The 57671-nt window shown below is 36.8% G+C and carries 55 protein-coding genes (2 of these 55 running past the window's edge); 34 read left to right on the plus strand and 21 right to left on the minus strand.

Features of this window, described 5'->3' with window-relative positions; translation table 11 throughout:
- Positions 1 to 994: the end of a bifunctional [glutamate--ammonia ligase]-adenylyl-L-tyrosine phosphorylase/[glutamate--ammonia-ligase] adenylyltransferase gene (gene glnE / locus FHR28_RS17090; RefSeq protein WP_151957047.1), read on the plus strand. Its footprint begins 1757 nt before the window's first position; the window shows 994 of its 2751 coding nt (coding positions 1758–2751); the start codon falls outside the window, past its left edge; it ends in the stop codon at positions 992 to 994.
- Positions 995 to 1020: 26 nt separating this feature from the next.
- Complete coding sequence (locus tag FHR28_RS17095) at positions 1021 to 1947, plus strand: branched-chain amino acid transaminase (protein ID WP_004723137.1); 927 nt, start codon at positions 1021 to 1023, stop codon at positions 1945 to 1947.
- Positions 1948 to 2070: 123 nt separating this feature from the next.
- Here FHR28_RS17095 and FHR28_RS17100 read toward each other — a convergent pair whose 3' ends face one another.
- On the minus strand, positions 2071 to 3093 hold the full coding sequence (locus FHR28_RS17100) for an NAD-dependent epimerase (protein WP_166783129.1): 1023 nt from the start codon (positions 3091 to 3093) through the stop codon (positions 2071 to 2073).
- Positions 3090 to 4259, minus strand: a complete 1170-nt coding sequence (locus tag FHR28_RS17105) for a nucleotide sugar dehydrogenase (RefSeq protein ID WP_004723131.1) — start codon at positions 4257 to 4259, stop codon at positions 3090 to 3092. Before FHR28_RS17105 ends, FHR28_RS17100 begins: the two co-directional genes overlap by 4 nt.
- 237 nt (positions 4260 to 4496) lie before the next feature.
- Between FHR28_RS17105 and FHR28_RS17110 the strand changes: the two genes are divergently transcribed.
- From FHR28_RS17110 to FHR28_RS17150, 9 genes are all read left to right on the plus strand, one after another.
- Positions 4497 to 5264, plus strand: coding sequence for a glycosyltransferase (locus tag FHR28_RS17110; protein ID WP_166783130.1), 768 nt, complete (start codon positions 4497 to 4499; stop codon positions 5262 to 5264).
- 38 nt (positions 5265 to 5302) lie between these two features.
- The gene (locus FHR28_RS17115; RefSeq protein ID WP_166783131.1) at positions 5303 to 6289 is read left to right on the plus strand and encodes a Stealth CR1 domain-containing protein; all 987 of its coding nucleotides are present in this window, start codon (positions 5303 to 5305) and stop codon (positions 6287 to 6289) included.
- Between the two features lie 10 nt (positions 6290 to 6299).
- Complete coding sequence (locus tag FHR28_RS17120; RefSeq protein ID WP_166783132.1) at positions 6300 to 7058, plus strand: glycosyltransferase family 25 protein; 759 nt, start codon at positions 6300 to 6302, stop codon at positions 7056 to 7058.
- A gap of 104 nt (positions 7059 to 7162) precedes the next feature.
- Complete coding sequence (locus FHR28_RS17125) at positions 7163 to 8077, plus strand: glycosyltransferase family 32 protein (protein WP_166783133.1); 915 nt, start codon at positions 7163 to 7165, stop codon at positions 8075 to 8077.
- Between the two features lie 74 nt (positions 8078 to 8151).
- The gene (locus FHR28_RS17130; protein WP_166783134.1) at positions 8152 to 8931 is read left to right on the plus strand and encodes a glycosyltransferase family 25 protein; all 780 of its coding nucleotides are present in this window, start codon (positions 8152 to 8154) and stop codon (positions 8929 to 8931) included.
- A gap of 12 nt (positions 8932 to 8943) precedes the next feature.
- Positions 8944 to 9717, plus strand: a complete 774-nt coding sequence (locus FHR28_RS17135) for a glycosyltransferase family 25 protein (RefSeq protein WP_166783135.1) — start codon at positions 8944 to 8946, stop codon at positions 9715 to 9717.
- 96 nt (positions 9718 to 9813) lie between these two features.
- Positions 9814 to 10608: a glycosyltransferase family 25 protein gene (locus tag FHR28_RS17140; protein WP_166783136.1), complete on the plus strand. Its 795-nt coding sequence runs from the start codon at positions 9814 to 9816 to the stop codon at positions 10606 to 10608.
- 502 nt (positions 10609 to 11110) lie between these two features.
- Complete coding sequence (locus tag FHR28_RS17145; RefSeq protein WP_166783137.1) at positions 11111 to 11878, plus strand: glycosyltransferase family 25 protein; 768 nt, start codon at positions 11111 to 11113, stop codon at positions 11876 to 11878.
- A 167-nt stretch (positions 11879 to 12045) separates the two neighbouring features.
- The gene (locus FHR28_RS17150; RefSeq protein WP_166783138.1) at positions 12046 to 13053 is read left to right on the plus strand and encodes a capsular polysaccharide synthesis protein; all 1008 of its coding nucleotides are present in this window, start codon (positions 12046 to 12048) and stop codon (positions 13051 to 13053) included.
- A gap of 5 nt (positions 13054 to 13058) precedes the next feature.
- Here FHR28_RS17150 and FHR28_RS17155 read toward each other — a convergent pair whose 3' ends face one another.
- The 4 genes from FHR28_RS17155 to FHR28_RS17170 form a co-directional block, all read right to left on the minus strand.
- Positions 13059 to 13925, minus strand: a complete 867-nt coding sequence (locus tag FHR28_RS17155; RefSeq protein ID WP_166783139.1) for a lysophospholipid acyltransferase family protein — start codon at positions 13923 to 13925, stop codon at positions 13059 to 13061.
- 10 nt (positions 13926 to 13935) lie between these two features.
- Positions 13936 to 14154 (minus strand): hypothetical protein, encoded by a 219-nt coding sequence (locus tag FHR28_RS17160; protein ID WP_004723114.1) that lies wholly within the window; start codon positions 14152 to 14154, stop codon positions 13936 to 13938.
- Positions 14155 to 14291: 137 nt separating this feature from the next.
- Positions 14292 to 16076 carry an aspartate--tRNA ligase gene (gene aspS, locus FHR28_RS17165; protein ID WP_004723113.1) on the minus strand — a complete coding sequence of 595 codons (1785 nt, stop codon included), beginning with the start codon at positions 16074 to 16076 and terminating at the stop codon, positions 14292 to 14294.
- A 190-nt stretch (positions 16077 to 16266) separates the two neighbouring features.
- Entirely contained in the window at positions 16267 to 17031 is a 765-nt protein-coding gene (locus tag FHR28_RS17170; protein WP_004723112.1) for a DUF4184 family protein, read from the minus strand.
- Positions 17032 to 17590: 559 nt separating this feature from the next.
- On the opposite strand from FHR28_RS17170, the gene FHR28_RS17175 reads away from it, so the two are divergent.
- From FHR28_RS17175 to FHR28_RS17190, 4 genes are all read left to right on the plus strand, one after another.
- The gene (locus FHR28_RS17175) at positions 17591 to 18412 is read left to right on the plus strand and encodes an O-antigen ligase family protein (protein ID WP_228722097.1); all 822 of its coding nucleotides are present in this window, start codon (positions 17591 to 17593) and stop codon (positions 18410 to 18412) included.
- A gap of 113 nt (positions 18413 to 18525) precedes the next feature.
- Positions 18526 to 20625 carry a zinc piracy TonB-dependent receptor ZnuD gene (znuD, locus tag FHR28_RS17180; protein ID WP_166783140.1) on the plus strand — a complete coding sequence of 700 codons (2100 nt, stop codon included), beginning with the start codon at positions 18526 to 18528 and terminating at the stop codon, positions 20623 to 20625.
- 396 nt (positions 20626 to 21021) lie between these two features.
- Positions 21022 to 22485 (plus strand): phospholipase D family protein, encoded by a 1464-nt coding sequence (locus FHR28_RS17185; protein WP_166783141.1) that lies wholly within the window; start codon positions 21022 to 21024, stop codon positions 22483 to 22485.
- A gap of 90 nt (positions 22486 to 22575) precedes the next feature.
- The gene (locus tag FHR28_RS17190) at positions 22576 to 23970 is read left to right on the plus strand and encodes a tetratricopeptide repeat protein (protein WP_166783142.1); all 1395 of its coding nucleotides are present in this window, start codon (positions 22576 to 22578) and stop codon (positions 23968 to 23970) included.
- Between the two features lie 131 nt (positions 23971 to 24101).
- Here FHR28_RS17190 and FHR28_RS17195 read toward each other — a convergent pair whose 3' ends face one another.
- The gene (locus FHR28_RS17195) at positions 24102 to 24554 is read right to left on the minus strand and encodes a hypothetical protein (RefSeq protein WP_004723101.1); all 453 of its coding nucleotides are present in this window, start codon (positions 24552 to 24554) and stop codon (positions 24102 to 24104) included.
- Between the two features lie 169 nt (positions 24555 to 24723).
- On the opposite strand from FHR28_RS17195, the gene FHR28_RS17200 reads away from it, so the two are divergent.
- On the plus strand, positions 24724 to 25221 hold the full coding sequence (locus tag FHR28_RS17200) for an RcnB family protein (protein ID WP_166783143.1): 498 nt from the start codon (positions 24724 to 24726) through the stop codon (positions 25219 to 25221).
- Between the two features lie 154 nt (positions 25222 to 25375).
- Here FHR28_RS17200 and FHR28_RS17205 read toward each other — a convergent pair whose 3' ends face one another.
- Positions 25376 to 25870, minus strand: coding sequence for a phosphate-starvation-inducible protein PsiE (locus tag FHR28_RS17205; RefSeq protein WP_004723097.1), 495 nt, complete (start codon positions 25868 to 25870; stop codon positions 25376 to 25378).
- Between the two features lie 176 nt (positions 25871 to 26046).
- On the opposite strand from FHR28_RS17205, the gene FHR28_RS17210 reads away from it, so the two are divergent.
- Together FHR28_RS17210 and FHR28_RS17215 are read left to right on the plus strand one after the other, a co-directional pair.
- Positions 26047 to 26460 (plus strand): hypothetical protein, encoded by a 414-nt coding sequence (locus FHR28_RS17210; RefSeq protein WP_004723094.1) that lies wholly within the window; start codon positions 26047 to 26049, stop codon positions 26458 to 26460.
- A 10-nt stretch (positions 26461 to 26470) separates the two neighbouring features.
- On the plus strand, positions 26471 to 27097 hold the full coding sequence (locus FHR28_RS17215; RefSeq protein ID WP_004723091.1) for an FMN-binding negative transcriptional regulator: 627 nt from the start codon (positions 26471 to 26473) through the stop codon (positions 27095 to 27097).
- A gap of 221 nt (positions 27098 to 27318) precedes the next feature.
- Here the strand turns inward: FHR28_RS17215 and FHR28_RS17220 are convergent, their stop codons facing one another.
- From FHR28_RS17220 to FHR28_RS17265, 10 genes are all read right to left on the minus strand, one after another.
- Positions 27319 to 29100, minus strand: coding sequence for an acyl-CoA dehydrogenase C-terminal domain-containing protein (locus tag FHR28_RS17220; protein WP_004723090.1), 1782 nt, complete (start codon positions 29098 to 29100; stop codon positions 27319 to 27321).
- A 192-nt stretch (positions 29101 to 29292) separates the two neighbouring features.
- Positions 29293 to 31095, minus strand: a complete 1803-nt coding sequence (locus FHR28_RS17225; protein ID WP_105713405.1) for an acyl-CoA dehydrogenase C-terminal domain-containing protein — start codon at positions 31093 to 31095, stop codon at positions 29293 to 29295.
- 511 nt (positions 31096 to 31606) lie between these two features.
- The gene (locus tag FHR28_RS17230) at positions 31607 to 32071 is read right to left on the minus strand and encodes a hypothetical protein (protein ID WP_166783144.1); all 465 of its coding nucleotides are present in this window, start codon (positions 32069 to 32071) and stop codon (positions 31607 to 31609) included.
- Positions 32071 to 32274: a hypothetical protein gene (locus tag FHR28_RS17235; protein ID WP_171527363.1), complete on the minus strand. Its 204-nt coding sequence runs from the start codon at positions 32272 to 32274 to the stop codon at positions 32071 to 32073. The genes FHR28_RS17230 and FHR28_RS17235 overlap by 1 nt, the downstream gene beginning before the upstream one ends.
- 155 nt (positions 32275 to 32429) lie before the next feature.
- Positions 32430 to 32972, minus strand: coding sequence for a hypothetical protein (locus FHR28_RS17240; RefSeq protein ID WP_166783145.1), 543 nt, complete (start codon positions 32970 to 32972; stop codon positions 32430 to 32432).
- Between the two features lie 83 nt (positions 32973 to 33055).
- Entirely contained in the window at positions 33056 to 33475 is a 420-nt protein-coding gene (locus FHR28_RS17245) for a hypothetical protein (protein ID WP_166783146.1), read from the minus strand.
- Complete coding sequence (locus tag FHR28_RS17250; protein WP_166783147.1) at positions 33475 to 37884, minus strand: RHS repeat-associated core domain-containing protein; 4410 nt, start codon at positions 37882 to 37884, stop codon at positions 33475 to 33477. Before FHR28_RS17250 ends, FHR28_RS17245 begins: the two co-directional genes overlap by 1 nt.
- Before the next feature lie 363 nt (positions 37885 to 38247).
- A complete protein-coding gene (locus tag FHR28_RS17255; RefSeq protein WP_166783148.1) occupies positions 38248 to 38766 on the minus strand; it encodes a hypothetical protein in 519 nt (172 codons plus the stop codon).
- 259 nt (positions 38767 to 39025) lie between these two features.
- Entirely contained in the window at positions 39026 to 40672 is a 1647-nt protein-coding gene (locus FHR28_RS17260; protein WP_166783149.1) for an acyl-CoA synthetase, read from the minus strand.
- Positions 40673 to 40908: 236 nt separating this feature from the next.
- Entirely contained in the window at positions 40909 to 41964 is a 1056-nt protein-coding gene (locus tag FHR28_RS17265; protein WP_166783150.1) for an AraC family transcriptional regulator, read from the minus strand.
- A gap of 136 nt (positions 41965 to 42100) precedes the next feature.
- On the opposite strand from FHR28_RS17265, the gene FHR28_RS17270 reads away from it, so the two are divergent.
- From FHR28_RS17270 to FHR28_RS17315, 10 genes are all read left to right on the plus strand, one after another.
- Positions 42101 to 43855 carry a neutral/alkaline non-lysosomal ceramidase N-terminal domain-containing protein gene (locus tag FHR28_RS17270; RefSeq protein WP_166783151.1) on the plus strand — a complete coding sequence of 585 codons (1755 nt, stop codon included), beginning with the start codon at positions 42101 to 42103 and terminating at the stop codon, positions 43853 to 43855.
- 12 nt (positions 43856 to 43867) lie between these two features.
- Positions 43868 to 45181 carry a D-arabinono-1,4-lactone oxidase gene (locus FHR28_RS17275; protein ID WP_166783152.1) on the plus strand — a complete coding sequence of 438 codons (1314 nt, stop codon included), beginning with the start codon at positions 43868 to 43870 and terminating at the stop codon, positions 45179 to 45181.
- A gap of 52 nt (positions 45182 to 45233) precedes the next feature.
- A complete protein-coding gene (locus FHR28_RS17280) occupies positions 45234 to 46394 on the plus strand; it encodes an alanine racemase (RefSeq protein ID WP_166783153.1) in 1161 nt (386 codons plus the stop codon).
- Between the two features lie 220 nt (positions 46395 to 46614).
- Positions 46615 to 48537: a threonine--tRNA ligase gene (gene thrS, locus FHR28_RS17285; protein WP_105713311.1), complete on the plus strand. Its 1923-nt coding sequence runs from the start codon at positions 46615 to 46617 to the stop codon at positions 48535 to 48537.
- A gap of 5 nt (positions 48538 to 48542) precedes the next feature.
- On the plus strand, positions 48543 to 49094 hold the full coding sequence (gene infC, locus FHR28_RS17290) for a translation initiation factor IF-3 (protein WP_081401514.1): 552 nt from the start codon (positions 48543 to 48545) through the stop codon (positions 49092 to 49094).
- A gap of 88 nt (positions 49095 to 49182) precedes the next feature.
- On the plus strand, positions 49183 to 49515 hold the full coding sequence (locus tag FHR28_RS17295; protein ID WP_004723073.1) for a DUF7709 family protein: 333 nt from the start codon (positions 49183 to 49185) through the stop codon (positions 49513 to 49515).
- A gap of 180 nt (positions 49516 to 49695) precedes the next feature.
- Positions 49696 to 50313, plus strand: coding sequence for a glutathione S-transferase N-terminal domain-containing protein (locus FHR28_RS17300; protein WP_166783154.1), 618 nt, complete (start codon positions 49696 to 49698; stop codon positions 50311 to 50313).
- Positions 50314 to 50402: 89 nt separating this feature from the next.
- Positions 50403 to 50690, plus strand: a complete 288-nt coding sequence (locus FHR28_RS17305; protein WP_004723070.1) for a hypothetical protein — start codon at positions 50403 to 50405, stop codon at positions 50688 to 50690.
- A gap of 35 nt (positions 50691 to 50725) precedes the next feature.
- The gene (locus FHR28_RS17310; protein ID WP_166783155.1) at positions 50726 to 51148 is read left to right on the plus strand and encodes a hypothetical protein; all 423 of its coding nucleotides are present in this window, start codon (positions 50726 to 50728) and stop codon (positions 51146 to 51148) included.
- A 4-nt stretch (positions 51149 to 51152) separates the two neighbouring features.
- Positions 51153 to 51578: a YqaA family protein gene (locus tag FHR28_RS17315; protein WP_105713309.1), complete on the plus strand. Its 426-nt coding sequence runs from the start codon at positions 51153 to 51155 to the stop codon at positions 51576 to 51578.
- Between the two features lie 57 nt (positions 51579 to 51635).
- Here FHR28_RS17315 and FHR28_RS17320 read toward each other — a convergent pair whose 3' ends face one another.
- Positions 51636 to 52391, minus strand: a complete 756-nt coding sequence (locus FHR28_RS17320; protein WP_166783156.1) for an energy transducer TonB family protein — start codon at positions 52389 to 52391, stop codon at positions 51636 to 51638.
- Between the two features lie 137 nt (positions 52392 to 52528).
- On the minus strand, positions 52529 to 53779 hold the full coding sequence (locus FHR28_RS17325; RefSeq protein WP_151957170.1) for an MFS transporter: 1251 nt from the start codon (positions 53777 to 53779) through the stop codon (positions 52529 to 52531).
- A gap of 224 nt (positions 53780 to 54003) precedes the next feature.
- Between FHR28_RS17325 and rpmI the strand changes: the two genes are divergently transcribed.
- From rpmI to FHR28_RS17355, 6 genes are all read left to right on the plus strand, one after another.
- A complete protein-coding gene (gene rpmI / locus FHR28_RS17330; protein ID WP_002054552.1) occupies positions 54004 to 54198 on the plus strand; it encodes a 50S ribosomal protein L35 in 195 nt (64 codons plus the stop codon).
- An 11-nt stretch (positions 54199 to 54209) separates the two neighbouring features.
- Positions 54210 to 54569: a 50S ribosomal protein L20 gene (gene rplT, locus FHR28_RS17335; protein ID WP_004723060.1), complete on the plus strand. Its 360-nt coding sequence runs from the start codon at positions 54210 to 54212 to the stop codon at positions 54567 to 54569.
- A 209-nt stretch (positions 54570 to 54778) separates the two neighbouring features.
- Positions 54779 to 55156, plus strand: coding sequence for a hypothetical protein (locus FHR28_RS17340; protein WP_004723059.1), 378 nt, complete (start codon positions 54779 to 54781; stop codon positions 55154 to 55156).
- A 135-nt stretch (positions 55157 to 55291) separates the two neighbouring features.
- Entirely contained in the window at positions 55292 to 55489 is a 198-nt protein-coding gene (locus FHR28_RS17345; RefSeq protein WP_166783157.1) for a hypothetical protein, read from the plus strand.
- A 97-nt stretch (positions 55490 to 55586) separates the two neighbouring features.
- Positions 55587 to 56117, plus strand: a complete 531-nt coding sequence (locus tag FHR28_RS17350) for an adenylate kinase (RefSeq protein ID WP_166783158.1) — start codon at positions 55587 to 55589, stop codon at positions 56115 to 56117.
- A 164-nt stretch (positions 56118 to 56281) separates the two neighbouring features.
- On the plus strand, positions 56282 to 56830 hold the full coding sequence (locus FHR28_RS17355; protein WP_166783159.1) for an NADAR family protein: 549 nt from the start codon (positions 56282 to 56284) through the stop codon (positions 56828 to 56830).
- Between the two features lie 44 nt (positions 56831 to 56874).
- Here FHR28_RS17355 and FHR28_RS17360 read toward each other — a convergent pair whose 3' ends face one another.
- On the minus strand, positions 56875 to 57671 hold the 3' portion of the coding sequence (locus FHR28_RS17360; protein WP_166783160.1) for a hypothetical protein. The gene runs 232 nt beyond the window's last position; the window shows 797 of its 1029 coding nt (coding positions 233–1029); the start codon falls outside the window, past its right edge; the stop codon is at positions 56875 to 56877.

A 57671-nucleotide genomic window follows, 5' to 3' on the forward strand; every position in this document is an offset into this window, starting at 1 on the left:
TGTACTAGCAGAAAGCCCGTTGATGAAAGTTTCGGATGCTTTAACGGATATTGCAGAAGTTTCTGTGATCGCGACATTAAATTTGGCTTATCAGACGGTTGCCAAGCGTCATGGTTATCCTGTCGACGCAGAAGGCTTACGCTGTTCATTAGACCACATGGCCTATGCTGTGATTGGTTATGGCAAAGTAGGCGGCATTGAACTGGGCTATGGTTCAGATCTTGATCTGGTTTTTATTCATTATATGGATGAGCAAGCAGATACCGATGGTCAAAAGGCCATAAGCGGTTTTGAATTTGCCATGCGTGTTGCGCAAAAATTTATGTCTCTGATGACCACACAAACTTTAGATGGCCGAGTCTATGAAATTGATACCCGTTTGCGCCCATCTGGTGAAGCAGGCTTATTGGTCACCAGTTTAAAAGCATTTGAACAGTACCAACTCAAAAGTGCCTGGTTGTGGGAGCATCAAGCAATTGTTCGCGCACGCTCAATCGCAGGTGAGCAAAGCCTAAGAGCAAAATTTGAAGAATTGCGTTGCAGGGTTCTCACATTACCGAGAGAAGAAGAGACGGTTCGCAAAGAAGTCTTGAACATGCGTCAGAAGATGAAAGATCATTTGGGTTCCTCAAAAGATCAGAAAAAAGATGGAATTTTTCATCTAAAACAGGATGCAGGTGGTATCGTTGACATCGAATTTATGGCACAGTATGTCGTATTAGCCTGGAGTGGGACGAATCCTGATCTCGCCCATTATTCCGACAACGTACGAATCCTTGAAGATGCCGCAAAGGCAGGTTGCTTATCCAGCGACGATGTATCCGCATTGATTCAAGCTTATCTCAGTGAACGCGCCGAGAGCCACCGTTTGGCACTTGCAAATCATAATATGCAAGTGAGTGCTGCGGATTGGCACGATACCCGAGAGGTCGTTTGCAAGTTATGGCAAAGATTAATTGATCCAACAGCGAGTTTCGCTTTGGAAAGTGAATAATTGTGTAAAAATTTGGAGTGTGCGCCATGAATTTGGCTGATCGTGATGGTTTTATTTGGCAAGATGGACAAATGGTTGATTGGCGTGAAGCTAAAATTCACGTCTTAACTCATACATTACATTATAGTATGGGTGTTTTTGAGGGTGTCCGTGCTTATGAAACACCTAACGGTACTGCGATTTTCCGTCTCCAAGACCATACAAAACGTTTGTTAAATTCTGCAAAAATTTATCAAATGAAAGTTCCATTTGATCAAGCAACTCTTGAACAAGCTCAAATTGATGTTGTCCGTGAAAATAAATTGGCGTCATGCTATTTACGCCCAATTATTTTCATTGGTTCGGAAAAATTAGGTATCGCTGCAACTGATAATACCATTCATGCGACAGTTGCTGCATGGAGCTGGGGTGCTTACCTTGGCGATGAAGCAATGGCAAAAGGTATTCGTGTTAAAACTTCATCATTTACGCACCATCACCCTAACGTGACTATGTGTAAAGCCAAGGCTTCAGGTAACTATACCTTGTCTATTCTTGCACACCAAGAAGTGGCGCATTCTGGTTATGATGAAGCAATGCTTATGGACCCTCAAGGTTATGTATGCCAAGGTTCAGGTGAAAATGTATTCTTAGTCAAAGATGGTGTACTACATACACCAGATATTGCTGGCGGTGCATTGGATGGGATTACGCGTCAAACAATTATCACCATTGCAAAAGATATGGGTATTGAAGTTGTTGAACGTCGTATTACCCGTGATGAATTCTATATTGGTGATGAAGCATTCTTTACCGGGACTGCTGCTGAAGTGACGCCGATCCGTGAATATGATGATCGTGAAATAGGTTCAGGTGCTCGTGGTCCGATTACTGAGAAGATTCAAAAAGCATTCTTTGATGCTGTTCAAGGTAAAGATCCAAAATATGCACATTGGCTGACTTATGTAAAATAAGTGGCTGAATGCTAAAAAAGGATTCCTAGTGGAATCCTTTTTTTGTGCTTAGATCTGGCTGTTGAAAGAATTGAAAAAAATTCAAATGCCAAAATTTAGCTTTAAACTAAATAAAAGCCTTAATTAAACTTGATAAAAATCTCGATACCAATCTACGAATTGCTTAACACCATCTTCAACAGAGACCGATGGTTTGTATCCCACTCTCTGTTCTAAAGCACTGCTATCCGCAAAAGTATCCGGCACATCGCCCGGTTGTAATGGAAGTAATTCTAAAATTGCTTCTTTGCCTAAAGCTTTTTCAATGGCATGAATATATTCAATCAATTTTACTGGATTGTTATTGCCGATATTGAAAATACGGAAAGGTGCATAACTGGTCGATGGATCAGGATTTTTGCTGTCCCAGTTTGGATCAGGTTGCGCAATTTGATCACTTGAACGAATCACACCTTCTACAATATCTGAAATAAAAGTGAAGTCGCGGGTATGGTTGCCGTGATTGAATACAGGAATAGGTTGGTCTTCAATAATATTCTTAGTGAACTTAAACAAAGCCATGTCTGGGCGGCCCCAAGGACCATAGACAGTAAAAAAGCGTAAGCCTGTTGTCGGTAAATTGAAAAGATGGCTATAACTGTGCGCCATGAGCTCATTGGCACGTTTGGTTGCCGCATAGAACTGTACTGGATGGTTAACGCCATGTTTTTCACTAAATGGCATGGTGGTATTAGCACCATAAACACTACTGGTACTGGCATAGGTTAAATGTGGCGTTTTGGCATAACGGCATGCTTCAATAATATTGGTAAAGCCAATTAAATTACTTTCGACATAGCTCAATGGATTTTCTAATGAGTAACGGACACCAGCTTGTGCAGCCAAATGAATCACCCGATCAAATTGATGATCTTGAAAACATTGATCAACGATTGCTTTATCAGCAAGATTGGCATGAATAAAAGTGAACGTTTGCTGGGTTTGTGCTGCCGTATCTTTGAGAACTGCTAATCGGGCTTGTTTTAATGCGGGGTCATAGTAATCATTCATATTGTCAAAGCCGACAACATCATCACCACGCTCTAAAAGTTTTTTTGCAACATTGAAGCCAATAAAACCTGCTGCACCTGTGACGAGGACTTTCATTCATCTGCTCCGAAAATATCTCGTGTATAGACTTTATCTAATACATCACTTAAGTCATTAGAAACCCGATTGGCAATAATCACGTCACTTTGCTGTTTAAATTGTTCTAAATCATTGACGACTTTGGACTTAAAGAACTCATCTTCTTGTAAAGTTGGTTCATAGACAATCACTTCAATTCCCTTGGCTTTGATGCGTTTCATCACACCTTGGATTGCGGACGCTCTAAAATTATCTGAACCACTTTTCATCACTAGGCGATAAATACCAACTTTATTGGGATTACGTGCAATCACCGAGTCTGCGATAAAGTCTTTACGCGTACTGTTTGAGTCAACAATGGCTTGAATCAAATTACTTGGAACGTGATTATAGTTGGCTAAAAGTTGTTTGGTGTCTTTGGGTAGGCAATAGCCACCATAACCAAATGACGGATTGTTATAGTGGTTACCAATACGTTGATCTAGACAAACACCATCAATAATTTGATGAGTATCTAAACCAAAAATTTGCGCATAGGTATCCAGTTCATTGAAATAGGCAACGCGCATAGCGAGATAGGTATTGGCAAATAACTTAATTGCTTCAGCTTCAGTTGCGTCAGTAAATAAAACAGGGCTGTCTTTTTTGATGGCGCCTTCGATCAATAAGTCAGCAAATAGTTTTGCGCGATCAGATTTTTCCCCAACAATAATACGGGAAGGGTACAAATTGTCATGCAATGCCTTTCCTTCACGTAAAAATTCTGGAGAAAAGATAATATTTTCAGTGTGGAATTTTTCTTTTAAGCTCTTGGTAAAGCCGACAGGGACAGTTGATTTAATCACCATCACTGCATTGGGGTTGACCTCTAAGACTTGCTGAACCACGCTTTCGACACTTTGCGTATTAAAATAATTAGTTTTGGTGTCGTAATCCGTTGGGGTCGCAATAATCACAAAATCTGCATTGCGATAAGCTGCTTGATAATCTGTCGTGGCTGTAAAATTTAATGATTTTTCTTTTAAAAATAATGAAATATCCGCATCTTGAATGGGCGATATTTTATTGTTGAGCAAGTTAACCTTAGATTCTAAAATATCTACTGCAACAACTTCATGATGTTGTGCAAATATCATTGAATTGGATAAGCCAACGTAACCTGTTCCAGCGACTGCTATTTTCATAAAAACCTAATATAGAAAATGTGCTTGCAAAAGTTGTATTCAATTTCACAGAGCGTTCATTCAAAAAAGATTGCTCAATAAAATATCGAACAATTAAAATGATCATGATCAATGTAAATTGTTAACGCATCATAGCATATTCTCATGAAACAAATTGTTCAGCATATGCAATCGAATACAGTAACTTGGCGATGGTAATGGTATGATATAGGGATTGCTCAGGTGGAAGATTGATGCATGCAGGTCAATGAATCAAATTTACAGTCGAATTTAGTTGAATCAGAACAGAATATCGTTTTGTGTATGAAGTGGGGCAGCAAATATGGTGCTGATTATGTCAATCGCCTATATAACATGGTCAAACGACATACCACAATTGATTTCCAAATGGTGTGTTTGACTGACCGTACAGAAGGTATTAATCCAGAGGTTCAATGCTTTCCAATTCCGCCGTTAGCATTGCCTGAAGGAAGTCCTGAACGTGGATGGAATAAGTTATCGACTTTTGAACCTGATTTATATGGTTTAAAAGGTAATTTATTATTTTTAGATCTTGATGTGGTCATTGTAGACAACATTGATGACTTCTTTAGCTACCCAGGTGAATTCCTCATTATTCACGACTGGAAACGTCCTTGGCGTGTGACTGGGAATAGCTCAGTTTATCGTTTTAAGTTGAGTACTTTTCCTGACATCTTGCCTTATTTCCGTGAAAACTTTAAAGAAATTAGTCATAAATTTCGAAATGAACAAGAATATTTGTCTTGGTATGTCGATCAGCAGCAAAAACTTAGCTACTGGCCAAAAGATTGGTGTAAGAGTTATAAATATCATTGTTTGCAAAAGCTACCATTGGCTTATTTTAAACCACCAGTCAAGCCACAAGATGCCAAAATCATTATTTTCCATGGAGAAATTAATCCACCTGATGCCGTGACGGGTGGTGGTGGTAAATGGTATCGCTATGTGTTGCCTTCAGACTGGATTAAAGACGCTTGGCAATAACTTTATTTAGATGATTAGAACATTTGAGAACAATATAGATGCAAAACCTTGATATCGTGATTGCTTGGGTCGATGGCAATGATGTTGAGTTAAAACGTAAACGTCAGCAATATCTCACAGGTGGTGATGCCTCAGATGCTGTGAGCGATACACGTTTTGCCAGTAATGATGAGATCTATTACAACATTGCATCTATATTGAAGTATGTGCCTTTTTGCCGTCATATTTTCATTGTTACAGATAATCAGCAGCCTGAATTTTTAAATGAATTTGTAGCGCAAGGTCTTTGTGATGCAAATAAAATTCGTGTCGTTGATCATTGTGAGATTTTTGCCGGTTATACGCAATTTCTACCCACGTTTAACACCCGGTCAATTGAAAGCATGTTATGGAATATCAACGGGCTTTCAGATTATTTTATCTACTTAAATGATGACTTCTTTTTTAATTCACCAGCTCAAATTGAAGATTTTCTTGAGAGCGATAAAATCGTCACCTATGGACACTGGAAAAGTTGCTTTAGTTACAAGACCAAGCTGAAATATCGTCAATTTTTAAATCGTAATTTTAATAAACCGATTCAACCCGGTCATGTGATTGCACAAATGCTGGGTGCTGATATTTTAGGATTTAAAGAGTTTTTTGAAATCCATCATTATCCACACTGTGTCGATCGTAAAATTTTAAGTGAATATTTATTGTGTCATCCAGACCTATTAGAAACACAGATTAAGTATAAGTTTAGAAGTGTCGAACAATTAAATCCGATTTCATTGATGAATCATTTAAAGATTCAAAAAAATGAAGCTGTTTTAAAGCCTGATTTAGCTTTGGCTTATTTGAAAAATGCTGAAAGCTTAGCTGCGTTTGTAGAAGCATTGAATCAAGACAATATTAAATATGGTTGTATCCAAAGTTTAGATCAACTGAATTCTGAGAATGCTGCGCAGGTACGTCGTAAAATGATCGATAAATTATATGACTATTTACCTAAATCAGTGATTTCAGCCAAAGTTTTATCGTAGGAAGCCAATCATGAAAGTTAAAACATATCTGATCAATTTAGATGGTAGTGATGAGCGGCTTGCTCGCGCAACAGAACAGTTACAGGCGGTAAACTGGGAATTTGAGCGTTTTTCTGCTTATGATGGACGTGGCAAAGAATTGTCATTTTTTCAGGATTATGATGATGCGTTGACGCAGCAAACTTTAGGAAGACGTTTACTCAATTCAGAACTGGGTTGTTATCTCAGTCATTATGGCTGCGCTCAGAAATTTTTAGCAAGTGATGCGGATTATCTTGTTGTCTTAGAAGATGATATGAAAATTACAGCTGATTTCAAACAATCTATAGATCAAGTTTTAGCTTATTTAGATCGCCATCAAGCGCTAGATTGGTATCTGGTGAATTTAGCAGCAAAGAAGAAAAAGTTAGCCAAAGACATTACTCAGCTGGGTGACTATTCATTGTGGCATGCTTATTATTTTCCTATTCGTGGTTTGGGTTTAATCTGGTCACGCAAAGGTGCTGAAGCATTTATTGCACAAGGTCAAACAATTGCCATGCCTGTTGATATCTTTTTCCAAACTTGGCTGAGTAAGAATGGAAAAGGATTAGGTGTTTGGCCTGCTTTTGTTCGCCCAGCAGGTTTGGATAGTGATATTTTAGGTACAGTTGCAACACAAGGAATATCTCGTAAAGAGAAAGAAAATCGTGACCATTCTTATGGTTTTAAGAAGCAAAAACGTATGTGGCGTGATCGGATGTATGCATTTAAACATCTTTACTTTTAAGTGTACAAAGATGTTCTAGTAAATGAAGTAATGAATATTTTAAATACTGTATAGTTTAAATTTTATTGGTTCTGCTTTTTTGTAAAAAATATTGGATTTTTTATATGAAAATTTTTAAAAAATTATTTTATTTAGCTAAATTTCATATGATGTACTATTACAAAATTAGACATACCAATCAAAAAATTGATAACTATGCAGGACAACTGATTTTTAATCCTATTGCTACACCCATTGAATTACCTAAAAAGATATGGATGTATTGGGAAGGTGATTTTCCTGAGTTTGTTGAAAAATGTATTCAAAATACTCAAGCAAAAAATCCATCTTATCAAGTATGTGTACTTAATCCTGAAAATGTCAGCCAGTATAGTGATATTGATTTTTCTTTATTGACGAATGCAACGCCTCAACAAAAGGCTGATTTACTTAGATTTGATCTGTTATATCGGTATGGTGGAATTTGGTTAGATGCCAGTATTATTGTCTATGGAAATCTAGACTGGATTTCTGAGTTGATGCAAAAGAATCAGACAGAATGTTTTTCATATTATCGTAAAAAAAATACCACGCAGATCGATTATCCAGTATTGGAAAATTGGTTGTTGGCAACTGTTCAAAATAATGCTTTTTTTAAATATTGGTATGATGAGTTATATTTAGCAATTCAACAAACACCCAAGCGCTATGTAGAAAATATTCGAGATACACAAGAAAACAGCAAAGACATTTTTCAAAGAATCGGTAATTTAGAATATTTAGTGGCCTATGTTGCTTGCCAAAAAATATTAAGGAGATCTTTCCCTAGTATCACTTTAATTAATTGCGATGAAAATGCTTTGTTTTATCAAGTGAAAAATCAATGGATTAAAGAAAAAATTTTAATTGATTTTGCTATTAATTATCCTCCTGTTGAAGCGCCTAGATTGTTAAAACTCGCAGGAAAAGAACGAAAAACACTCAGTCATTACTTTTCAAAGAAAATGTATTTCGAAGGTAGTTTCCTCGATATTTCTTAGGAAACTATGTAAGTGAGGATGCTAGTACGACAAAAAAATAGTAAAATAGAGCTATTGCTTATAGTCACATCCCTATGAAAAAAATCGTTATTAGCCTATCGACAGCACTTGAACGTAGACAACATATATTGAGTGAGTTTGGTAAAAAAAATGTAGATTTTGATTTTTTTGATGCTTTAACTCCAGAACCTGCTGCTATTTTCGCACAAGCGCTGCATTTAAACATTGATGAGCAAGTTCTAACAAAAGGTGAAGTTGCTTGCTTTATGAGTCATGCCTATTTATGGAAGAAAATGGTTGATGACAATATCCCGTATATGGCGATATTTGAAGACGATATTTATTTGGGTGAGGATGTAACTGAATTTCTTTCTGATAGTCAATGGATAGATCCAAGTTGGCATCTTATTAAATTAGAGGAATTTACACATAGAATTGCATTAGGCAAAAAAGTGAAGGCTTTTAATGATCATAATAATAGAGCTATTTTTCAATTAAAGAGTAAAAATCTGGGCACTGCTGGCTATATATTGTCTTTAGATGGCGCAAAGACATTGCTGGGCTACATTCAGACATTAGATAAGTTAATTGCATTAGATCACTTAATGTTTGAATCTGTGATCACGGATAATATTTTTTCTGTTTACCAAATGAAACCTGCTTTATGTATTCAGGATGTGACCCTGTATTCATGCAAAGATAGCGTTAAGTTTGCCAGTCATTTATATAAAGAGCGTTTGACAAGAAGGAAATACAATAAAAAGAAGGGAGTGGGTAAAATTATTTTAGAGCTTTATCGCATATTACATCAGCTAAAATGTATCCTATTTTTTAAGTCGGTAGGTTTTAAATAAATAGAGTAATTTATGAAAAGTTTTGTTATTAGCTTAAAATCAGCAGAAGACCGTAGAGAACATATTCGACAGCAATTTGAAGAGAAAGACATCCCTTTTTCTTTTTTTGACGCTATTGAGCCACATTCAATTCTAGCTCAAGCAGAAAAAATTAATCTAACGCTTTGTAAAAATGATTTAAGTCAAAATGAATTGGCATGTTTATTGAGTCATGTTTCACTCTGGCAAAAAGCAATCGATGAAAAAATCCCAGCAATCGCAATTTTTGAAGATGATATTCATCTCAGCCAAGATGCTGAATTGTTTTTAAAAGATTCAAATTGGTTAAGTCATGATATTGTGAAAACTGAAAAAGCTTATGACAAAGTATTTTTGGACCTAGATAGAACTAAGGTTTTTAATAATAAGAACTTTTTTTTAAGAAGGTTGAGAAAAGCCCATCTTGGTGCTGCAGGTTATATTTTATCTTACAATGGCGCGATGGAGCTTGTTGAATACTTAAAAAAACAAGAGGTTTTTGACCATGTCGATCAAATGATCTTCAGAAAATATATTTCTGAACGAAACGCAGGTGTTTACCAATTAGTACCTGCATTATGTATTCAAGATTATATACTCAATCCCAATGAGCAAAAATTTACGACAAGCCTCCAATGGCGAGACCAAGTTGTATTTAAGCCGAAAGGACTGCAAAAAATTTTAAGAGAAGTCAGTCGGGTTTTTATTCAACTTGCCGACCTTCCGTTTAAAACGAAACTCGAATTTACCAGAAGCTCTAAAGATTAATTTATTTAAAATCAATTAAATGAGTAGTCCTGTGGTTTTATGATCGCTTAATTGTTATATAATCAATTTTTTGTGTTCGTAGAGATCGTTTTTGTAGTGAATTTTGTTATTAGTTTAGATTCTGCTCTTGATAGAAGACAGCATATTTATTCAGAGTTTGAAAAGCACTTAGTATCATTTAGTTTTTTTGATGCAGTTACACCTGCAACGATTGTAGAAAATGCGAAAAGTGTAGGTATTGAACTAACACGGACAGGTCTTTTAACACAGGGTGAGGTGGCTTGCCTTTTAAGTCACGTATTACTATGGAAAAAAATTGTCGAACAAGATTTAGAATATATGGCAATTTTTGAAGATGATGTACATTTTGGAGAAAATCTACAAAATTTTATTGATGATTTTTCATGGATTCCTAAAAATATACATCTTATAAAATTAGAAGCTTTTGATAAAAAAGTGGATCTCTCATTTTTTCCAAAAGCGATAATCAATGATAGAGCACTATATCAACTTAAAGCGAAGCATCTCGGCGGAGCAGGTTATATCTTATCAAGAGAAGCAGCAGAATATTTTCTGGCATCTATTTGTAATATGCCTGAGTTAGTTCCAGTCGATCACATATTATTTGGTTGTCATGTGAAATATGCAAAGTATAAAGCTTATCAAATGGTGCCAGCAATTTGTGTTCAAGATTTTTATTTACATAAAAAATATGATAATTTTCCTAGTCATTTAGAGAATGAGCGTGCTATTCGCCACGAATCTGACAGGCTTGAACAACATCGGCAGAAAGAAGCAATGACTATACTCAGTAAAATTCAGAGAGAAGTTTTACGATTGTTTCATCAAATTTTCAAATTATCGGCATATCGATCTATAAAATTTAAATGAATCTGATTTAAGTTGTTGCATCAAAATCGTTGTCCACCTGTGTTTGTCTAGAATTATTTTGAGGCAATCTAAGAGGTTTTTATATGATTTTTGCCCTTGATTTAATGGGATTTTTTAGCTCCAGTTTTATTCGCTATATTTTCTTAGCTAGACAAAAAGTAGAATCTTAGGAAAGTATGTAGGTAAGGATGATTACAAGACAAAAATAGTAAAATGAAGCTATTGCTTATAGTCTCACATCTATGAAAAAATCGTTATTAGTACTTGAAGGTAGATAACATATATTGAATAAGTTTGCTAATAAATGTAAATTTTGTTTTTTGATTCGATTGAGTCTACTCAATTAGATTTTCAGGCGAAAAAATGGGTTAACTATTCAACAAAATAATCTGAGAAATGATTTTTATTCAAATTTTGGAATATTGATATAAAACCAAATTTAGTTTTAAACAGTAAGATCAGTGATTCTATTTTAACCTATGTCTTGTTCCGGATATCATATATGAATTTTGTTATCAGTTTAGCTACTGCTAAAGAGCGTAGACTACATATCATAAATGAGTTTGAAGCCCAAAATATTGAATTTTATTTTTTTGATGCAATTCAGCCTAATCAGATTCCTTCAATGGAGGAAAAATATGAAGTTTCACTCATAAATAGTGGTTTGACTGCTGGAGAAAAAGCTTGCTTCTTTAGTCATGTAGAAATATGGAACATGGTTGCTTCTAAAGGAATGAAACATGTCGCTATATTCGAAGATGATGTTTTTTTAGGCAATAATGCTAATAGTTTCCTTAAGAGCTTGGACTGGATACCCCAAAAAATTAATATTATTAAGTTAGAAATGTTTGAAGAATATGTGTTGATGAGTCTGAATAAAATACAATTGGAAAATAATAGGTTATTGAGAGAATTAAAAGAAAAGCATTTGGGCACTGCGGGATATATATTATCATTAGAAGGAGCTAGAAATTATTTAAAATATATAAAAGATAAGAATATTGAAGTCCCTTTAGATCGTTTAATGTTTGAAAATTATTTAAATGATGGCGATGAACTAGTTTATCAAATGGTACCTGGATTATCGGCCCAAGCGGATAGAATCGGTAAAAGTGAACTTGAAAGTCAGCTTGAAATTGATCGTAAAGAAAATCAATTGGGAAAAGAGAAACGTAAACAAAAGCTCGCTTTTATGCAAAAGCTAAAACGTGAAATTTTGAGGTTTTTGTATCAAGTAAGAATAAAATTTTGTAAGATTGGATTTTATTGATTTAAGCCTATAGTTAAGAGTAATCAATTTAAAATATTAAATGAATATGATTTCATAACTCAAATTAAATTGGAATTGATTGTATTTATGAAAATTTAATATGTTTAAATCTAAATACACTTTAGATGTTAAATAAAGCAGAATTTAAAAAAAAGTTGAGATTATGTATGAGTGATATATCAAGTATTTTTAATTCAAAAGCAGAATTTAAAAAAAATATTGATAGACTCAGTAAATTCCCATTTCGTATTTTTTATTTTACATTTATTCCGAAAAGTGTCCGAAAAAAACTAAGTATTCAAGCCAATAAATTGCAAAAAAAACATGTTGGAAAATGTTGGAATATATTTATTGATGATTATTTTTCGAATAAGCTGGAACGATTTCAATTAAAAGGAAAAATGCAATTTAGTGATCAGAAAATTATTTGGCAATACTGGGGGCAAGGTATCCACAGTGACTTACCAAATATTGTTGAGTTATGCTTTTCTTCTGTAGATCGACATAAGGCAGATTATCAAGTGATCCGTCTTGATGACAGTAATATAGTAGATTATTTGGATCTACCAGATTTTGTGTTGGATAAAAGAAAGAACCCAAAATTTAAACCTGCTTTTTTTGCTGACCTGATTCGCTTGGCTTTACTGAATGTTTATGGTGGGATTTGGTTGGATGCAACAATTTTATTGACAGCACCAATTGAAAGTGAAATATCAGAGGCAGATTACTTTATGTTCCAAAGGCATAGTGATACGTCAGAAAAGCAACTTTGGTATGATCGTAATCATGATTATTTTGATTGGTCTGATGAGCAAAATGTGAATGTTTTAAACAGCTTTATTGTTGGAAAAAAAGACAATGAGGTTTTACAGATTTGCTTAGATATTTTGTTAAATTTCTGGAAAACTCAAAATAATATTCCGCATTATTTTTTCTTTCAAATTATGTATGATGTTTTAATAAAAAGTAGATTAAAATCCAAACAATGTGAGATTATAGATGACACTCTACCTCACTTATTGCAATTTAAATTAAATGATCAATTTAACTCAGCTGAATACAATAATATTTTGCAAAGAATAAATATTCATAAAATGACCTATATAGATAAGATTATAGAAAATTCATATTATGATTATTTAAGAAAAGAATTTTTGCTCAATGAGTATTATTGAGTTGCTTATGATTTATACAAATTCCTGCCACCCTCTAACTTCCTAAATCGTTTATAACCCCATAAATACTGTTCAGGAGCAATGTTAATCATTCGCTCCATTTCTTTGTTCAAGGTATCGACAGAAAGCTGTAAATCTTTAGAATTAATATCTTGAGATAGTGCCGTAAAATGTATATCAAAACCTGAGAAATCAGGGCGACGAACACAGGTTAAACCCACAACTGAACATTGGGTTTTTGCAGCAAGCTTTGAAAGCAAAGTTGAAGAAAATGCTTTTTGCCCATAAAACTCAGAATAAATACCCCCAGACTCTTTGGGGATATGGTCGGGAAGGATGGCTGTAAACCCCCCTTGTTTTAAATGTTTAAATAACGCACGTACACCAGTATCATCAGTGGGTACCAGTGTTGCATTTAAGCGTTGGCGAGACTCTAACATAAACCGATCTAAGTCTTTATTTCGGCTTGGCTTGTACATGATAACGGGATGAGTATGTTGGTTGATCCACGCATTCATGAGCTCCCATGCTCCAAAATGGGGTACCACACCAATACAGCCATTGGGGTTCTTTAAGGCATTGAGAAAAATCTCAGCATTATAAACCTGTTTAATTTGTGCTAAGGCGAACTCTGGAGAAGATCCCCAAATTTTAATTGACTCTGCATAAGTCATACATTGACTTTTTAAACTGGCCTTAATTAGTTGATTACGTTGTTGTTCATCAAGCTCAGGATATGCCGCAGTTAAATTCAATTCAGTGATGCGTTTTGCTGAAGAATTACTGATAAACAATAAATTCCCGACACCTCTAGCAATATTTTGTATCATGCCTAGAGGTAATCGAGAGAAAGTTTTAAGTAGCTTATACATTTAATTATTATTAGTCGCGATCAGCATTGCCTTTCAACACCAAGTAAATCAGCGCTGAAATAATAAAGAAACCAGCAATAAAACTGCTCATGCTGAAATATAGAATACGTTGATAAGTATCTAAATTAAACAACTGATGGCTTAGGATATAACGCATAAATCCCCATTGAACCACTGAAAATACAATGATAATAATTGTATGACGAAGTACATTAGGTCGCATAGCCATAGGTTTTCACCTCAAAAGTTAACAGCGATAGTATGCCATTTATGAGAACTTATCTCAATTAGAACCTATCTAAAAAAATGCATATGAAAAATAGAAAACCCTGCATAGCGCAGGGTTTTCGATGAAACAGCTAAAAATTATTTAGCTTCTTCAGCTTTCGGTTTTTCGCGTAAACGAATACCCAAGTCACGCAATTGATTTGGTTCAACTGGTGCTGGTGCTTGAGTTAATGGACACTCAGCAGTTTTAGTTTTCGGGAAAGCAATCACGTCACGGATAGACGATGAACCTGTCATCAACATCACTAAACGGTCTAGACCGAATGCTAAACCACCATGAGGAGGTGCACCGAATTTTAAAGCATTTAATAAGAAACTGAATTTTTCTTCAGCTTCTTCTTCGCCAATACCTAAAGCTTCAAAAATGGCTTTTTGCATTTCTAAAGTGTAGATACGCAATGAACCACCACCGATTTCAGTACCATTCAATACCATATCGTAAGCAACAGAAAGTGCTGCACCAGGATTACTTTTCACTTCTTCAACACTTGATTTTGGAAGTGTGAATGGGTGGTGAACAGACGTCCATTTACCATCATCAGTTTCTTCGAACATTGGGAAGTCAACCACCCAAAGTGGTGCCCACTCGGTTGTTGACATGTTCATGTCATGACCGATCTTGATACGTAAAGCACCCATTGCATCATTTACAACTTTGGCTTTATCTGCACCAAAGAATACGATGTCACCGTTTTCAGCACCAACACGCTTTAACAAATCAAGCACGATTGGTTCGATGAATTTAACGATTGGGGATTGAAGACCTTCGATGCCTTTTTCAAGTTCGTTGACTTTAATATAAGCCAAGCCTTTCGCGCCATAAATTCCAACGAATTTAGTGTATTCATCAATTTGGCTACGTGGCAGTGAACCTGCTCCTGGTACACGAAGTGCAACAATACGGCCTTTAGGATCTTTTGCTGGACCTGCGAATACTTTGAACTCAACGTCCTGCATCATGTCAGCAACGTCTACAAGTTTCAAAGGAATACGTAAGTCTGGTTTGTCAGATGCATAATCTCGCATAGCATCTGCATAAGTCATGCGTTGGAATTTGTCGAATTTCACACCAAGAAGTTCATTGAACATCTTAACGGTCATGCCTTCCATCAAATCCATAATATCATCATCGTTTAAGAACGATGTTTCGATGTCGATTTGAGTAAATTCAGGTTGACGATCTGCACGTAAATCTTCGTCACGGAAACATTTTGCGATTTGGTAATAACGGTCTACACCACCAACCATCAACAATTGTTTAAACAATTGTGGTGATTGTGGAAGCGCATAAAAGCTACCATTTGAAACACGGCTAGGCACTAAATAGTCACGCGCACCTTCAGGTGTTGCACGTGTCAAAATTGGTGTTTCAACATCCAAGAAGCCGTTTTCATCTAAGTAGTTACGAATTAACGTGGTCACTTTAGAGCGGAAACGTAAACGATCAATCATTTCTGGACGACGAATATCGAGGAAACGATATTTCAGACGGATTTCTTCAGAAATATTGGCATTTTCATCATTCAATGGGAATGGTGGAGTTTCAGATGCAGCAAGAACTTCGATTTCTTTACCTAAAACTTCGATTTGACCACTCACCATATTGGCATTTTCGGTGCCTTCATAGCGACGACGTACACGTCCTACAATTTTTAATACATATTCTGAACGTGCTTTATCCGCAGTTGCAAATGCTTCTGGGGTATCAGGATCGATGACGACTTGAACGAGACCATCACGATCACGCATATCAAGGAAAATCACCCCACCGTGGTCACGGCGACGATGTACCCAGCCGCAAAGCGTTACAGTCTGGTCAATTTGAGCTTCGGTTAAAGAACCGCAATAATGAGTTCGCATCATAGCGTTAAAAATCCAACTATATGGGTTAAGGAAGCGAGTACGTAAACAGCGCATCGCCTAAAAATGTAATGTGAGATTATGCCTCTTTGAGCGGTGAGTCACAAGGACTTGGGGCAAAAACTAGCATGTTGCCGAATAAATTTAAGCTGATTTCGAGAAAGTTTCAGTGACTAAATCGGCAAATAGAGCATCATTCAAAATATTTCTTATCATTTAAATAATGAAACAAAAGACAACCTAAAGTGAAACAAAGGATTGAACCTTGGGTAAAAAATTTCATAAACAAGCCAATCAGCACATATAGATCAGTGTCTTGTGGAACGAAGCCTGTACTTTTGGCAATATACACATAATATAAGCAACCACTAAAAAATGAGCTTACAAATAAGCTTATACAGAAAAAATTTACTTTAGGATTGCGTATTTGACTGGCTCTATATTTAAAAAAGTAATGCAAGCCCATCCACATTAAAAAAGGTAAAGCCGCAGCAGAACAGCCGATTTGTAGGACTTTATGCATCGGATAAATACGATCAAATATACTGACAGGTTGCGCTAAAAATTCTTTAAAAGCGAAAGTTCGAAAATCTAAATGAGTTAAACCATCCCAAATAATATGGGTTGCTGTACCTAAGATAATCGCCAATATCATCCAAATTAGAAATTGAAAAAAAGTAGAAAAAGAAGCAATGTTTAATGGTTTTTGAATGCCTAAAAACTTAAATAGTAATGGGCGATATAAGCTATACCAAAGTAAGCAGAACAGTAATCCCACCAATAAATCTGGATAAATGATTCCTTTAAATTGATGATTTAAATAAATTTCAGTTTTGACCAACACTCTATACAAATCTGGTGTCATTGTGCCAATCGCGAGTGCTGCAATCGGCAAGCGATTTCCTGAAAGTTTGGACAAAGGTGGTGCTAAAACAGCATGTGAAAGTGTAAAAGGCATTGAAAATAGGTTATTAAAACTTATATTAGGAAATTATTCGTTAATTTGTTGTTTACATCAATGAATTAAATGTAATTTCAAAGTAGAATATTACAAAAAATTGAGTAGATCTAAAGTGTCAATGTTTGAAAGTTATTCTTTGATGATAAAAAATAATAAATTTATTTTTTTAATATCTATCCTTTTTGTTGTTGTATTTACGCATTATATTTTTAATGATAATTTTAGGCATTGGAATATTTCAATTGTTTTTATTTTGTTTTTTAGCTATTTTTTAATTAAGGGGGGAATTATAAAACCAAATTTTTATCTGGTTGCATTTTGTTGTATTGGATTTATAAGTACTACTTTATTAAATCAGTCACTTTTTCGACTTGATTCAGTTCCGCATAATCTATTGAGTACGTATAAGCATATTATTAACCAGTATATTTGGTTTATTCCATTCATTTTTTTACCAACAATTTATTATAAAAGTAATTTTAATGCCGAATTTTTTTATCGGATATTGTTTTTTATATTGTTTTTGTTGACCCCCTACTTATTGTATTGGGGGATAATGTTGCAGTTTGATCGTGGCCTGTTTAGTATTTTCTTTAATCCAGTGATTAGTTATGATATCGGCTTTATTTCGCTCACAATACTTTTGCTATGTTATTCATTTTATTTAAAAGGTAAACAATCTTATTTATATTTAGTGACCAGCTTACTCTGTATGTTTCTTTTAATCCTTCATGGCACTAGAGGAGCATGGCTAGGGCTGCTATTTGTATTGGGCTTTTTAGTTCTTTTCTATACTAAAACTCAATTAAAAAAAATCACTTTGATGCTGGGTTTGGTTGTTTGTTTTATTGGCATAAATATGGCTATTCCAAATTCTCCACTACTAAAAAGAGTTGAAAACTTTCAATCTGATTCACTCAATATTCGTAATAATAATTATCAAAATAGTTCGGGAATTAGATTATTCCTTTGGAATAATTCACTGGAAATGTTTAAAACCTCACCTTTCACAGGAATCGGGATGTATGAAATTGAAGCTGAAAATTGCCGTTTATATGAACGAGGAGATTTACCGCATTGTTTTCAGCACATGCATAGCATCTACTTCCATGAATTAGCAGCAAATGGTTTGATTGGATTCGTTGGTTTATTATTGACATTTTTGACTGCTTTGGTTTTCTTTATAAAGCATATCTTTGCTAAAAATTTGCTAATTCAAAACTTAGCAATCACTGGTACAGTGTTCGTAATCTATTATATGTGTAGCGGTCTTACTGAATATTATTTATTTTTTCAAAATACGACCTATGTGTTCTATTGGGTGACTGCTTCTCTTATGAGTTTTATTTTAATCAATAAGCTTCTGAAAACAAAATAAATTTAATTTAAAATGCAAAGGAAATCAGTTTTGATTTCCTTTTTTTATTGCAAAAATATTGAAATGTTATAATATAACATAATTCAAGAATATTGAGCTTTGAGAGCAATCGCATGTCCTTTACCAAAAGTGCCCTAACACTTTCCATTTCTGCAGTTATTTCAACTTCTATTTGGGCGGAAAATCAAACCAATACTGAAAAAAATCCACAACAATTAGAAACCATTACCGTTGTTGGACATCCCTTGGTCCGTTCAAGTCAAGATTTTGGTGTTGTAGATGAAACTGTTTCACGTGAAAAACTACAACAGGCTGGCACGACTTTAGGTGAAGCACTCAAAGATGAATTAGGGGTCTATTCCAATACCTTTGGGGCGGGTTCTAGTCGCCCTGTAATTCGTGGGCAAGAGGGTGCACGGGTTAAAGTGACTCAGAATGCAACAGAGACAATGGATGTTTCAAGCTTGTCACCAGATCATGCTGTCACTGTAGATCCGCAACTTGCGCAAAAAATTGAAGTCATTCGTGGGCCATCAACATTATTATATGGGGCTGGGTCTGTGGGTGGTTTAGTCAATGTGGTTGACAGCAAGATTCCGACAGCGATGCCTGAAAATGGTTATGAAGGCAATGTTGGTCTGCGTTATAACACAGGCAACGACGAAAAAATGGCACATGCTGGGGTGACTGTTGGATTAGGTTCAAATGTTGCATTACGTGTAGAAGGCTTAAAACGTGACGCCAATGATTATATTACCCCGAACTATATCGTAACAGAAGAGCATGGTGATCATGCTCATAGTACGATAGAGCGTCGAGTTGGCAATACATTTTCAGAGTCTGAAAATGTAAATGTTGGCTTATCTTGGATCGGCGAGCGTGGTTTTGCTGGCGTGTCTTATAGCAATCGCCAAGATCAATACGGTTTACCTGGGCATAGCCATGAATATGAGTCATGCCATTTCCATGGCTTATCACTTCATTGTGGTGGGCACGATGATGACGACCATGCGGGTCATGACCATGATCATGGTGAAGAAGACCATGATCACGCTGAAGCAGGGCCATGGATTGATATGAAAACAGAACGTTATGATTTCCGTTCTGAGCTCAATGAACCTTTTGCTGGCTTTAAAAAACTTCGTGCACAAGCAAGTTATACCGACTATCAACATGATGAAATTGAAGGAAGTACAGCAATGACAACCTTCAAGAGCAAAGGTTATGAAGGTCGTGTTGAGTTGTTACACAATCCGATTGCTGCTTGGGAAGGCGTGTGGGGTGTTCAAGCCAGCCAGCAAAAATTAGATATCACAGGTGAAGAAGCGGTTCTTGCACCAAATAAAACCCAAAAATATAGTGTATTTGGCTTAGAGCATCGCCAATTTGGTGATTTTCATGTGGAATTAGGGACTCGTTTTGATCATCAAACAGTGGAGGTCGACTCAGATCAAAAAGACTTTGATGGTAATGCATTCTCATATTCTGGTGCTGTGAATTGGGCATTTGCACCAAATTACACGCTCTCTTTAACGGGTTCTCATCAGGAACGATTGCCTTTAGCACAAGAACTTTATGCTGATGGAAAGCATTATGCGACCAACACTTATGAGTTGGGCAATCAAGATTTAAATAAAGAGAAGTCAAATAATGTGGAATTAGGCCTTCATTATGACAATGACAAGTTGAGCTATCATGTACATGTCTATCAAAATTGGTTTGATAACTACATTTATGCCAAAACTTTGGATCAATACGAAAACTTCCGTTTGATCAAATATAGTCAAGATAAAGCCAAGTTCTATGGGACAGAAGGTGAAGTCGCTTATCAGTGGAATGATGTGTATAAAACCAGTCTGTTTGGCGACTACGTACGCGGTAAAATTGAAGATGAAAATGCACCGCGTGTTCCTGCTGGTCGTTTAGGCGCTCGTGTAAATGCTGAGTTTGATGAGCGTTGGTCTGGTTCAGCAGAATATTCACATGTGTTTAATCAAGATAAATTTGCGTCTTATGAACAAGAAACCAAAGGTTATAACATGGTGAACCTAGGCGTTGCTTATCAGTATCCTTTGGCCAACAAACAAGAAGCGAAAGTATTCTTTAAAGCCAACAACCTGTTGGACGAGAAGATTTATGAACACACTTCTTTCTTATCGAATATTCCACAAATTGGACGTAACTTTGTCATAGGTATGGACTATAAGTTCTAATTATTTGCAATCATTCACCAAATCGTTATTGAAAAATAAAGGAATTCGACCTAGGCTCTAAGGGTCTGCCAATACTTCATCTGTATTTGCGACAACGAGTGTTTTTTAGAGGATACAAGGCATGATCTATGAAATTTAGTGATCTAAATGAGTAGGTCATAACGATGTAGCATCAAAAAACACTCTAGTCGTCTCTGCTGCGCCTTGCGCTGCAAACAAAGCAGTGCTTTGTTTTTTGCTCAGGGTTGTGGTTAAAATTATCTCAAACATCGTTATGAAACTTGAAAATAGTCTCGCTATTCTCTTCATTTCATGCCTCGTTTGCTCAATTTTAGCCGACAACGCAAGTTATATATGAAATGTTGACAGACCCTAAATTGGTCTAGGTCTTTTCTTATGCGTATCTTCAATAAAATTCAAAACAAACTGAATTGGTCAAAACGTCGCTATTTCGGCATTATTATCGGCATATTGGCCTTAGGATATCTCTCATCTGCGATTTATCATGTTTATAAACCGCTTCCTAAAGGGCTGAATTTTACCGGACCATTGCGTCACGCCAATGTAAAATTTATGGCCGATGAAACCTATATTGATGCGCAAGGGAAGCAGCAACTTGATCAACATATCTTTGATCATGTGTTACAGCTGATTAAGCAAGCCAAGACCACCATTGTGATCGATATGTTTCTATTTAACAGTGAAGTCGGCGATTCTAAAGTTCAGCAACGAGAATTAACCAAGCAATTAACCCAAGCCTTGATTAATGAAAAAATTGTAAACCCAAGCTTAGAAATCAAGTTTATTACCGATCCAATCAATTCTGTTTATGGTGGAATTCAGCCTGAACAATATCGTCAATTACGTTTAGGTGGTATTGACGTGATTGAAACGAATTTAACACCACTCCGCGCATCTAATCCTACTTGGTCTGGGATATGGTATTTATGCTGTCAGGATATTGGCAATAATCCAAATAAAGGCTGGCTGAATAATCCATTTGGCGAAGAAAAAATTACAGTCCGCAGTTATTTAAATTTATTTAATTTTAAAGCCAATCATCGTAAAACCATCGTGGTTGATACTGCAGAAGGTTGGAAAACCATCGTCACATCTGCCAATCCTCATGATGGTAGTTCACGTCACTCCAATATTGCATTAATGGTTGACGGTGCAACTGCGACAGATATTTTAAATACTGAACAAACCGTCGCGCATATCTCGGGAGGTGATACGCCTTTTGTTGCATTTGGCAAACTACCTGAAAATCCAAATGATCCTCAGGTTCAAGTACTCACTGAAAAAGCAATTTATGATGCAGTTTTAAACATGTTGGCGTCAGCAAAAGCCAATGATCAAATTGATTTAGCCATGTTCTATTTATCAGAGCGCCAAATTGTTAAAGGTTTAGTAGCTGCCAAGCAACGTGGAGTGAAATTACGTATTTTGCTTGATCCGAATAAAGATGCATTTGGTCGTCAAAAAAATGGTATCCCAAACCGTCAAGTGGCTTCAGAGTTAAATGACGCAGGGATTGATGTACGTTGGTGTAATACCCAAGGTGAGCAGTGCCATAGTAAGATGATCGTAAAGCATAATGCGCAATCTGCGGAAATGATTTTAGGTTCTGCCAACTTTACCGCACGTAATTTAAAAAATTATAATTTGGAGACTGATTTACGCGTGGTTGGCAATCCGCAACAGCAAGTTTTTATCGATGCTGAACAGTATTTTAATACGGCTTGGTCAAACTTAAATGGTCGTCAAATGAGTGTGGATTACAGCAAATACGCTGATGAATCAAAACTTAAATACGGGGTTTACCGTTTTATGGAATGGAGTGGTTTGTCGACGTTTTGATTTATTCAAAAAAATATGTATCGAAATGAAGAGATTTCGGTACATAATTTAAAGCTTGGTAGATTTTTTAATAACAAAGCTGAGCTTTAAATGAAAACATTACAAACATCATTTTTAAAATCATTACTTACACTGAGTCTGTTTATTTCACCACTTAGTTTTGCAGAGAATGCTTTAGTAGTTCAAGCAAAAACATTGCAAACAGGTAGTCCAACGGTCTTAATCAATATTGACAAAGCCATTCAATTATTCAGACAAGCTGCAGATCAAGGTGATGCAGAGGCTTATTTTCTACTTTCAAAATATTATTCTAATTCAGCAGATTATCGTTTTTTACCTGAAAATAGTCATTTATATAAACAGCTGCGTTTGGAAGCTGCTCAACGTGGTAATTTTGATGCATATTTATCATTAGATTTAGAAGCGGGTATCGCTGAAGGTTTTGGTATTTCTAATGATATCAGGCAAAAACTAATAAAAATTCGTCCACAAATTTTAAAACTTGCTGAACAAGGTGATGTTGAAGCCATACGTACATTCGTGCTTGCATTAGACAATGGGAATGATGATTACAGTGATGAACAGTGTAAATGGTTATATAAAGCAGTACAGCAGGGGGATTTATTGTGGGCGGGATCTAGTATCCAGAATTGTCCAGAAAACATTCTAAAAAAACTGGGTGCCAAGACGAAAGCTGCTTATGAAAAAGATCATAAAGATAGTGATTTAGCTCATTTTCAAATGCTTCAGCAACGTTCGAATCAAGGTGATATTGGAGCAAAAATAAAATTACTTGAAGATTATGCTGCTGACTCATACTTGTCAGAAAAGGATATTGAACAGCTCGAAAATGAGGTTTTAACGCATTATCAAAAACAAGCATCTCAAGGTGCGAGTGATGCGTATTTGATGCTTGCATTAAAAAAAGATGCGGATAAAGATAAGCAGAATTTGTATCTAAAAGCTGCGCAATTAAATAATCATGTGGCATTAACAGAACTTGGATCTGATTATTTATGGACAGATGATGAAAAACAAATAGATATTAACAAAGGTTTAATTTATTTAAAAAAAGCTGCGGCTCAAAACGATCCTGATGCAATAAATTATCTCGGTGTTTGGTATTATAACGAAGAAAATGAAGGCTATGATGAAGCACTTGCGCAAAAATATTTTAAACAAGCTGCTCAACTAGGGTCTGTCAATGCAATGGATAATTTGGCACGCATCGAAGATGAACCAGAAGATTATCGTTGGGCTGTTTTGGCTTATGAAAATGGATCATCTGAAGAAGATACGCAAAGTAAAGCCCTAGAAGCGTATCAAAAAGGCAAGGGCACAACTAAAGATCCGATCAAAGCGAGAAATCTAAAAACATATATTCAAATGCGAGCCCAGTTCAACAATAATTTAGGTGGCTTGATTGAAAGCATCAATAATGATGCTGAGCGTACTGAAACTGAATCTAAGAACCGAAAAAGATAAACTCAGTTCTTCAACCTTAGTGTTGATCAGTTAAGCATTTGTAAAACCTCCCCCTTCAAAGTAAGCTATGCTTGTCGCTGCGAAGGGGACGGTTAACGAATTGAAATGTGTGCTTAGCTGTCGCTTTCTATTTAGTTTTTTGGATTTGGTGGCACTAACTCATCCAAATCTTTATTTGAAATATGATCTAACTCATGTAAATCAGTTTTGATTTTCCATTTGCTTTCATCATCTACAGGTTTTGGTAAACGTGCCTCTAACCAGTCACACACCACATCGGGTGAAAAATCTGCATGGTTACATTGAATCACCCAAGCTAAAAATTGTTTCGCTTCACCATTCATATACGGAGGAGGAGAAACGGGTAAAAACTGAGTCGGAAGGCGTTCATTTTTAGAAATATAATTTAGAACGTGACCAAGTTCTTGCACAGTTTGCCATGCTAAAGGGTGGTCAATATTGATTTGAAATTTAAACCACCATGCTTGTTTGCCATCTGAACCATAGCTATCAATAAATGCCTCTTGCACACTTGGGATTTTGCAAAAAAATTGATGTAAACGGTCAAAGCTCAGTTCAGCCACAATACAGCACTCATCAGATTAAAATTATATTTTATCAGATTGATGTCAGAATTTACCCAAGTTGATGTATAAACAATAAAGAAGATTAAATTTCGACTGTAATTCATCCATTATTTATCTTGAATGATGGATTAAGCTGTTGTGTATACGTTCAAGTTTGGAGGTTGAAATGAAACAGATACACAGTTTAAGTGTCTTGATGTGGATGCTTTCAGTGACTTCAACAATGACATGGGCAGATGCTAAAGATTGGGCGAATTATCGCAGTGTTGAGCGCCCTCAAAAGAAATATCCAACAACGACTTATAAATATACAGATCAATATGGCCGCCAAATGTCACAGGAGATTCCTGTTCGACCTCAATACCAGCATCCCTATCCAACGTACCCAAGTTATCCGAACAGGCCCTATCCGCATCCAAATGGCCCACACCCAAGTTACCCACCACAAAATGGTGTGACGATTATTTATAATCACCAGTTTCCAACCCGGACGGAGTATTCAGGTAGCAGTTATGGTTATGTAAATGGGGAGGGTGGTCATATAGAAAGTTCGCAATATACATTGATTAGTGATTGGCGCCGTTATGGTTTACCTGATCCGCAGGTTGGTATGCATTGGATTTTCCAGAATGGTCGTTATTTACAAGTGCCCAATGATCGCTGAACGTGATTTAAAAGCATCATCATGATCAATAGCAATGTATTAAATTTTCAACACATTTAAAAAAGTCCCTTCTCCTCTATGTCTTGCGCTTGCATAAAGAATTTCTTTAATTTTGTTTAGAGAGAAGGGTAAGCGTATGAATCAAGACAAGAGACTAAGCTAGTTCATCATCTTCTGGTCGTGGTGTTTTGCCATGAGGTAATGATTTTTCAGTATGTTTATCACGAATGACAGAAGGATATGTCCAAGATGCATATCTCACGATCAAAATTGCAATGGCTAAAATTAAAACCGATCCCGTAATAATCACTAAATCCATATCTGCTTTATGGTCATGCTGAATATCTGAAATTAGTAATCGCGTGAGTGCGGTGATTGCGATATAAATTAAGAAACGTACAGGCATGTGGTTGGTCTTAAAATAGATCCCCACCATTGCACCTAATTCCAAATAGATGAATAACAATAAAATATCGTCAATGCTGGCGTATTGTTTCACGGTTAAAATTTCAATAATTGTATGTACCGCTGACCAAGCGATCATACAGCCAATGATAAACAGCGCAATATAATGAAATGCTTCTACTGCAATATTGCCCAATTTATCGAGGAGGTTTTCTATTTTTTCTATACGTGGATCTTTATTCATAACATCCTCCATTTGTGCGTACTATTTATGATTAAACACTATGCAAATTTCATGCACATGAAAAGCGAAGTGAAATGTTTATGGCGAATAAATAACAACTATTTCATTAAGAAATTGATCATTTCATCTGATTAGTCTATAGATAGATTATTTTCAATACAATTAAAGGAATAACAATGTATTTGTACCGACCAATTGGGCTTTTTGAATATCAATTGATTGCAAAGAGTGGCTTTAAAAATTTCCCACCAAGATTGTATTGGCAACCTATTTTCTATCCTGTTTTAAATCAGAAGTATGCTGAAAAAATTGCTTTAGATTGGAATACCAAAGATCAAGCAAGTGGTTATATTGGCTATGTCACACGGTTTGAACTGAATGATGAGTATCTGGCTCAGTTTGAAATACATACGGTTGGTGATGATTTTTGTCAGGAGTTATGGATTCCAGCTGAGCGACTAGACGAGTTTAATCAGCAAATTATAGGGAAAATTGAAGTGGTTAATATTTTTAAAGGTGAAGCTTTTACTGAAGATGCTGAATTACCTGAAATATTTAAAACTAGTCCAGATGGCTCGAAAGAGTATTAGGAAATAAAACATGTATCTTCCTACTCATTTTAAACAAGAGAATCTCCCTGAACTTTTCGATTTAATTGAAAAAAATCCATTGGGAAGTTTGATGGTTAATTATGACGGTGAAATTGAAGCGAACCATATTCCTTTTGAACTGGATCGGTCAGCTGGCAAGACTGGATTGTTACGTGGACATATCGCCAAAGCCAACCCTTTATTTACCTTGTTAGAACAGGTTCGATCGGCTTATGTGATTTTCCATGCTGAGCAAAGTTATATTTCACCGAATTGGTATCCAGGGAAATTTGAGCATCATCGGGAAGTACCGACATGGAATTATCGTGTTGTGCATGTGAAGGGAACAATTCGAAAAATAGATGATGAAAAATATTTGCGGGGTATTTTGGCGCGATTGACTCGTCAGCATGAAGCACCGCAGGCGGTACCTTGGAAAATGGGGGATGCGCCCAATGATTATATCGCTGCTTTATTACAGGAAATTGTGGCGATTGAAATCGAAATAGATTCAATCGTAGGGAAATTTAAAGTCAGTCAAAATCGCAGTACTGTGGATGCCACAAGTGCGGCAAATGCTTTACAAAACCAATCTCCAGAGATGGCTGAATCAATTCGGAAGTTTTATCCAAAGTAAGATTTTCTGATGTAACTTGATTTATATTGCGATCAACTTTTATAGCCACACGATATAATTGCACCATCCTTGATTTTAAGATGCATAGAAAAGCAAACCTAACGGCTTTATGACATTCAAGAGATATAGATCAGTAGGTGTTCTAAAAAAAGCATCAGTTGCAAATAAAAAACGCCCGAATCATCGGGCGTTTTAATGTTTTATTTCAGTTGATGATGAAATTAAGCTTGATTAGTAAAATAATCTTCGCTGAAATTCATAATAACTTCTGCGCCTGCTTTGATTTTAGCAACACGTGCATTTAAATCAGGCAAGAGGCGTTGGATGAAATAATGAGTCAATGCAAGTTTGTCTTGGTAGAATTGACCTTGCTTATTTTTTGCAGCATTGGCAATACGAGCAAACATATAAGAGAAGCTTAATAAGCCAACAACATGCAGATACTCTACTGCCGCAGCATTTGCGAAATCAGCATTTTCTTTTGCACGTTCTAAAATATGCTGCGTAATCATATCTACTTCAGTTGCAATATCTAAAGTCGCATCTTTAATGAAGTTTAAGTCGGTATCTAGACCATTGGCAAAATCACGGATCTCTTCAATATATTCAGCAATGAATTCACCATTACATTTAATTGTTTTACGACCAATTAAATCTTGTGACTGAACGCCGTTGGTACCTTCATAGATTTGCGCGATACGTAAGTCACGCACACATTGTTCCATGCCCCATTCACGAATATAGCCATGACCACCAAACACCATTTGCGCATCGATTGCAGCATTAAACGCGGTGTCTGTTAAATAGGCTTTGGCAATTGGCGTTAATAATGCAACACGATTATTTGCCTTCGCTACAGCTTCAGGATCAGTTGAAAATTTAGTAATGTCGAGTTGTTGACCAACATAGACTGCAAATGCACGAGAAGCTTCATTGTTGGCACGTGCATTGAGTAACATACGACGTACATCACCATGTACAAGGATGCTGTCAGCAGGTTTGTTTGGAGATTTAACACCTGTCGCACTACGGCCTTGTACGCGATCAGTCGCATATTGTGCTGCATTTTGGTATGCATATTCAGAAGCGCCTAGGCCTTGAATACCCATAGACAAGCGTTCGTAATTCATCATCACGAACATTGCTGCAAGCCCTTCATTTTCTTTACCAACAAGGAAACCTTTGGCTGCATCAAAGTTCATGACACATGTTGCAGACGCTTTGATCCCCATTTTGTGTTCAATTGAACCAGGACCAGCTGTATTACGTTCGCCCAATGAACCATCAGCATTGACGAGGAATTTAGGCACGATAAAGAGTGAGATACCACGTGAACCCGCAGGTGCATCAGGTGTTTTTGCTAAAACAAGGTGAATGATGTTGTCAGCAAGATCGTGATCACCACCAGTAATAAAGATTTTAGTACCAGTAATGTTATATGTACCATCTTGATTAGGTTCAGCTTTAGTTTTGATAATCCCTAAATCTGTACCTGCATGAGGTTCAGTTAAACACATCGTACCAGACCATTCACCTGAATAGATTTTAGGTAAATAGGTTTCTTTCTGTTCTTGAGATGCATAGCTATTTAAAGCCATACCAGCACCGACAGAGAGAAGCGGGTAGAGCATGAATGATGGGTTAGTTGCAAATAACATTTCATCTGCAAGTACGGTCAGCATTTTTGGCATTGCCTGACCGCCCCATTCCTCTTCAGCACCTAGGCCAATCCAACCGCCTTCAGCGTATTGTTGGAATGCTTCTTTAAAACCAGCAGGTGTCGTGACTTTGCCATTTTCATAATGAGCGCCTTCTTCATCACCTGTACGGTTTAAAGGAAGCGTAACATTTTGTGCAAATTTAGCCATTTCTTCTAAAATTGCTTCAGCCGTTGCCGCATCAACATGTGCAAGCTTTTCGTTGGCTTGCCAGAATTGCTCTGCATTGAAAACGTCATTCAGAATGAATTTCATATCTGCAAGTGGCGCATTATAAATTGGCATGTTCGTTCACCTGTTTATTGTTTGAATCTGTAGACTTAGATCAGTTTAACCAACAAGCATGTATGTTGTTAGATGGTCTAAGTAAATAACGCTCTATTTATAAAGAAAAAGGACTGCCAAAGCTATGACTGTCCTTTCTCTATTTCTGCACTCTTGAGTACAGTTTTCTAAATACCTAGCTCGGCATTCTACTTAGAATGCAAAGTCTTCAGCATCTAATGACATCAATGGATCTAAGCCACCCGCGATCACGTCAACATGTGAACGAACGCGTGGTAAGATTTTCTTGAAGTAGAAACGAGCAGTCTTAATTTTTGCATTATAGAAGCCAGTTTCAGTAGAGCCTTCAGCAAGTTTTTGTTGAGCAACAAGCGCCATGCGAGCCCATAAGAATGCAAGCGTTACATAACCAGAGAAGTATAGGTAGTCAACTGCAGCTGCGCCTACTTCATCTGGATTTTGCATAGCTTTCATACCGATTTGCATGGTTAAATCACCCCACTCTTTGTTAAGAGCAGCAAGTGGTTCAACAAATTCTTTCAGGTCAGCATTGTCTTTGTTTGCTTCCGCAAATTTATGGATGATCTTGGTGAAGTCTTTCAACATTGCACCTTGCGTACCCAATACTTTACGACCTAACAAATCAAGTGCTTGGATTTCAGTTGTACCTTCGTATAAGCAAGAGATACGCGTATCACGTACAATTTGCTCCATACCGTGTTCAGAAATAAAGCCGTGACCACCAAATACTTGTACACCATGCTTCGCTGATTCAGAACCTGTTTCAGTTAAGAATGCTTTCGCAATCGGTGTCAATAATGACAAGATATTGTCGGCAAATTTACGATCTTCTTCAGTGACACCTTGCTCTACGATATCTGCATATTGAGATAAGAAGTAAACCAATGCACGACCACCTTCAGCAAAGGCTTTTTGTGTCATCAACATGTTACGTACAGCTGGGTGAACAATGATTGGATCAGCTTCTTTCTCTGGTGCTTTAGGACCAGAAAGTGAACGCATTGCCAAACGATCTTTCGCATATGCAAGCGCACCTTGGAAAGATGATTCAGATGCTGTTAAACCTTGAACAGCAGTACCAATACGTGCAGTGTTCATGAAGGTAAACATTGCATGTAAACCACGGTTTTCAGGTCCAATCAAGAAACCTTTTGCGTTATCAAAATTGATCACACAAGTTGCATTACCGTGGATACCCATTTTGTGTTCAATTGAACCACAACGTACTGCATTACGGTCTGCAATAGAGCCATCTGCATTTACATTGAACTTAGGTACGATGAATAACGAAATCCCTTTAGTGCCTTTAGGTGCACCTGGTAGACGAGCCAAAACGATGTGAACGATGTTGTCCGCCATATCGTGTTCACCAGCAGAGATAAAGATTTTCTCGCCAGAAATTGCATAGCTACCATCTGCTTGTGGCTCAGCTTTAGAACGGATAATGCCTAAGTCAGAACCTGCATGAGATTCTGTTAAACACATGGTACCGGTCCATTCACCTGAAACAAGTTTAGGTAAATATGTTGCTTTTTGCTCAGCAGAACCATGATGCTCAATTGTACGAACCGCACCATGTGAAAGACCTGGGTACATACCCCACGCCCAGTTTGCAGAACCCACCATTTCAGAAATAGCAGTTGCTAAAGAACCTGGTAAACCTTGACCGCCATGTTCTTCTGGAACTGAAAGAGAAGGGAAGCCTAATTCTACATATTTGTCATAGGCTGCTTTAAAGCCTGTAGGCGTAGTCACTACACCATCATTCCATTTACAGCCTTCACTGTCACCGATTTGGTTAAGTGGAGATAATTCATTTTCACAGAAATCCGCGCCAGCTTCTAAATATTGATCAATCAATTCACGGCTTACGGTTTCTTGGAATGCAGGGAGTTTCGCGTAATGTTCTTCAGCATTTAATAACTCATGCAAAACGAAGTGCATATCACGTAAGGGTGCTTTGTATTGTGGCATATCGGTTTCCTCAATACTGGTTAAACCAGATTTATAATCTTCATAAATACGACGTGTGTCTTCTATGACACATATTTGTTCCGCTACATCGTGCAACATCTTATAGTGACGTACAAGTATTTCATGGTTATTTCTCTGTGACTGTAAAGTCAAAGAAAAAAGGCTTGAAAGCTGTAAGTGCATTGAGTGTAAACACTTTTCATTGAAAAATAAGGATACAAATAGTCAAAATCGTAAAAACTTGTGTCCAATAAAATGCCAGTCAAAATATGACGGAAATGTTATTTTGGACAACTTCTTTAAGACCATTTTTATAATCAGGATGGGTTGATGCTATTCCTCGATGTAATTTATCAAATGATAAAAATATACTTTCAATCTTATTTTTAACTATTATTATAAGAATTTATTGCTTTCACTTGATCCACTTTATTCTCCAAGATCCAATGTAGAACCGATAGCTCCACCTGCTGTCGCACCAACACTTCGACCAAAAGTAATAATGAAATATCTATGACCAAACAGATATATTTTTGATCAACTCTTTCACTGTTCTGGCTTCATTGATAAATAGTTCAATGGCTTGTTTTTGACTAAAATCACTGTTTTTAAACCATTTTGGATTATTTAAAAATAATTCTGTGAGTTCTTTTTTTATCTCATCTAAATTAAATTTTCTGATAGGATTTACTTCAAATACAACCCATATTGATCTATTTTTTTTTGACGCTACATAATGTCCGCCAAAATGTTTGAGAATAATCTTTAAAAATTTTGGAAATGGTAAGTCATGTAATGGTATTTTTTTTGTCTGTGTAATCTCATATTTCATACCATATGAATCAAATATAATTGCACCAGACAAATAGCCTGTATCAAATGCTTTTTCGCTTATATAGCTTATTCGATCTTCACTCTCTAAATTACCTTTAATAAATAAAGAGGTATGCATTAAAATTGGGTAGTTTAGATTCATTATTCTTCACCTACTATTGAATCAGCACTTATTCCAGAACCAACTGATCCAGCCGCACCTTTAGCCCAAGTAGGACTTCCATACCATAATTTTTCAATAAAATTAAAAGTTTCTCCAGCTGGATCATTCCCATGAATACGCTGATGTACAGAGCGTTCAACAGCTTTTAAATTCCACGGATGATTTTTAATTACATCTGGCACTTTTTTACCTACCCAACTATTTCTTTCAATTAACCAATGATGTAGTTCATAGCCTTTAGGTGTGCCTTGAGCCTTTCTGGCTCTTGGGCTAACATTTTTCCATTTTGTACTTAACTGATACCAGTTTGCACCTGATTTAGCGTGTTCTATGATAGTTATTCTTTTGAAATATTAGTTTTTCGTAGACCTTCTTTATTACTAATATTTTTTCCTCTAATACCTTTTTCCAAAAAAACAGGTATTTGCTCAATAACTAATAATAATTTATTTATTTCATACTTTGACATTGACTCAGTCCAGAAAAACATAGGTAGCCACCAAGGTTTCCCCCAAAAATATACATATTGATTTGATTTTTTCACCAAACTCTCCGAAGATATAAAATCATGAGGAGGGGGAAGTTCACGAAGGTTAAAATATATTTGAAATTTAGGTGAGTCATACTTATCAAATGATATATATATGCTTTTTAATATGCTATCAGTAGTTTGTTCTAAAGAAATATCTTTAGCCTCAACTAAATCATTTCTATCTACACTTAAATATTCTTTCCCCACTTGCGTAAAACCAATGGATTCAAAATAAGGGACTAGTTGAGTATCAACTAGATGACTTAAATATCGAGTTTGTGATGGTATTCGATCCTGCCAACGTTTATGACGTTTATTATAAGAATTCATTGCCTTCACTTGATCCACTTTATTCTCCAAGATCCAATGTAGAACCGATAGCTCCACCTGATGTAGCACCAACACTGCGACCAAAAGTAGCAATGAAATATCTATGACCAAACAGATATATTTTTGATCAACTCTTTCACTGTTCTGGCTTCATTGATAAATAGTTCAATGGCTTGTGTTTGACTAAAATCACTGTTTTTAAACCATTTTGGATTATTTAAAAATAATTCTGTGAGTTCTTTTTTTATTTCATCTAAGTTCTTTTTCTTTGGTTTTGAAAGTTCTAAAGAAACTTTTATTGATCGATATTGTGGAAATAAATTCCAAATACTAAAAATAAGTTTTTCTTTCTTAGCTGATAAAATTTTATATTCATAACCTGATGAATCAATGATTATAGAGTTATTAAAACATCCATTTATGAAATTATTTTCACCTACATAAATCAAATTCCTCTCATTTAATATATTTCCCTCAATATATTTATTACTTTTGATAACGATAGGATAATTTAGATTCATTATTGTTCTCCTGTTACCATATCTGCACCAATACCTGAACCAATAGATATTTCAGCACCCTTAGCCCAAGTGGGTGTTGCATACCACCATTGGCGGATTGGATCATATTGAGATAAACGTTTACTATTCCCATGAATACGCTGATGTACAGAGCGTTCAACAGCTTTTAAATTCCACGGATGATTTTTAATTACATCTGGCACTTTTTTACCTACCCAACTATTTCTTTCAATTAACCAATGATGTAGTTCATAGCCTTTAGGTGTGTCCTGAGCCTTTCTGGCTCTTGGGCTGACATTCTTCCATTTTGTACTTAATTTAAACCAGCTTGCACTTGATTTCGCGTGTTTAAAGGAACCAGACCACCAACCACCTCCAATAGCCCCTAAAGCTCCAGAAACCCCAACTTGCGCCCAACTCACACACTGGAAATTCCCACCATTCAATACCAGTTGAATGCCTAGATCAGTTCCTGCTCCTATTGCAACTCCAGCTAATATTGGTACAAACTGGCCAGTTGGATCATTATAAGAAACTGGATTGCTGTAGGCATATGCATAGGTGTTAGGACCATCAAATAGACCTAAAGGATCACTTTGGACATAACGTCCCGTTGCTGGATTATAATCACGGAAGTAGTTATAGAATGTTCCGACTTCACTATCATAATATTGTCCAGCATGACGTAAAGGCATGGTGAATTTAATATTATTTGCATCAACATCTTCGTTCGGTAATACATCCCCAAACTGGTCTCCATCCCAACGCCATAAAACCTTACGGCTATCGCCATCACCTTCACTTACTGCTCTCGGCGTCATTAAATGATCTGTATGTACTCTCAATAAAACATTTGGACGTTCCTGACTGAGCATTCCGACCAAACGATCACCTAGCCAAATATACTCACGGATGCGATTACGATTTTGATCGTATTCACCTAACAATTGTCCAGATTCGTTATATACAAAGTAAACTACACTCTGTACCCCAGTATTTGAAATGTACTTGATGACACGTTGTCCAAGTGGATCATAGCGATTTTCAATACTGCTCGAATTTTTTTGGATTCGGCTGCTACGTCCAGCTGCATCATATTGATAGCTTCGGATATTATCTTGAGTGACTTGACCTGTCGCTAAATAGCTGTAGCTATTGATACGGTTGCTTGTGTTTGCAATTGAAAATGCTGTATCTGTCGAGATGCCATCTTCAGCTTTGTTTTGTTGTGTTCGATTGCCATTGGCATCATAGCTATAACTAAGTACAGAATTTTTATCGCCAAACTGGATATTTTGCTGGATTAAGCGATCCATTACATCATAGTTAAAACCTGAATTTAGCGTACTATTACTGTCACTGATGTTGGTGATGCGATCTGCAACATCAAAGTTATAATGTCGTGTCAAAATACCTGTTGAAGTTACGTCATTGATCCGCCCATCTGTATCTATAAGAAGATGAAACTGGTCATAACCTGTTCCCCAATCCCAACCACTGATTCCCATTGGGGTATAACGAACATTTTGAAGTAATTTACCTCCAGTACTCGAACTAATATTATTGAGTAGACCCTGGTTATAGGTATAAGTAATTTGAAGTCCACTTGGATAGAGAATATTAGCGAGTTTCCCTCCAGCGGTATAATTGTACTGAACTCGTAATGGTAGGTTCGGCTTTAATGCTATGGCCTTTTCAATGACATTCCCAGCACTGTCACGAATATAGCGGATACGGCTATTGGCATTACTGGTCTGTGTTAGCTCGCCTTGCCCATATTGCCCCCCATCATAATCAAAACTTGTAGTGAGTTGATTTGAACCACTGCCATCTGTTTTTTGACGAACTCTTTGTGCATTGTCATATGTGTAGGCATGAACATTATTTTGACTGTCTGTGTACTGCGTAAGACGACCTGTATCATCATACTGATATGTTGTTAATCTAGTATCAGGGCTATTTACACTTTCTAAATCACCAAATGCATTGTAGTGATATGTGGTTGTATTACCACGTGCATCTGTGATCGTTTTTAATTGATCTAAACTGTCATATTGATATTGGATCGACCCTTGTGCTGGATTTCTTTGTCGTTTTGGTCTACCTAAAGCATCATATTGGTAGCCTGAAGTTTGATTGAGTGCATTTTTTTGTTCTGTCAGTTGGTTAAAATCATCATAACTAAATTGCTCATTTTGTTGATGATCACCTTGCTGTCGGCTGACTCGACCTAATGTGTCATATACCGTTTCTGTTTTGAATAGAATATTGCTGTAATTATCAGTGATTGCAGTGTGGGTAATAGCACCTGCATTATTGCGAGTGTAATTTACGGTATTACCCGTATTATCTCTGATTAAAGCCAAACGCTGTGCTCTATCATATTCATAATTCAGTATTTCACCATCAGGAAAGATCACCTGAGTAAGTTGTCCAGCATGATCATAAACATAAGTTGTAGTCGCACTTTGGCTACTACTTAAACTAATGGTGCTGGATGTTTGACTGCTTGTTCCTGTTTCCGAAAATGGTGTTCCCAATCCAACAGATTGGGACCATTGGTTGATTAAATCAGTGATCCATTGTGCCCACTGAACAACTTTACTTGTGCTGTTGTAGCTTGTTTCAAAATTTGGATTTAAACGAGTTTCTACCGTTTTTAACACTCTTCCCAAATTGTCATAGGTATAAGTAATTTTATGCCCACTTGGAAAAGTAATAATTTGGGGTTGTCCCAAGGTATTGTAGTTACTGTAACTGGTAACTAAACCCGCTGAATCAGTCACTGTGAGTAAATTGCCAGTATTGTCATAGCTATATATTGTTTTTTCAGATGTTGGTTCTGTCAGCGTGAGGATTTGACCTAAATTATTATAAGTGTATGTCCATGTTCTCTTTTTTTTTGTGGTTAAGTCTGTAATGGTTCGGGTTAAGAGATTTCCTGCATTATCATAAGTTAGATTTATTTTGCGTAATGATTCTTGTATTTCGATAGGTAATGCTAATGTTGCATGCCATTGTGTTGTTGTAATTCTTTCTTCAGTAGTTCCAGCCGCTTCAATTCGTTTTGTTTCAAGATTTCGGCTTAGATCATATTCATAAGTGGTTACTTGTCCAAATTGTTCATAACGAACTAAATTTCCAGAGCTATCATATTCTGAACGACTTTCTGTTGTAGTCCCTCGTTTCACCGTTCCAATATATTGAGTGCCTGAAATACGTGAACGGCTATATTCTCGTTGAGTACCATAAGGGTCGGTAACTTGTGTATTGTTTTCTGAATAATTAAAACGGAATTGTTGTGTGTTACCAGCATGTTCCGTCAAAATACCTCGATCAAATTCATCATAGGCATAATTAGCAAAACGATTGCCTAATTCATTACTTATTCCTGTGAGTAAATAAGGATTTTTTGAAGGTGCAACCAAAGTATTTTCATTATAGTTATAATATTTTGTGCCTGAAGATGGTCGGTTAACAGCCCATAATATGTTCCCACTATAAGAATATTGAACACTCTGAGCATTAGGTAATTTAATGCTAGTAAGATAACCAGCTCTATCATAGGTCAAGGTCAGTTTTCGACCAAATTGATCTGTGATAGTATTTGCTTTGAAGGTTGTTGTATTGGAATAACTGATAGTCACAAACTGATTGCCTATGTAAGCAATTCGGATTAATCGTCCTTTTGAGTCATAAGTTTCAACTTGACTGTTCTTGAGGTTTTTAATTTCCCAGCCACTGCTTAACTGGTTTAGAATTAAGCTTGTATCTGGGTCAACATACCAGTCAGTGGTACCAAGTAATGGGGTTGTGCGACCTTGTCTGGGTGTTGCAATTATTTCCTTACCATCTTCACGCCATAGGGTTATAGACGTGATATTCGTACCCGATAATGTAAAATATAAGCGCATTGCATAATTATGAGTCCAAGCACGTGTTGAACCAAAAGGTGTATTATCTGATAAGACATTGTCTGAAAATAAACTATTATAAACCCGAGTAACTTCTAATGGCCCAACTGGTGCTTTCCAGTCTGTTTCTACCTGAAATTTATTGCCTGTACTGACAGAACAAGGGTTTCCCAATCCATCGCAGCTTTTACCTTTGTCTTTTTTTGTTTCATAAATAGGTAAGCAAGTTGCAGTCGTACGTTGACCAAAAACAGCTTTTGTTCCAGCTGGGCAATCATTTGATTCTGTACAAAGATCATCACATTGATTAGGGCAGCTATAGGTTGCCATCCCTACATCGCCAATTGTGCATTTTATCCCACACCGTTTATCACCTTTACTGATTCCTAATGTCCCAAACCATGCTCGGCAAACTTCGTCTGCTTTAGCATGTGCAGTGGTTTGTAGAATGAATATAGATATCAATACTAAGAATATATTTTTTAAATAAGTCATTATCGTAAGCTGATTAATATTTGTTCTATAGATTATATGACTTTGAATTTTTAGTATAGATATTGGTTTACATATTATTAAGTTTTTCTAAATTAATTGCAATGTGGTTAATACGGATTTGTAACCTATATTGATTTAATTAAGTGTTTTTTATTTATTATTCATTTTTATTTTCAATTATTTTTATTTTTTGGTTAGTTTTAATAAACAATCCTCTTATCCATTCGCTAAGAAGATTGACTCAGGAATCTTCAGTTGAGACTTGATATATTTGAGTACTGGTATTTGTGAATTTTCCATTAGATCAGGTATAGGTGTTTTATTTTCTTCTGATACAGATGTGCGGTGATATTTTTATGGCAATCACTCGCCCCAAAGCCGATCCACAATGTCTTCTACCGAATATTCAAAGTATCGTCCTGTTTGATCTTTATTGCGTTGAAACAATTGATGCTTAAATGCTTTAAAATTGAGTTTTAAAAAGTTATAGAAATACCCGCCTGAGAAAATGGTGCGGAGGTAAAAAGCATTGATGAATTCATTTGCATGTTGAGTATTAAAATCTGAGCTTTTAATCCGCTGGACGATTTCAGTAAGTTCTTGTTTTGAAATATTGTGGATGATTTTAGGCTCAGGTAGGCAAATATCAAAGCTTAAATTTTCGATGCCTTCGGCTTCCCACCACTCCCAAAGATCATATTGAGAAATGTCTTTACTGGTAATTTCTGTGAGCTTTTCACTGAGTTTTTGATATTCAAGCGAATCTTCATCACCAAACTCATCGCAATAGTCGGTGTAATTGGCAATCAATTCGAGCACAGTTGGATAAAGTTGTTGTGCTGTTTCAAAATCGGGTTCTATTTCTGTACGAAGTTTATTCATCGTTTGCTATGTTTAAATGATCAAAAAGTTTTAATGGTGCTATCAATAAGCGACAAGAAAAGCATAATTTCTAAAATGAAGTCGAGAAATGAGAAATTAACGTTTTAAGCCTATTTTCACCCATTTACCGCTCTCTTTCACCAATTTATCTCACTCTTTCATCAATTTACCTTACTCGCCAGTATGACCTTCTAAATAAAAACAGTCATTTATTTTTACTGGGAAGAGGAAGGTAAATTGGATCATTCAAACAGGTAGACTAATTAAATTCACCCACTGAGCGCTCTTTTGCCCAGTCACGTAAGATAAATTTTTGTAATTTACCTGTCGATGTTTTTGGAATCTCACAAATCACTACACTTTTAGGGACTTTAAAGCGTGCCAAATGCTGTTTGCAGAATTCAATCACCTCTTCAGGTGTGGTTTCTGCACCTTGTTTAAGTTCTATAAAGGCACAAGGAACTTCTTGCCAACGTGGATCGGGTTGCGCAACCACTGCCGCAGTCATAATTGCAGGATGAGTATAAAGAACCTCTTCAACTTCTAAAGATGAGATATTTTCACCACCTGAAATAATGATGTCTTTTGAACGGTCCATAATTTTTGCATAACCATCGGGCTGGCAAACCGCTAAATCACCAGTATGAAACCAGCCACCTTTAAAGGCTTCTTCTGTGGCTTTGGTATTTTTTAAATAACCTTTCATGACAATGTTGCCACGGAACATAATTTCTCCCATGGTCTTGCCATCATTAGGCACAGGTTGCATCGTTTCAGCATCCAACACACGCATACCATCTTGTAATGGATAAGGTACACCTTGGCGCGAGTGTAATTGTGCTTGCTCTTGAATAGACAGGTCACTCCAACCTGCTTGAGATGCACATAATGCAGAAGGGCCATAAGTTTCAGTGAGACCATAGACATGATTGACTTGAATACCAATATGATGCATTCCTTCAATAATTGCTGCAGGCGGTGCAGCACCAGCCACCATTACTTCTACATGATGTTCAAATTTAATTTGTTGTTCTTTCGGGGTGTTGATCAACATCGATAAGACAATCGGTGCACCACAGAAATAGTCAACTTTGTATTGATCAATAAGTTGATAAACCAACTCAGGATCAATTTTACGTAAGCAGATATTGGTACCGCCATTGGCTGCAACAGTCCAAGCAAAACACCAACCATTGCAATGGAATAGCGGAAGTGTCCATAAATATTTACAACGTGGTGTCATACCACAGGCGATGATATTACTGGCTGCATTGATATAAGCACCACGATGGTGATAAACCACACCTTTCGGATTGCCTGTAGTGCCAGAGGTATAATTTAGACTAATCGCATCCCATTCATCCTGAGGTAAATGCCACTCAAAATCTGCATCACCACTTTTCAGCCAATCCTCATATTCAATTTGACCAATACGTGCTGTAGCATCATTGTTTTCGTATTCCTCATCTGCAACATCAATGATATAGATCTGTTGAGCAATAAGCGCTACCGCTTCTTTAGCCAAAGCCGCAAACTCAGGGTCAACCAAAAGAACTTTGGTTTCAGCATGCTCTAACATAAACGCAATGGTTTTGGCATCTAAACGAGTATTCAGCGTATTTAAAACAGCACCAGCCATAGGGACTGCAAAATGCGCTTCGACCATCGCAGGGATATTGGGTAAAAGAACAGAAACGGTATCGTTTTTTTGAATCCCCAGATTTTGTAATTGATGGGCAAATTGACGACAACGGGTATAGGTGTCACGCCAAGAGATATGACGAGCACCATGTACAATCGCATCTTGATTTGGATAAATGTAGGCTGCACGCTCTAGATAACGTAAAGGTGATAATGCTACAAAGTTTGCAGGGGTTCGTGGTAATTGATCATAGGCACTGACCATGTTTAGCTCCATCTATATTTGTTCTAATTTCCGTGTTTAAAAGATATGCATAAGCCTGTCAGAATTCATTTAGGCTTTAGTCGAGTACTCCAGCTAAATATGCATCGTTATACATCTTTACCCTTATTTAAATATTTTTTGGAATATTTAATTTATTGAATTAAATTAATATTTTGTAAGCTTAATATAAATATTAACCCTGATTTTATGCAGAATCTTATTTCAAACCACGTCATTCAAATACGAATAACTGAACCCAACAGTTTCGCTTTTTTGTATTCCGTTGGCGAAGATCCAGTCCATTTTTTAAACGCACGACGAAATTCCCTTAACTCACTAAAACCAAGATTGAAACTGATTTCGCTCATCGATTGATTTTCTTCAATCCACTGTTTGGCTTTTTTTTCTAACACCTGTTGCTTTAATAACTGAAAATTTAGCCCTTCATTGAGTAGTAAACGCCGTAAATGGCGTTCGCTAAAATGAAAATATTGCGCTGCTTGTTGCATATCAAAGCGTTCAGGTAGATGGCTTTCAATCAAATGTGCTAACACTTTTGCCAAACTGTGTTGATTCATTTGATCAAATTGTTTTAAAGCTTGATCACAAATCAGAATTGCACTTTGATAATTGACAGGGCTATAGTTTTTAAGGCTTCTCGACAAGAGTGTTTTGTTAAATCGGATGATATTTTTAGCCGTTTTAAAATAAATTGGGCAATTAAAAATTCTTTTATAATCATTGATGTATGCCGAATTATCATAGCTGAGTTCCAAGCTGACTAACTCATAGCTATGGTCTAGCATCATATTGACACAGGTAATAATACTGGCAAATACTTCATCACAGAAAAATGCTTTTAGCTCACCACAATCACTTCGTTCAAAAAGTTCAATTTCACAATAATCATCAACAAGATTGACGGTTAAATCTAAGACACTGCCTGAAATGGGATGATAATGCAGTGCCGTTTCTAGTGCTTCGGCCACTGTTTTACAGGCTTGCATGGCAAAGCCCAAAATACCAATTGAAATCTGACCTTCACTACTGCCCAGCAATAAGCCTAAATTTTGTTGCTGGGTATCTTTAACTGCGAGATGAATAACCTCACAAAGTTCTGAAAAAGCAACAAAACCATGCCCTTGGCGAATTTGTTCCAAGTCTAAATTTTGTGCTGCGAACCAATTGTCATATTGCCAGTGTTGTTGTTCTGCATAATGAACCAAACTCGTCAGTATCATTGGTGGAATATAAAATTGAGAATTGGCAATTTCCTTTTGCTGCAAGCTCATAAAGTCCGCTTCGCCCCCCATATTATTGTTGCTTTTACCCTAGTTTGTATCGCATATTTTTGATTAAGATTCAATCTACTTCTGGTATTCGCAGATATAAATTCGCTGACATAAAAATGATAAAGGATGACCGCATATGTTTATGGTGGGTTGGGATAAACAAGAAATAGACATTCAGCCGCAAGGTTATGCCATGTTTGGTTATGGTATGTGGTCGCATCGTGCTTATCAAAAACGTACAGCGTTGTTTGCTCGTACATTCACTATCCGTCGTTTAGCTTTAGAACAGCCCATTATTTTTTGTTGTCTGGATTTTGGTTGTATTACTTATGCGATCCGCAGTGGTGTTGTTGAACGCTTAAAACAACAACTAGCTGAGCAATTTAATGAACAGTATTTGGTCTTGATGGCAACTCATACTCATTCTGGCCCTGGCGGTTGTGCTTATGAAGTTCTATACAATATGCCGACCCCAGGTTTTGTTCCAGAGCATGTCGAAGCTGTAGTAAATGCGGTCATGCTCAGTATTTCCAATGCCTTAGACACTGAAAAAGAAACTGAACTTCGTTATCAACGTTGCCAATTCCCTGATGATATTCCAGTGGCATGGAATCGATCATTGCAGGCATATAATCGTAACCCCGATGTGATTCAAAGAACAGAAGTAGAAACCCATCTCGCCTTAAACCGTGAAATGCAATTAATCGGTTTTTATCGTGATGATCAATTATGTTCCTTTATTTCATTATTTGGAGTGCATGCAACCTGTTTGAGTAGTCATCTCAAAGCACATGATGGTGACAATAAAGGCTATGCTGCTGCGTTAAGTGAACATTATCTATTCACACAAGGTATTCCAAACCCTGTTGCCATTTTCGCACAAGCAACAGCAGGAGATGTCTCTCCACATTTTCATGGCCCCAAACAAGATGCGATTCGCAAGAAAATTAAGGGCGAAAGAGAATATCAATATGCTGAGCAAAATGGGCGTTATCAAAGTGAAATTGCGATTAAAGCACTGACTATACCGCTTGAAAAAAATACCAACAATGCGATGGAAGCATGTTTACTCCAAGGCAGTGTCGATGCTGTTTTATCTTATGTAGATCTGAGTCAAGTCGATGTGCCGAGTGAATTTAGTCAGGGGATACAAGGCGCTAAAACCAGTGCAGCTTGCCATGGCGTCGGCTTCTTCGGGGGAACGCCTATAGATGGTAAGGGGACATCTACAGCGATTCTTAAAGTGATGTCTTTACTTGCTAAGCGAGTACGTAAGCAACGTTTAGCAAACTCGAATTCTCTGCAGTACAGCAAATATAAAGCACTCTATGACTCACAATTCCCGAAAGAGATTGTTTTAGAAAGTCCTGACAATCAGTTGCTGGGTAAAAGTTTAGATTTTTCACCAAGCATTTTTGATCCTTTAATTGCAGAAATGAATCGCCAAGTTAAAGCAGGTGCCATTCAAGACAGCCCACTGGTTCCAAGTGTTATTCCGCTACAGATTATCCAAATTGGTCAATTGGCTTTGATTTGTTGCCCTGGAGAAATTACCACAACAGCAGGGCAACGTGTAATTCAGACTGTGGCAAAACAGTTCTCAAAGCATCATGGTATCTCAAAGGTTGGCTTGGTGTCTTATTGCAATGATTATATGGGCTATATCACCACCAATGAAGAATATCAGCAACAAGCTTATGAGGGTGCACATACCTTATATGGACAATGGACACATGCGGCAATTCAGTACAAATTTCAGCAATTGGCAACGCAGTTGAGTCTAGATAAATATCAACGAGAATATGACCAAATCACATGCCCCGCAGCGATTCCACCACACGAAATTGAAAAAAGAACAAATCACGGCAATTTAAAAACGGCTGTACGCTAAAGGATGAGCATTATGAATCAATTGATTAATCAAGCACCGAACAAGCAAAAATTAAATCAGCAAAAATGGAACAATTGGTCGGGCTATCAACAGTCTCACCCTGAGCAGATTTTAAAGCCTGACAGTCTTGATGAGTTAAAACACCTTGTCCAAACCCAAGCAAAGATTCGAGTGGTGGGAGCAGGGCATTCATTTACACCTTTGGTGAGTACCGATGCAACATTGCTGTCTTTGGATGGTCTTTCTGGTGTGGATCAAGTCAATACTGAATTTGCCCAAGCCAGTATTTGGGCAGGGACACGATTATTTAATTTAGGGCAATATTTAGAACCGATGCAGCAATCTTTAATGCAACAGGGTGATATTGACCAGCAAAGTTTAGCTGGTGCTGTTTCAACGGGAACACATGGTACAGGTGTGGGCTTACATTGTATTTCAGGTTATGTACAAGCATTTGAATTACTCACAGCATCAGGAGAAATTCTTTATTGTAATCGCCATGAAAATCCAGATATTTTTGCAGCTGGGCGAGTGTCTTTAGGGAGCTTAGGGGTTTTGACTAAAATCACTATGCAGAATAAACCACGCTATAAACTTAAAGAGCAAGTTAGACTGTGTGCGGTCAAAGACTTTATTCAAAATATTGACCAATGGAAAGCACAACATCGGCATATCGAGTGTTTTGCATTTTCTCATGCAGATAAATTGATTTTAAAAACTTTAGATATTACTGAGGATGAGGTTCAACCACGCACTGAATCATGGCCATCTGAGGATACGTTATTAACCTTATGTTGCGAGTTAACCAAATCTTTTCCAGCATTGAATCCAAAACTACAAAAGCTCTTAGGCGTTTTTATTAAGCCAAGCACATTTGTTGATTGGTCAGGCAAGATTTTCCCGACACCACGTGAAACGAAATTTAATGAAATGGAATATCAGATTCCAGTTGAATTGGGTGTGGAATGTTTGCAAGCTGTTCTAGCTGCGCTAAAAAACTCAAAAGCACAAACCTTTTTCCCTGTGGAGTTTCGATTTGTCAAAGGTGATGATATTTGGTTAAGTCCGTTTTATCAGCGGGACTCTATTTCCATCTCAGTACACCAATATTATAAGCAAGCACCTAGACAATTATTTGATGAAGTTGAGTCGATTTTGCAACATTATCAAGGGAGACCACATTGGGGGAAAATGCATAGTATGGCAGCAACACAACTTAAAACCCTATACCCTAAGTGGGATGCGTTTATGCAGTTGAGAGAACGACTTGATCCAAGCAGAAAGTTTTTAAACCCTTATTTAGAAAAGTTATTCTTATCTGATTAATGGGTAAAGTTGAGTGAATGGGTAAAATTAAAATAGACCATAAAGGTAGACTATGAACAACTTTTTTGAGCAATTAAATCGTGATTTAAAACAGTCAAATGGTGCATTACCTCGATTAATTGTTGATGATCAGGCGCTTGAACAAAATCTACAGTACGTTGCCAAAAAGCTTAAATATGGAAGCCATTTGCAACCACGTATCGTGGTAAAGTCTTTGGCATGCTTAGCATTATTAAAAACCATTAGTCTAAAGCTTTCGACTCAACGGTTTATGGTGTTTCATATGCCACAGCTTTTGCCAATCCTTGAGAACTTTTTGGATGTAGATGTGTTGTTTGGGAAACCGATGCCTGTAAGTACGGTTCAGCATTTTTATGCGATGAATCAAAATTGCAGACAAGCTGATATACAATGGTTAATTGATTCTAAAGCACGTTTATTACAGTACCTTGAGGTCGCAAAACAGTTTAGTTTAAAGCTTAAAATCAATATTGAAATTGATGTGGGTTTGCATCGAGGTGGTGTTCGTTCCGATTTTGCACTCATCGAAATATTAAGATTGATTGAACAAAATCCTGAGCATTTAGTACTTGCTGGCTTGATGGGCTATGATGCCCATGTGACGAAGCTGCCTTCAGTGATTAAAAAGATTGATGTCGCGTATCGAGAGTCACAAGACATTTATCAAAATTATAAAAATATTATTCAACAGCAATTTCCACATTTATGGCGAGCTGATCTTTGTTTTAATGGTGGTGGTAGTCCTACATTTTACCTCCACGTGGAGCAAAGTGTGTGTAATGATCTTTCTTTTGGTTCGATGTTGCTTAAACCAAGTGACTTTGACAGTGATGGTTTAAGTGTTTTACAAGCTGCGCTATGGATTTCAACCCCTGTTTTAAAAGTGCTGCCATTTACCCAGTTACCTGGATTAGAAGTTTTAGATAAATTACCCCATAGCTCTAAAGCTTTATTTGTTTATGGTGGATATTGGATGGCGCATTATGTTTATCCGCGAGGGATTCATCCGCATGCACTTTATGGGCGGAGTACCAATCAGGAAATGGTTAATGTGCCTAAAAACACTGAAATAGCCGTTGATGATTTTGTATTTTTAAGACCCACACAAAGCGAAGCGATTATTCCTCAATTTCATAAATTATATTGTTATAAAAATCGAGATTTTGAAGCATGGGAAACCTTTAGAGAGTAATGCGCCAAAAAGAGGAAGTTGATGGATAATCAAAAGTACAATTTAAATCAGAATAAAGAATAATTTTAAGACAAAGGTTTATAAATATGCTGTAAAGGTGTAAAATTCGACACACTTTTTATTTTGTTCCACCGATTTTATCTTGAGGATCTTCCTCGATCATAATCTCGCGGTGACATGCTCCATTGTACGGGGCATCACTCCTTAAGGATTTTTAAATATGCTTATTATCACATTGCCAAATGGCGATCAAAAAAGTTTTGATCAAGCTGTTTCCGTTATGGAAGTTGCTCAAAGTATTGGACCTGGACTGGCTAAAAATACAGTTGCTGGGAAAGTAAATGGTCGCTTAGTCGATGCAAGTGATTTAATTACCGAAGACTCAACCTTACAAATCATCACTCCAAAAGATCAAGACGGTGTAGAAATTATTCGTCACTCTTGTGCACACTTGGTGGGTCATGCGGTAAAACAACTCTTCCCTGAAGCAAAAATGGTGATTGGCCCTGTCATTGAAGAAGGTTTCTACTATGACATCTGGATGCCTCGTCCATTTACTTTAGATGATATGGCTGCAATCGAAGCGCGCATGAAAAAGCTTATCGATCAAGATTATGATGTCATTAAAAAAATGACACCTCGTGATGATGTGATTGCTGAGTTCACTGCACGTGGTGAAGATTATAAGTTACGTTTGATTGCTGACATGCCTGAAGAAACTCAAATGGGCTTGTACTATCATCAAGATTATTTAGATATGTGTCGTGGTCCACACGTACCAAATACTAAATTTTTAAAGTCATTCAAATTGACTAAAATCTCTGGCGCTTACTGGCGCGGTGATGCTAAGAATGAACAATTACAGCGTATTTATGGTACTGCTTGGGCAGACAAAAAAGAATTAGCAGCATATATCAAGCGTATTGAAGAAGCTGAAAAGCGTGACCATCGTAAAATTGGTAAAGCTTTAGATTTGTTCCATATGCAAGAAGAAGCACCAGGTATGGTGTTTTGGCATGCCAATGGTTGGACGATCTACCAAGTGCTTGAACAATACATGCGTAAAGTTCAACAGGACAATGGCTACCAAGAGATTAAAACACCACAAATTGTAGACTTCACTTTGTGGGAAAAATCGGGTCATGCTGCCAACTATGCAGAAAATATGTTTACGACCCATTCAGAAAGTCGTAACTATGCGGTAAAACCAATGAACTGCCCATGTCACGTTCAAGTGTTTAACCAAGGTTTAAAATCTTACCGTGATCTTCCAATTCGTTTGGCAGAGTTTGGTTCATGCCATCGTAATGAGCCATCAGGTTCGTTACATGGGATTATGCGTGTACGTGGCTTTACTCAAGATGATGCACATATTTTCTGTACAACTGAACAAATTGGTAAAGAAGTTGCAGACTTTATTAAACTGACTTTAGATGTTTATAAAGATTTTGGCTTTGAAGAAGTTCAAATGAAATTGTCTACACGTCCTGAAAAGCGTGTGGGTGCTGATGAACTTTGGGATGTTGCAGAAAAATCTTTAGCGGATGCTTTAGATGCTGCAAATCTTAAATGGGAAGAACAACCTGGTGAAGGTGCTTTCTACGGTCCGAAGATTGAATTTTCATTAAAAGACTGTTTAGGACGTATCTGGCAGTGCGGTACAATCCAGTGTGATTTTAACTTACCGTTACGTTTAGACGCTTCATATGTAACAGAAGATAACGATCGTGACCATCCTGTGATGTTACATCGTGCAATTCTTGGCAGTTTTGAACGTTTTATTGGTATACTAATTGAACACTACGCAGGCTTTATGCCACCATGGTTGGCTCCAATCCAAACATGTGTCATGAATATTACGGATTCTCAAGCGGAAGCTTGTGAGCAAGTCGTCGCAAAACTCAAAGAAAATGGAATTCGAGCAATTTCAGACTTGAGAAATGAGAAAATCGGCTTTAAGATTCGTGAGCGTACACTAGAGCGTATTCCATACCTATTGGTACTTGGAGATCGAGAAGTAGAGGAAGGGACTGTGAATGTTCGTACTCGCTCTGGAAAAAATTTAGGTACTATGTCAATAGACGCATTTATTGACCTAGTGAAAGCAGCCGTAGCCGAACGCGGCCGGTATATTGTGGAGTAAGAAAGATTAAACAGCCTGACCGTAACCAACAACAAGGTGCTAAAAGTAATCGTCCTGCATTAAATGATGAGATCAAAGCGAAAGATGTGCGTCTCGTTGCTGCAGATGGAGAGCAAAAAGGCATCGTTTCACTTGCTGAAGCTTTGCGTGCTGCTGAAGAAGTTGATCTTGATCTTGTTGAGATCGTGGCGAATGCAGAGCCACCTGTTTGTAAAATCATGGATTTCAACAAACATTTATTTGACTTGAAGCAAAAGCAAAAAGATGCGAAAAAGAAACAGCATCAAGTTCAAGTGAAAGAAATTAAGTTGCGCCCTGGTACAGACGTTGGTGATTACAATGTTAAGTTGCGTGCTATTCTGAAGTTTCTTGAAGAAGGCAACAAAGTCAAAATTACTCTACGTTTCCGTGGTCGTGAAATGGCTCACCAACAGTTGGGTCTTGCACAATTGCAAAAAATTGAAGCAGACGTAGCAGAGTTTGGTATTGTTGAACAAGCACCAAAAATGGAAGGCCGTCAAATGGGTATGTTACTTGGACCTAAAAAGAAAAAGTAATTATTCATCTGGTAAAAAAGCACTGCATTAAGCAGTGCTTTTTTACGTTAAAATGCGGGTAAATTAATCTGAATCGAGTGGAGTTGATATGTCATCTATTCAAAATTCAAATGCGCTATCGAGTATTAACCAAAAAATTATTCAAGCAGGTGAGGTGTTGCCTGTGGTTAAGTTAAAGGATGGTAGCGCTGTACAAACGGGTACAGTGGCAACCATGTTGCATAATATCAATCTGTATAACTCAGGTGTACGTGGAGAGATTGAGCAAGAACTGATCCTCGCGATTCCCACCTTAGTGAAAGTTGGTTTATTTGACTTATTTAATCCAGATGAATGGATATTGGGAAACAATGCTGGTCGTAAATTTGTGGGGGAGAAGGCTAAAGCATATATAGATGCAATTGCTGAAGTAGATATTTGAAATTAATATCATAATATGAGAACGTGCTGTATTTAATAAAATGCAATAACATAATTTTAGAATAGATTATTAGAATAATCTCTTTTTATAGCATACTGAATCAAGCCAATTCATGTTATAAAAGTAAACGATTAACGCAATAAAATTCAGAAAATACGTGAAAACGAAGAAGGATGAAATATGATTGATCTCTATTATTGGGGTACTCCCAATGGTCATAAAATTACCATTGCACTTGAAGAAATGGGTTTGGATTATCAGATTTTTCCTATCAATATCTTAGAGAATGACCAGTTCCAGCCCGATTTTCTTCGTATCTCACCGAACAATAAAATCCCCGCGATTGTGGATCAAGATGGCCCAAATGGTGAGCCGATTTCAGTGTTTGAATCAGGCGCAATCTTGCAATATCTTGGCCGTAAAACAGGACTGTATTATCCAAGCGATGAGCAAGATCGTGTTGAAGTCGAACAATGGTTAATGTGGCAAATGGGTGGGCTAGGGCCGATGTTAGGGCAAAACCATCATTTTGGTAAATTTGCTAAAGAAAAAATTCCTTATGCAATTGATCGTTATGTTACTGAAACTCAACGTTTGTATGGTGTTTTAAATAAGCAGCTCATTGGACAAAAATATGTGGCTGGTGAATATTCGATTGCAGATATGGCCATTTTACCGTGGGTATTACGCTATGAGTGGCAGCAAATAGAGCTAGATGATTATCCTTATGTTAAAGAATATATTGAGCGTTTAACTGCGCGCGCAGCGATACAAAGAGCGCTATCAATCAAAGTGTAAAATGTATTTTATGTTAAGATGAGAAACCACGTTACGTGGTTTTTTATTTTTTAAATAATCGATTTTTGGATGGTTGGCAGGCTTTAGTCATGAAAGATTTCTTTTTGAACTTTACGAAAATATTAGAAACGAATCCAAAAATCTACTGGAGTATTATTGTCGGTATTGCAGGTTGTTTAATGCTCTATATTGCGGAAATTGTGCATATCCAAAATATTTTAGAGCAATTAAATGGTCAAGCGTCAGCACTGATTAGAAGCGTGATCGACCCGATTGCGCAACGTTATCAATGGTCTCGGATTATCTTTATGTTGTTGGCAATCATTTGGGCACATTTTCAGTATCGTAAAACCAAAAAAATGCTAAATTTAGGGTGATTGAACTGTTAGTAGTACATTCAACAGGGGGGAGTATGAAGCAAAACTTTGTTTGGCACTTCCTTATCTCTTTTGCCGTGATGCTAATCACAGCAATGCTTTGTAGCATCTTGCAGTATCACTCCGCATATGATTACTTCTGGTTTATTATTTTTAGCATCATGAGTGTTTCAGGCTTGGTTTTTGCTATGGTCTTTGGCATTTTTCAAAGTAAATTACAGCAAAGTCTTTTGAATACCACGATCTTACTCGTTTTGCTTTCGCTTTATTTTATTGTTTTATTCTACGGCTTTATTCATATCAAAATTGATTGGCAAGCGATTTCAGAGGGTAAAGCTCAACTCACATTGTTGCAGAAATTTTTTAAATCAGATCTTTCATTTTGGTTGGCTTTTCTGGCTCCCTTTATACTGTCATTCTTGACTTATACCTTAAAACCTAAACCCAACTTTAGCTAACTTTATGGCTTATCTTCTCTTATTTTTTTCCGCATTTGGTGCTGCTACTTTACTCCCGTTGCAGTCAGAAGCTGTATTGCTTGGGCTACTGGTACAAACACAATATTCTGCATATTTACTGCTTGCAGTTGCGACGATTGGCAATGTTTTAGGTTCATGCGTGAATTGGTATTTGGGACTTAAAATCGAGCAGTTTAAAGATAAGAAATGGTTTCCTGTCTCTGAAAAGAATATGCTCAAAGCAGAAAAAATATATCAAAAGTATGGCTTTTGGTCTTTGTTGTTAAGCTGGACCCCAATTATTGGAGATCCAATCACACTTATTGCAGGGCTAATGAAAGAGAACTTTTGGCGTTTTCTATTGATTGTGACTATTGCAAAAGGTGGTCGGTATGCTTTTATCTATTTGGTGTATATCGGATTATTTTAATAAAAAGGTTAAAGACACAAAACTATCTTTAACCTTAAAAGACGCATCTTGATGAATTTATTTACATTCATTGATTTTAAATTGAATCTCATCATTGAAGCTGGATTGTTTATAGATCCATAAAGTACGATAAGAACGTTTTACATTGATTGATGCATGCTCTACGGCTGTAAGTACTTGTTGATCAAGTGCATTAATACCAGAACGTTTAGTTAGCTTAACTTGGGTAATTTCGCCTTGTTTATTGGTTTTAAATTTAAACTTTACTGTACGATCTTTATTCTTTAATAGTGATTGATCCAGTGCAAGTTGTGGTTGTTTTAAATAAACAAAGGCAACCGACTTATCGAGTTGTTGTTTGTTCCAATTCTTTGAATTAAAGCTATATGTACATTGCTTAGCACGCTGAACATGATCCGTTGCATTCTTTAGCGTTAAGGTAAATGTTTGATAACCGACTAAAGCAATGGCTTTTCCATTTTTTGAATAGGGTTTTACTTTTGCATTTTCCACAGCATCTACAAGTTTCTGATCCAATGCACGGATGCCTGTACTTTCTTGGATATCGGCCTCTGTGACTTCACCAGCGTTATTGGCTTTTACTCGAATGATCGCTGAACGCTCTTGATCTTTTAATTCAGTGATTTGATAGTTAATTTGAGGAAATTTGACCCATTGTATGCGTGTAGTTAAATGTTGAGGATCATTTTGTTCAGATTGCTCCCCTTTGACCTTTATTGTAGGAAGTTTATCCGCACTATAGCTATAGGTTGAAAGGCACAATAAACAAGTGGTAAAAAGAGCTTTATTCATAGGTTTGGCAATCCATGCAGTTTAATACGCATGAGAGTAGTTTAATTGCGCAAAGTATTTATCGAATTTTGTATTCTCGCAATAGAAAATGCACCCGAAGGTGCATTTTTTTACTGTTTTTTATTCAGCCAAACTCATTATTCTTGGCCTTTGGTGATGTCTACTTTGAATAAATCAGAAGTTTTTACCCAACTTATTGCGACGACAGCCAAGGTCATACACCCACCAAATACAGTGGCTGTGATTGTTCCTAAATATTTTGCAGCCAGCCCAGATTCAAATGCGCCCAATTCATTACTCGATGAAACAAACATCCCATTCACCGCAGCGACACGGCCACGCATATTTTCAGGTGGGTAAACTTGCAAAATGGTTTGGCGAACAACCACTGAGATACTGTCACAAGCACCAGTCATAGCCAAAGCAAATAAAGAGAGCCAGACGTTGTTTGAGAATGCAAAAATAATGGTAAACACCCCAAAACCTGCAACTGCAATCAGCATATTTCGCCATGCATGATGTGTAGGTGGAAATTTGGTTAAAGCGATCATGGTGAGTAACGCGCCAATAGAGGGGGCCGCACGTAAATAACCTAAACCTTCAGGTCCAACTTTTAGAATATCTTCTGCAAAAATTGGCAGTAGGGCAATCACACCACCAAACAGCACTGAAACCAAATCTAAAGATATGGCCCACAGTACAATTTTAGTTTTCCAGATAAAGCGAAAACCTTCACTTAAACTGTCCCAAAGATTGTCTTGTTCCATAGTTGGAAAAGTACGCTTCTTTAATAAGTTAATCAGACAGAAGCAAATAAATAAAAGTACTGCTACCGAGAGTAAGCTGTTTTCACGACCGATTCCTGCCAGCATAAAACCACCCAGCATCGGGCCAATAATGACACCACTTTGCCATCCAATCGTGGTCCATGTTGCACCATTGGCATACAGTTCACGAGGAATTAAAAATGGTTTTAATGAGGTTGCTGATGGATTGTAGAAACCTCGGATGGTACCCAAACCAAAAATAACCGCATAAATCCCCCAAGACAGTGTAGTAACACCAATTTGGCCATGATCATAACTGTGAAATAACCACCAAAGCACCAATGGCAAAGGGAAGGAGAAGAATAAGCAAACTTTCATTATGGTTTGTTTATTCAGCTTATCTGCAAAATAACCGCCCCAAAGCGACAGCGCAATAAAGGGGATTGCTTCTGCTAGTCCAATCAGACCCAAGGTAAGTGGATCTTTGGTAATTTGATAGAGTGAATAGGCAACAATAATTTCTTGAATTAAAATTGCGAGTGTTAAACAAAATTGATTGATGGTAACAATTGAGAAATCTCGATAGCGAAGCGCAGCAAAAGCATCCTGTGCAGGGGTCATAACTGTCCAGTTTTATCATGATGTGATGATTATAAAGATTTAATCCTGATTTTTCTTATAAAACTAGGTGAAATTTACATCGAAAATTACATTGGAGAATTGTGAAATTGTTGGATGTTTTGCTTTTGTTTTGTACAGAGATGATTTAGAATATTGCCTCCCTTACCTGCAGGTCGTTGTCGCAATGGTGCGAACGTACCGAACAGGTGTTTAAAGAGGTTGTTATGGCTAAGTTAAAAACTCGCCGTGGTGCAGCTAAGCGTTTCAAAGCGACTGCTAACGGTTTCAAGCGTAAACAAGCGTTCAAACGCCACATTTTGACCAAAAAATCTGCTAAACGTATTCGTCAATTGCGCGGTTGTGTCATGGTTCACGTAAGTGACATGAATTCAGTTCGTCGTATGTGCCCATACATCTAAGGAGATTATAAATGGCTCGTGTAAAACGTGGTGTACAGGCTCATCGCCGTCATAAAAAAATTCTTGCTCGTGCTAAAGGTTACTATGGCGCGCGTTCACGTGTTTATCGTGTAGCGTTCCAAGCAGTAATTAAAGCAGGTCAATACGCTTACCGTGACCGTCGTCAAAAGAAACGTCAATTCCGTGCTTTATGGATTGCGCGTATCAATGCTGGTGCTCGTCAAAATGGTTTGTCGTACAGCCGTATGATCGATGGCTTGAAAAAAGCTCAAGTGATCATCGACCGTCGCGTACTTGCTGACATCGCTATGCATGACTCAGTTGCATTTGCTGCTTTAGCTGAAAAAGCTAAAGGCGCATTAGCTGCTTAATCATCTTCGATGATTAAAAAAGACCGCTTTTATAGCGGTCTTTTTTATGCCTAAAAATTTATTTTCAAACTATTGCGGGAACTTTTCGAGATGAGTTTCTATTGAGTTTGATTGTTCGAATACAGCACTAATCAGTAAAATCTGTCATTATGGTTGCTCTAACTATTTTGTTATGGCATTGAATTGACCAAATTATAGAATCTAGTCTTATGCGTAAACAATATCACTTTCGCCAAGTTGGTGAAGACACTTATATTTGGGATGTGCATCATCTGGTTGAACTAAGCCAAGACTTCCCAATCCATGAAGTTCTATTATCCGATATACAAGAACTCAATGAAGCGTATTGGTTTCCAGATACACATCCAACAACACAGCAAATGATTGAACATTTTCAACTGATGCAACAGGCAGATCTAAGTTATCCAATTATTCTATCTGCTGATGGCAGGGTGATGGATGGTATGCATCGTGCGGCAAAAGCAAAATTACTCGATCATCTTACGATTAAAGCCGTCAGGTTTGAAATTACACCACCAGCAAATTTTATCAATATTGACGAGGATGATTTGGATTATGCTGATTGAGTAGGCCATCCGAATGATTTAAATATTCAAATAACTTTGCATACACATTACACAATATCAACGTGAAAGCATTATTGTTTTAGAAATAGCTCGCATAGAGTAGAACAACGAATAATAGAAAATGATGGAGTGGGTATGCGTGTTGAGATTGAAGGTTTACAACAAGGTGCAATTGAAGTTGAGTTGCAACTACTACCCAGAATTGGGGAAGTTTTAAAAGTGATGTATGGTGCAGATGCGGAAGTTAAAGGTGAAGTAACAGCAGTTGAGCACTATATTAATCAGCATGCAAATGAACATAAAGTGATACTCAGCATACGACCCGTATTTTGATATAGATCAGCTAAAATGATTGAATGATGATTGGGTTGTTACGTGATTTAAAGTAGCTTATTTGGCTACTTTTTATTTTTAGAGAGTTCTTAAATTTATGAAACGCATCAATGTTGTGGGGACTTCTGCATCAGGAAAAAAAACATTTTCAATAAGATTAGCTCAAAAATTAAAGCTCACCTACATTGAATTGGATGATTTATTCTGGCTGGATGATTGGCAAGAGTCTACCGATACTGCATTTTTTCAGAAAATTCAGGCCAAACTAGATCAAGCTAAATCTGGTTTTGTCATAGATGGTAATTATACGCGAACTACGCAGATCAAATGGCGAGATATTGATACTGTAATTTGGTTGGATATTCCTTTTTATATCAATCTTTACCAATCCATACAGAGAGCTGTTCGTCGTGCTATTTTTAGACACAGACTTTGGGAGAGTTCAAATAATCGTGAAAGTTTTAGTAAAATGTTTAGTCGTGATTCGATTATTTGGTGGATGATTAAAACGCATCAAAAAAATCGTCAGCAATATATAACGATGATGAATGATCCTCAATACTCACATATTCGATTTATCCATTTAAAATCGCGAAAAGCTGCTGATCAATTTTTGAGTTTAATTTAAGTCCTTTATAAGTTAGGATAAATTTTGAAAAAATATAACAATACGTGTCGAATATTTTATGAAAAATTAAGTGGAATCGTGATTGAATAAGAGGTTCATGCTAATGATGGTGATGGCATAACAGAAGTATCGTATCAGTGGGATATTAATCATAGGACAATAAAATGAGTGATTCTCAATTTTTAACAACTTTACAAGAACAAGTAAAGAACGGGCAAAAGTATAGTTATTTGTGTTTTTGGGGGCATAGTCAAAAGACTTCTGGAAAAATAGACAAGAGCTGTTTAAGTCAATGGTTTCCTGCAAAATTTGAAATTGATGGTGTCAATTATCAAAGTACAGAACAGTATATGATGGCGCAGAAAGCCAAACTATTTAATGATGAGAATATTTTTCAGAAAATTTTACAAGCAGACGATCCTAAGAAAATAAAAGCATTAGGTCGTTTGGTCAAAAATTATCAAGATGAGATTTGGATTGCTCATCGTTATGAAATTGTGGTTCAAGGTAATTTGGCTAAGTTTTCTCAAAACAATGATCTTCAAGCGTTTCTACTGAGTACCTCAGATCAAATCATTGTTGAAGCCTCGCCTGTAGATCAAATTTGGGGGATTGGACTTGCAGCAGATCATGTTAATGCGACAAATCCAAACGCATGGCAAGGTTTAAATCTTTTGGGTTTTGCCTTAATGGAAGTGAGAAAGCAACTTTAATGTTGCTTTCTTTTTAAGATTCATTTTATCAAATAGATAAGACATTATAGTCCAAAATAATAAGCCGCAAGGCAGATTAAAATGGTCACAATAATTAATGCAAAAACACCTGTTTTACCGGGTTTATGCTCAGGATTTGTCTTGCTGTTAAACGCTTGACGCTGCTCGGTTTTGATATTGTCATGCGTGTCAAAGGGCGAGGCAATTTGTTTTGGCGTTAAGCGTGCAGATTTATAATGATTTGCAACTTTAACAATAAATTTTGATTTTAAATCTTCAACTTTTTGGAGGAAATGGCGCAAATTCATTTGTTCTTCAGGGCTCATGATTTGCTCATTTTCATCATAGGGATGCTTTAATTTTGCAAAAATAAAACCCTCTAATGCATCGATACGACAGAAGGTTTCGTGTGCGTAATCAGCTTGATAATCAGTGGGTAACAGTGCAAGTTTAAGAATTGAATCCTCAGTAGTGTATAGCATTTCATCTAATCCATAATACGGTAAATCTTTATTTACAGGTTCTGGAAAACCTTTGGCATATTGAGTATCGAACAATTCATTGTCTGTATAAACTTGAATATCATCCCAATTCGGTTGGACTAAATCTTGTTCAATCCGTTTAATCAATTTTGCATTGAGATCATAGCGCCAAAAAATCTCGGTACGTAAATTGGGGCGTTGTTGTTCAGGCGCTTCATAATCATTGTCTGCGCTATACCATTCTGCCAATTCTTTACCAAAAATCCATGCAGTTTTCTTTTGTTGATCATGGCTAACAATAAAGTGTGGGATGGCTAACAGTTCAACATTGGCATTTGGATTTTGTTCATCATTTAAAA

Origin of the sequence: Acinetobacter sp. BIGb0196 (assembly GCF_011759595.1) — a bacterium.
Lineage (GTDB): Bacteria > Pseudomonadota > Gammaproteobacteria > Pseudomonadales > Moraxellaceae > Acinetobacter > Acinetobacter guillouiae.

Excerpts from the sequence above, each read along its gene's own strand:
- FHR28_RS17095 (WP_004723137.1), top strand. The coding sequence starts at position 1,021 with ATGAATTTGGCTGATCGTGATGGTTTTATTTGGCAAGATGGACAAATG.
- FHR28_RS17100 (WP_166783129.1), bottom strand. The coding sequence starts at position 3,093 with ATGAAAGTCCTCGTCACAGGTGCAGCAGGTTTTATTGGCTTCAATGTT.
- FHR28_RS17105 (WP_004723131.1), bottom strand. The coding sequence starts at position 4,259 with ATGAAAATAGCAGTCGCTGGAACAGGTTACGTTGGCTTATCCAATTCA.
- FHR28_RS17110 (WP_166783130.1), top strand. The coding sequence starts at position 4,497 with ATGCAGGTCAATGAATCAAATTTACAGTCGAATTTAGTTGAATCAGAA.
- FHR28_RS17115 (WP_166783131.1), top strand. The coding sequence starts at position 5,303 with ATGCAAAACCTTGATATCGTGATTGCTTGGGTCGATGGCAATGATGTT.
- FHR28_RS17120 (WP_166783132.1), top strand. The coding sequence starts at position 6,300 with ATGAAAGTTAAAACATATCTGATCAATTTAGATGGTAGTGATGAGCGG.
- FHR28_RS17125 (WP_166783133.1), top strand. The coding sequence starts at position 7,163 with ATGAAAATTTTTAAAAAATTATTTTATTTAGCTAAATTTCATATGATG.
- FHR28_RS17130 (WP_166783134.1), top strand. The coding sequence starts at position 8,152 with ATGAAAAAAATCGTTATTAGCCTATCGACAGCACTTGAACGTAGACAA.
- FHR28_RS17135 (WP_166783135.1), top strand. The coding sequence starts at position 8,944 with ATGAAAAGTTTTGTTATTAGCTTAAAATCAGCAGAAGACCGTAGAGAA.
- FHR28_RS17145 (WP_166783137.1), top strand. The coding sequence starts at position 11,111 with ATGAATTTTGTTATCAGTTTAGCTACTGCTAAAGAGCGTAGACTACAT.
- FHR28_RS17150 (WP_166783138.1), top strand. The coding sequence starts at position 12,046 with ATGAGTGATATATCAAGTATTTTTAATTCAAAAGCAGAATTTAAAAAA.
- FHR28_RS17155 (WP_166783139.1), bottom strand. The coding sequence starts at position 13,925 with ATGTATAAGCTACTTAAAACTTTCTCTCGATTACCTCTAGGCATGATA.
- FHR28_RS17160 (WP_004723114.1), bottom strand. The coding sequence starts at position 14,154 with ATGGCTATGCGACCTAATGTACTTCGTCATACAATTATTATCATTGTA.
- aspS (WP_004723113.1), bottom strand. The coding sequence starts at position 16,076 with ATGATGCGAACTCATTATTGCGGTTCTTTAACCGAAGCTCAAATTGAC.
- FHR28_RS17170 (WP_004723112.1), bottom strand. The coding sequence starts at position 17,031 with ATGCCTTTTACACTTTCACATGCTGTTTTAGCACCACCTTTGTCCAAA.
- FHR28_RS17175 (WP_228722097.1), top strand. The coding sequence starts at position 17,591 with ATGTTGCAGTTTGATCGTGGCCTGTTTAGTATTTTCTTTAATCCAGTG.
- znuD (WP_166783140.1), top strand. The coding sequence starts at position 18,526 with ATGTCCTTTACCAAAAGTGCCCTAACACTTTCCATTTCTGCAGTTATT.
- FHR28_RS17185 (WP_166783141.1), top strand. The coding sequence starts at position 21,022 with ATGCGTATCTTCAATAAAATTCAAAACAAACTGAATTGGTCAAAACGT.
- FHR28_RS17190 (WP_166783142.1), top strand. The coding sequence starts at position 22,576 with ATGAAAACATTACAAACATCATTTTTAAAATCATTACTTACACTGAGT.
- FHR28_RS17200 (WP_166783143.1), top strand. The coding sequence starts at position 24,724 with ATGAAACAGATACACAGTTTAAGTGTCTTGATGTGGATGCTTTCAGTG.
- FHR28_RS17205 (WP_004723097.1), bottom strand. The coding sequence starts at position 25,870 with ATGAATAAAGATCCACGTATAGAAAAAATAGAAAACCTCCTCGATAAA.
- FHR28_RS17210 (WP_004723094.1), top strand. The coding sequence starts at position 26,047 with ATGTATTTGTACCGACCAATTGGGCTTTTTGAATATCAATTGATTGCA.
- FHR28_RS17215 (WP_004723091.1), top strand. The coding sequence starts at position 26,471 with ATGTATCTTCCTACTCATTTTAAACAAGAGAATCTCCCTGAACTTTTC.
- FHR28_RS17220 (WP_004723090.1), bottom strand. The coding sequence starts at position 29,100 with ATGCCAATTTATAATGCGCCACTTGCAGATATGAAATTCATTCTGAAT.
- FHR28_RS17225 (WP_105713405.1), bottom strand. The coding sequence starts at position 31,095 with ATGCCACAATACAAAGCACCCTTACGTGATATGCACTTCGTTTTGCAT.
- FHR28_RS17230 (WP_166783144.1), bottom strand. The coding sequence starts at position 32,071 with ATGAATCTAAACTACCCAATTTTAATGCATACCTCTTTATTTATTAAA.
- FHR28_RS17245 (WP_166783146.1), bottom strand. The coding sequence starts at position 33,475 with ATGAATCTAAATTATCCTATCGTTATCAAAAGTAATAAATATATTGAG.
- FHR28_RS17250 (WP_166783147.1), bottom strand. The coding sequence starts at position 37,884 with ATGACTTATTTAAAAAATATATTCTTAGTATTGATATCTATATTCATT.
- FHR28_RS17255 (WP_166783148.1), bottom strand. The coding sequence starts at position 38,766 with ATGAATAAACTTCGTACAGAAATAGAACCCGATTTTGAAACAGCACAA.
- FHR28_RS17260 (WP_166783149.1), bottom strand. The coding sequence starts at position 40,672 with ATGGTCAGTGCCTATGATCAATTACCACGAACCCCTGCAAACTTTGTA.
- FHR28_RS17265 (WP_166783150.1), bottom strand. The coding sequence starts at position 41,964 with ATGAGCTTGCAGCAAAAGGAAATTGCCAATTCTCAATTTTATATTCCA.
- FHR28_RS17270 (WP_166783151.1), top strand. The coding sequence starts at position 42,101 with ATGTTTATGGTGGGTTGGGATAAACAAGAAATAGACATTCAGCCGCAA.
- FHR28_RS17275 (WP_166783152.1), top strand. The coding sequence starts at position 43,868 with ATGAATCAATTGATTAATCAAGCACCGAACAAGCAAAAATTAAATCAG.
- FHR28_RS17280 (WP_166783153.1), top strand. The coding sequence starts at position 45,234 with ATGAACAACTTTTTTGAGCAATTAAATCGTGATTTAAAACAGTCAAAT.
- thrS (WP_105713311.1), top strand. The coding sequence starts at position 46,615 with ATGCTTATTATCACATTGCCAAATGGCGATCAAAAAAGTTTTGATCAA.
- FHR28_RS17295 (WP_004723073.1), top strand. The coding sequence starts at position 49,183 with ATGTCATCTATTCAAAATTCAAATGCGCTATCGAGTATTAACCAAAAA.
- FHR28_RS17300 (WP_166783154.1), top strand. The coding sequence starts at position 49,696 with ATGATTGATCTCTATTATTGGGGTACTCCCAATGGTCATAAAATTACC.
- FHR28_RS17305 (WP_004723070.1), top strand. The coding sequence starts at position 50,403 with ATGAAAGATTTCTTTTTGAACTTTACGAAAATATTAGAAACGAATCCA.
- FHR28_RS17310 (WP_166783155.1), top strand. The coding sequence starts at position 50,726 with ATGAAGCAAAACTTTGTTTGGCACTTCCTTATCTCTTTTGCCGTGATG.
- FHR28_RS17315 (WP_105713309.1), top strand. The coding sequence starts at position 51,153 with ATGGCTTATCTTCTCTTATTTTTTTCCGCATTTGGTGCTGCTACTTTA.
- FHR28_RS17320 (WP_166783156.1), bottom strand. The coding sequence starts at position 52,391 with ATGAATAAAGCTCTTTTTACCACTTGTTTATTGTGCCTTTCAACCTAT.
- FHR28_RS17325 (WP_151957170.1), bottom strand. The coding sequence starts at position 53,779 with ATGACCCCTGCACAGGATGCTTTTGCTGCGCTTCGCTATCGAGATTTC.
- rpmI (WP_002054552.1), top strand. The coding sequence starts at position 54,004 with ATGGCTAAGTTAAAAACTCGCCGTGGTGCAGCTAAGCGTTTCAAAGCG.
- rplT (WP_004723060.1), top strand. The coding sequence starts at position 54,210 with ATGGCTCGTGTAAAACGTGGTGTACAGGCTCATCGCCGTCATAAAAAA.
- FHR28_RS17340 (WP_004723059.1), top strand. The coding sequence starts at position 54,779 with ATGCGTAAACAATATCACTTTCGCCAAGTTGGTGAAGACACTTATATT.
- FHR28_RS17345 (WP_166783157.1), top strand. The coding sequence starts at position 55,292 with ATGCGTGTTGAGATTGAAGGTTTACAACAAGGTGCAATTGAAGTTGAG.
- FHR28_RS17350 (WP_166783158.1), top strand. The coding sequence starts at position 55,587 with ATGAAACGCATCAATGTTGTGGGGACTTCTGCATCAGGAAAAAAAACA.
- FHR28_RS17355 (WP_166783159.1), top strand. The coding sequence starts at position 56,282 with ATGAGTGATTCTCAATTTTTAACAACTTTACAAGAACAAGTAAAGAAC.